A 56,323-nucleotide genomic window follows, 5' to 3' on the forward strand; every position below is an offset into this window, starting at 1 on the left:
CCGATCGGCCGGGCCGTGACCGTGCGTTCCTCACGGACCGGAACCTCGCCGCCGGGGCCGATCCACTCCAGGTGCTCGGTGAAGCCGCCGTCCGCCAGCCGGGAGAAGCCGGCGTGCCGCTGCCTGCCGTGGTCGTCCAGCCACGTCGGCCCCTGGCCCTCGACGTACGTGCGGCCGCCCCAGAAGTTGACGCCGCCGAGGTCGGCGATCGCCAGGCCCACGCCCAGGTGGTGCACGTGGTCGGGCGGCCGGACCTCGGTGACCTCCACGCCGCCGAGCGTGCGCACCCGATGCAGGTACGGCCGCGGCGCGTGCGTGACCGGCAGGTCGGGCCGGGTCTCGTACGCCGCCACCGGTTCGCCCGCCACCAGCAGCTCCACCTCCGTCCACGGCGCGCCGAGTTCCGAGTAGAGGGCGAGCTCCCGCGCGCTGCGGTCGGTCAGCTCGGTCACGCCGGGCAGCAGGCGGCTCACCACGTCGCCCGCGGCGTCGCGTTCGACGACCTGGTGGCGCTCGGGGATCGGGGTCGGCTCGGGCGCGAGCCGCACCGCGTCAAGCACCCGGGTGAACGCCTCCGTGGCCGGCAGCGGGACGAGCAGCGGCGCGCCCGTGCTGACGTGCTCGACCAGGTTCTCCAGCAGGTCGGTGCGCTCGTGCACCCTCGTGGTGCGCGTCCCGTCCGCGAGCTCGACGGTGAGGCGGTCCTCGGTGTAGACGAGGGTGGCCGTGCCTTGCTCGCCGTGCACGACCACGTACGGCTCGTGCCGTTCCTTGGCGCACAGCGTCACCGCGACCGTGATCACGAGCCCGTCGGCGAGCCGGACCCGTACGCAGGAGGTGTCGTCCGACTCGATGGGAAACGCCCGGTACAGCTCGGTCTCGATGTCCGCGATCGGGCTGTCGACCAGCGCCAGCGCGGTCGCCACGGCGTGCGCGAACGGGTTGGTCAGCGCGCCGTCCACGACGTCGATGCCGCCGAGCCTGCGCCGTCCGGCCCAGGGCGAGCGGGTGAAGTACGCCGAGGGCCGCATCCACGCGCCCGCGCCGCCGATGCCGCGCACGCGGCCGAGCGTGCCGTCGGCGATCAGGCCGCGCAGGGCGGTGACAGCGGCCGAGCCCAGCGACTGGAACCCGACCTGGCAGGCCAGGCCGGTCTCCGCCGCCGCCTCGGCGATCCGGCGGTGCGCCTCGGGGGTGGCCGCGGGCGGCTTCTCCAGCAGCACGTGCGACCCGGCGCGCAGCGCGGCCACCGCGAGGTCGGCGTGCGTGTGGATCGGCGTGCAGATGATCGTGGCCTCGGCGCCGGTCGTCGCGACCAGCTCGGCCAGGTCGGAGGACTGCTTCGGGTGTGCGAAGTCCACCTCCACCGGGACCAGGTCGCAGATCCCGGCCAGCTCGACGACGCCCTGCTGCGTGAGCCTGCGCAGGTTGCGCAGGTGGTGCTGCCCGTGGCCCTGGGCCCCGGCCAGCACGACCTTCACGGGCGCCATCACGTCCACCTCAACCCGAGCCCGGCGTGCCCGCCCACGCGCAGCGCGCCGCCGCAGACCTCCACCGGGTACGGCTCCGCCAGCAGCCCCAGCCGCGCGAACGACGCGTCCTCCACGTCCTCGACCATGGCAGGAAGCGGCAGGGCGAGCGCCAGCTGCCCGGACACCTCGCTCAGCAGGTGGGGGTAGACCGGCACGTCGTACGTCCTGGCCAGCTCGACGATCCGCAGGAACGGCGTGATCCCGCCGACCCGTACGACGTTCGGCTGCACCACGTCGCAGGCGCCCGCCGCGAGCAGGTCGCGGAAGCCGTACGCGGTGTAGACGTTCTCGCCGACGGCGACCGGGACGTCGATCGAGCGGCGCAGCTCCACGTGCGCGGCGACGTCGTCGGCGGGCAGCGGCTCCTCGATCCAGTGCAGGCCGAACTCGCGTAACCGGCCGATCGCGAGCCTGGCCCTGTGCAGGTCCCACCGCTGGTTGGCGTCGATCATCAGCAGCCGGTCGGGGCCGATCACCTCGCGGACCGCCGCCACGCGCTCGACGTCCTCCGCCAGGTCGGGCCGGCCCACCTTGATCTTGACGCCGCGGTGGCCCGCGGCCACCCAGCGGCGGGCCTGCTCGACCAGCTCGTCCAGCGAGTAGTGCAGGTTGACGCCGCTGCCGTAGACGGGCGCCTCCTCGCGCCGCCGGCCGAGCACGTCGGCCAGGCCCTGCTCGCCGCAGCGCAGGTCCCACAGCGCGAGGTCGATCCCGGCCAGCGCGACCGTCGTGATGCCGCCGGGCCCCGCCTCGCGCACGTGCCGCCAGAGCAGGTCCCACACCACCTCGGGGTGCGCGGGCATGCCGACGGCCGCCGCGCGCAGGTCGTGGTCGAGCAGCGCCCGGACGGCGTGCGCGCCGATCTGCGGCGTCCACGCGAACCCGGCGCCGGTACGGCCGTCGTCGAGCGTGACCCGGGTGACGATGACGTGGTTGGCGGGGACGTCCGCGCCCCAGGGGCGGGGCAGCGCGACGGTGCGCAGCTCGGTGCGCACATCGGTGATTCTCATACGGACGTCAGACCTGTCTTGATCAGCGAGTCCAGCTCGGCCAGGTGCTCGTCGGTGAGATCGACCAGCGGCGGCCGCACCGGGCCGACGTCGAGACCGCGCAGCCGCACGCCCGCCTTGACCAGCGAGACCGCGTAGCCGGGCACCTTGCCGCGCAGGCGGACGAGCGGGGCGTAGAACTCGGTCAGCAGCCGTTCGTCGCCGTTCAGGTAGGCGAGGGCGATCTCGGGCGCGAAAGCGAACACCGCGCTGGAGTACAACTCCACGCCGATGCCCCGGTAGGCGGGCATGGTCAGCTCGGCCGTCGGCAGGCCGTTGAAGAACAGGAAGTCGGGGAAGCGCTCGCGCACCGCGAGCACGGTCCGCTGCATGCGGTCGATGTCGCCGAGGCCGTCCTTGAGCCCGATCACGCCCGGCGTCGCGGCCAGCTCAAGTACGGCGTCGGGTTCGAGCGCCACCGGGCCGCGCTGGTAGACGATCACCGGAAGCTCGGCTGCCACCGCGCGTACGTACGCCGCGAACCCGTGCCCCGGTCCCTGCGCCAGGTACGGCGGCATCAGCAGCAGGCCGTCGGCGCCGGCCTCGCGCGCGGCGCGCGCCTGGTTCAGCGCGGCCCCGAGCGGACCGCCCGCGCCCGCGAACAGCGGCGCCCGGCCGCCCACCGCTTCGGCGGCCACCCGGACGACGCGCGCGTGCTCCGCCTCCGACAGCGCCGAGAACTCGCCCGTGCCGCACGCCGCGAACACGCCGCCGGGGCCGTGCTCCATGCCCGTGCGGATGTGCTCGGCGAGCACGTCGTCGGCCGGCGCGCCCGCCGCGTCGAAGGGCGTCACGGGGAAGAACAGCACACCGCTGAGATTCATCACATGCCTCCGAGGAGACCCCCGCCTTCAGGCGGGGGAGGAATCGGACCCCTGCGGAGCAGGACAGGGGCAGCCGATTCGCCGTCAGGCGAACCGGTGTCAAAACGCCGCGCGACACGGCACGGTTCGGTAATCGGTTCGACGGTGGCGACAACCAAGCCACCGGACGAACGATCGCAAAGATCCTCGCCGCCGGGCCGGCGGAGAGCTGAAACGCCTGTGGAGCTGGTGTAAGACCTCAACGAGAATCCTCTCGGGCGGGCAACCGGCAGTGAAGCAGGAAACCTCACGGGCGACCGTGGGAATCCTTCTCGTTCACGAGGGGGAGGAGGTCAATCGCCATTTTCCTTGAGTTCGGAGCGCCAGCTGCGCCGGGGTCGCCAGCCGAGCAGGCGCTCTGCCTTGACGGTCGAGAAGGCCGGGAGCGTGCCGGTGAGCCCGGCCGCGAACGGCTCGGTGCCGGGCACGACCTGGGGGAGCAGGTCGGCCAGGGGTTTCCTGGCCAGGGCGTCGGCCGCGCCGGCGAAGAACACCTCGCCGGTCGGCAGCTCAGGCAGCGCCTCGGTGAGCACGGTGATCAGATCGGCGGCGTCGCGGGCGTCGATGTAGTTGAACAGCGACACCCCGCCCAGCTCGGGCCGGTCGAGCCGCTCGCGTACCGTGTGGCCCGACTGCGTGGGCGCTCCGGCCCACTCCTCGGGCGGGATGACGAAGCACGGCCGTACCGCGGCCATGCGGGTGCCGGACGCGGTGGCGAACGCCTTCATGGTCTGCTCGACCACGACCTTCGACAGGTTGTAGGCGTTCCACGGCTTGACCGGGTGCTCCTCGTCGATCGGCAGGTACGACGGCGCCCAGCCCCCTGGCGCGCCGTACCCGATGACGGTGGGGCTGCTGGCGATGACGACGCCCGCCACCCCCATGGCCGCCGACGCCTCGCACACGTTGAACGCGAGCTGCGTGTTGACCTTGAAGATCACCGACTCGGGGGCGCTGAACGGCGTCGCGATGGCGGCGAGGTGGATCACGGACTCGGGCCGGAACCTCGCCATCACCTCGAACGCCTCACCGGTGTCGGTGAGGTCGGCGGGGAAGGCGACGGCCGCCTCGGGTGGGGTGCCGGGCGCGCGGTCGACGCCGACGACCTCGTGCCCGGCCGCCGCCAGCGCGGTGACCACGCTGCGGCCGAGACGTCCGGCGCTTCCGGTGACGAGGACTCTGCTCACCGTGGGAGGCTCCTTCGGGACTGCAAACAGTTGCACCAAACCTTTGTGTGAGGAAGGGTGGGCCGTCAAGGGGTGATTTCCCTACCGGCGCTTCACCAGGTCATTTCCGGGTGGGGTACGGGGTAAGCGCTTTCATCCGGCACGGGGTTGCTGCAATCGGTTGCGTTATGGTGGGCGACTGTGACAGTGACGATTCGTGATGTGGCCCGGGCCTCAGGCGTGCATGTGTCCACCGTGTCGCGGACGTTCTCCGCACCTCACATGGTCAACGCCGTCACGCGCAGCCGGGTCCTGACGGTGGCCGAGGAGCTGGGCTACCGGCCCAACCGGGCGGCCAGGGCGCTCACGACCGGGCGCACCCACAACCTGGGGCTCATCGTGGCCGACATCGCCAACCCGTTCTTCCCGCCGCTGATCAAGGCGGCCCACGCGGCCGCCCGGCAGCGCGACTACCACCTGTTCGTGGCCGACACCGACGAGGAGCCGGCCGCCGAGGAGGAGCTCGTGCAGGCGTTCTCCAAGCAGGTGGACGGCGTGGTGCTGTGCAGCCCGCGCTCGTCCAACAGGGCGCTGGAGCGGCTGGCCGAGCGGGTGCCGTTCGTGGTCATCAACCGCCGCCTGCGCGGCGCGGCCACGGTGCTGATGGACGTCGGGCATGGCGCCAAACTCGCGGTCGAGCACCTCGCGGGCCTCGGGCACACCCGGGTGGGCCTGGTGTCGGGGCCGGTGGGCTCGTGGACCAGCTCCGAGATCCGTACGGCGGCCGAGCAGGTGCCGGGGGTCGAGCTCGTCGTCGTCGGCCCCAACGCGCCCACCGAGCGGGGCGGGTTCGCCGCGGCGCGCGGCGTGCGCGACGCGGGCGTGACCGGGGTGCTGGCCTACAACGACCTCATGGCGATCGGGCTCGTGGAGGGGCTCGCCGAGCTCGGGCTGACCGTTCCCGAGGACATGAGCGTGGTCGGTTTTGACGATATCGTTCCAGGGCGGCTCAACCGGCCCAAGCTCACCACGGTCGCCATGCCGACGGCGGCGGCCGGGCGGCTGGCCGTCGACCTGTTGATCCAGGAGGTGACCGCGACCACGTCGCTGGAGACCCGCCTGGTCGTCCGTGACTCCACCGCGGCTCCACGGTAGCGCTCTTCTGCAAACGGTTGTACTAAACCGAAACGTAATTCATCTGACTTCTCGACTGGTCGCCCGTGTCACCTGGGATAACTCCGCATCGATATATCGGTAACGGCTATGTAACGTCTGCAAAGGGTTGACGTAACTTTCCGCACGGCTATAGGAAAGCGCTATCCATTCAGATTTCTGCGGAAGGTCCGTGATGACGAATGCCGTGGCTGATCCGGTGGCGGTGAAGCCGTGACCGCACTCGCACGCGGCGGCCATCGCGCCACCCTGCGTTCCCGCCGCGAGGCCAGGGCCGCCTATCTCTTCCTGGCGCCGTGGTTCGCCGGCCTGCTGGTCATCACGGTCGGTCCGATCCTCGCCTCGCTGTACCTGTCGTTCACCGACTACAGCCTGCTCGAAGAGGCCAAATGGGTCGGCTGGGACAACTACGTCCGGATGTTCACGCAGGACACGAGATTCCTGCAGTCTCTGCAGGTGACGACCGTGTACGTCGTCGTCTCCGTGCCGCTGCAGCTCGCCTTCGCGCTCCTGCTGGCCCTGGTGCTCGACCGGGGGCTGCGCGGGCTGTCGTTCTACCGCTCGATCTTCTACCTGCCCTCCCTGCTGGGCGGCAGCGTCGCGATCGCGATCCTCTGGCGCAAGGTGTTCGGCGCCGACGGCCTGGTCAACGCGGTGCTGGCGGTCTTCGGCATCGAGGGCACCGGCTGGGTGGGCCACCCCGACTACGCGCTCGGCACGCTCATCCTCCTGCACGTGTGGACGTTCGGCGCCCCTATGATCATCTTCCTCGCGGGCCTGCGGCAGATCCCCAGCAGCTACTACGAGGCCGCCTCGGTGGACGGCGCCGGATGGCTGCGGCAGTTCCGCTCGATCACGCTGCCCCTGCTGACGCCGATCATCTTCTTCAACCTGGTGCTGGAGCTCATCAAGTCGTTCCAGTCGTTCACGCAGGCGTTCATCGTCAGCAACGGCCAGGGCGGCCCGGCCGACTCCACCCTCTTCTACACGCTCTACCTCTACCTACAGGGCTTCAAGCGCTTCGACATGGGTTACGCGGCAGCGATGGCCTGGGTCCTGCTGCTGATCATCGCCGGGCTCACCGGGGTGAACTTCCTCGCTTCCAAGTATTGGGTCTTCTATGGCGACACCAAGTAGGCCGGTCCCGGTCCTGTTCCGCCAGTTCCGCGGCGGGCCCCTGGCAAAGCACGCGCTGCTGATCGGCTTCGGCCTGGTCATGCTCTATCCGCTGGTCTGGATGATCTCCAGCTCGCTGAAGCCGGAGGAGCTCATCTTCCGCGAGCCGGGGCTGTGGCCCAGCGAGTTCACGCTCGAGAACTACACCGAGGGCTGGAACGCGCTGAAGCACCCCTTCAGCTACTACCTGTGGAACTCCGCGGTCGTCACCGTGCTGTCGGTGGTGGCGAACCTGGTGGCCTGCTCGCTGGCGGCCTACGCCTTCGCGCGGCTGAACTTCCCGCTGAAAAAGCTGTGGTTCGCCGTCATGCTCGGCACGATCATGCTGCCGTACCACGTGACGATCGTGCCGCAGTACATCATGTTCTCGAAGCTCGACCTGATCAACACGATCTGGCCGCTCGTCATGCCGAAGGTGCTGGCCACCGACGCGTTCTTCGTCTTCCTCATGGTGCAGTTCATCCGTACGCTGCCGCGCGAGCTGGACGAGGCCGCGGAGATCGACGGGGCCGGCTACTGGCGGATCTTCATGCGGGTGGTCATGCCGCTGTGCCTGCCCGCGCTGGCCACCACCGCGATCTTCACCTTCATCTGGACGTGGAACGACTTTCTCAGTCAACTCCTCTATCTCAACAACCCCGACAACTTCACCGTCCCTGTAGCGTTGCGCACGTTCTTGGATGCCAGCAGCGACTCGTCCTGGGGGCCCATGTTCGCGATGTCGATCGTGGCACTCGGCCCTATTTTCGGGTTCTTCCTGGCCGGCCAGAAATACCTGATCCGCGGTGTGGCCACCACGGGTCTGAAGTAGTTCCTCCACCCCCCGACAGAAAACCCCCTATAGGAGGTAGAGCCGTGAACTCTGGCAAGAAGAAGTGGTCGGCGGCCTTACTCGCCACCGCTGTGCTGGCGGTCACCGCGGCCTGCGGCAGTGGAAGCGACGGCGGGAGCGCCGACGGCAAGGTCGTGCTGCGTTTCTCCTACTGGGGCAGCGACGCACGGCAGAAGATGACCGAGGAGGCCATCAAGAAGTTCGAGGAGAAGAACCCGACGATCGACGTCGAGGGCGAGTTCTCCGACTTCGCGAGCTACTACGAGTCGCTGTCCACGAAGGTCGCGGCCAGTGACGCCCCCGACGTCATCACCCTCGAGATCCGCGCCCTTCGCGAGTACGCCACCCGCGGCACGCTGGCCGACCTGTCCAGCAAGGTCAACACGGCCGACGTCGACGCCAAGGTGCTCGCCACCGGCGCCATCGACGGCAAGCAGTACGCCATCCCCACCGGCGTCAACGCCTTCTCGCTGATCGTCAACCCCGCCCTGGTGGAGAGCAGCGGCCAGAAGCTGCCCGACGACACCTCGTGGACGTGGGACGACTACGTCAAGCTGGCCGCCGGGGTCACGTCCGGCAGCGGCGGCAAGGTCACCGGCACACAGCTCAGCTGGAACCCGGCCTACCTCGAGATCTTCGCCGCGCAGAAGGGCGAGCCGTTCTACCAGGGCAACCAGCTGGGCGTGTCCCCCCAGACCATCACGGAGTGGTGGGGCATCATGCAGAACCTGATCAAGGACAAGGGCGCGCCCGAAGCGGCCAAGAGCTCCGAGATCGGCGCCACCAGTGTCGACCAGTCGCTGCTCGGCACCAACAGCGGCGCGATGGGCATGTGGTGGAGCAACCAGCTGGGCGCGGTCGTGAAGGCCTCCGGCCAGAACCTCGAACTGCTGCGGATGCCGAAGCTCGCGGGCGCCGCCACCGGCGGCATGTTCATGCAGCCGGCGATGTTCTACAGCGCCTCCTCCAAGACCGAGCACGCCGCCGAGGCCGCCAAGTTCATCGACTTCATGATCAACGACCCGGAGGCGGGCGCGATCGTGCTGAGCGACCGGGGCCTGCCGGCCAGCTCGAAGGTGCTCGCCGCCGTCCGCGACAAGCTGCCGGAGGCCGACCAGAAGACGCTGGCCTTCCTCGACGAGGCCAAGGGCGAGCTGAAGGACCCGCCCGCGGCCCCGCCGAAGGGTGCGAGCGCCATGGAGGAGATGCTGACGCGCTACTCCGAAGAGGTCATGTTCGGCCGCATGGAACCGGCCGACGCGGCGCAGAAGTTCATCGCCGAGGCCAACGCGGCCATCGCGGGCTGACAGAAGGAGAAACAGTGAGGTACGCGTTCGTCGGGCTCGGGCACCGCGCGCAGATGTACGTCGACGCGCTGCTCGGGGAGTGGCGCGACGCCGGCACCATCGTCGCCCTGTGCGACCCGAACCGGACCCGCATGGCCTACTACGCCGAGCGGATCGGGCACGAGGTGCCGTGCTTCGCGCCCGATGAGTTCGGCAAGGTGCTCGAGCTCGCCGACGCGGTCATCGTCACCACTGTCGACGCCGCGCACGCGCGCTACGTGTGCGCGGCGCTCGACGCCGGGCGCGACGTCATCGTGGAGAAGCCCCTCACGACCGACGCCGACGGCTGCGCGGCCATCGCCGCGGCGGCCGAGCGCAGCTCCGGCAAGCTGATCGTCACCTTCAACTACCGCTACTCGCCCCGCAACTCGGCGGTCCGCCGCCTGCTGATGGAGGGGGCGATCGGCGAGGTGACGTCCGTGCACTTCGAGTGGACGCTCGACACCATCCACGGCGCCGACTACTTCCGCCGCTGGCACCGCGACCGCGCGAGCTCCGGCGGCCTGCTCGTGCACAAGTCCACCCACCACTTCGACCTGGTCAACTGGTGGCTGGGCTCCGCTCCCGAGCTGGTCTTCGCCCAGACGGGCCTGCGCTTCTACGGCGCGCAGAACGCCAGGAAGCGCGGTCTCGGCGAGCGGCCCGCGCGCGGGCAGGGCGCGCCCGGCCTCGGCACCGACCCGTTCATCCTCGACATCTCCGCCGACCAGCGGCTCAAGCGCCTCTACCTCGACGCCGAGCACGAGGACGGCTACATCCGCGACCAGGACGTCTTCGGCGAGGGCATCACCATCGACGACAACATGTCGGTGCTCGTCCGCTACGCCAACCGGGCGGTCATGACGTACTCGCTGCACGCGCACGCGCCGTGGGAGGGCTACCGGGTGGCCTTCAACGGCACGGAGGGACGCCTGGAGCTCGACGTGGTCGAGCGCGAGTGGACCCCGCCGCACGCCGCCGTCGACCCCAGCGCCGCCGCGAAGGAGCACGCGACCGGCTCCTCGGAACGGCTCCTGCTGCGCCGCCACTGGAGCCCGCCGGAAGAGGTGCCCATCGAGACCGGGGCCGGCGGGCACGGCGGCGGCGACCGGCTGCTGCTGAACGACGTCTTCCGTGGTCCTGGCGACGACCCGCTGGCCCGGCAGGCGGGCTATCGCGACGGCATCCGCAGCGTGCTGACCGGGCACGCGGCCAACGTCTCGGCCCGTACGGGCGCTCCAGTCCTGCTGGCCGACGACGGCACGCGTGTTCGCTGAACTGGCCGGCGTCACCGAGGCGCAGTTGGGGCCGTACCCCGCCCTGCCGGGGCCCGAGCTGCGCGCGGCGGCGCGCGCCGCGATGGGCGTGCTCGACCTGACCGCCCAGGACGTACGGGTCGAGCGCACCTGGACGGCGGGTGACCTGCACGGCGAGGAGCTGTCCTGGACGGTCGGCTTCGGGCCGCGCACGCGGGCGTACCTGCTGCGGCCCCGCGACGCCGAAGGGCCGCTGCCCGGGGTGGTCGCCCTGCACTGCCACGCCGGCATGAAGTGGGCGGGCAAGGAGAAGATCGCCGACGGCCCCGAGGAGCCGTCGCCCGAGGTGCGCAGGCTCAGGGAAGCCGCCTACGGCGGGCGCGCCTTCGCCGGGGCGCTGGCCCGGCGCGGTTTCGCCGTGCTCGCGCACGACGTCCTCGCCTGGGGCAGCCGTCGCTTCCCTCTCGACGTGCCCGGCGGCCCCGGGAGCGAGGCCGACCGGTACGACCTGGCGGCCCGCGATCACGAGCACGTCGTCGCCAAGCACTGCGCGGCCCTCGGCACGTCGTTCGCGGGCGTGGCGGCCGGCGAGGACCTGGCGGCGGCGGCCTACCTGCGCTCGCGGCCGGACGTCGGGCCGGTCGGGTGCGCCGGCCTGTCGGGCGGCGGGCTGCGGGCGGGCCTGCTCGGGGCGTTCGACCCGGAGATCCGCGCCGTCGTGGTCGCCGCGATGATGTCGTCGTACCGCGACCTGATCGGCACGCACGTGCACCGGCACACCTGGATGTTCTACCCGCCGGGCCTGCCGCGGCTGGGCGACTGGCCCGACCTGGTGGCCGCGCGCGCCCCCGCGCCGCTCATGGTGCAGTACGCCATGCGCGACGAGCTGTTCCCCGTGGAGGGGATGCGCCGGGCCCACGCCGTGATCGGCGCCCGCTACCGTGACGCGCCCGAGGCGTACGAGGCGGTCTTCGCCGACGTGCCGCACAGCTTCGACGTGCCGCGGCAGGACCGCGCCTTCGACTGGCTGGCCGAGCAGCTCAGCGGGTGACGGTCATGGCAGGATCGCGTCCACGTAGCCGCCGTCGACCCGCAGCGCGCCGCCGGTCGTCGCCGAGGCGAGCGGCGAGCTGAGGTAGACGACCATGTTGGCGATCTCCTCGGGCTCGATGAGGCGCTGCAACAGCGACTGCGGACGGTACTGCCGCATGAACGCCCGCTGCGCCTCCTCCCACGGCAGGTCCTTGTCGACCAGCTCGTAGACGAAGTCCTCGACACCGCCCGTGTGGGTGGGCCCGGCGATCACCGAGTTGACGGTCACCCCGGTGCCGGCCGCCTCCTTGGCGAAGCCCCGCGAGACGGCGAGCAGCGCCGTCTTCGTCATGCCGTAGTGGATCATCTCGGACGGCGTGACGACGGCGGAGTCGCTGGCGATGTACTGGATGCGTCCCCAGCCGCGTTCCATCATGGCGGGCAGGTACGCGCGGGTCAGCCGCACCGCCGACAGGACGTTCACCTCGAAGTAGCGCCGCCACTCGTCGTCGGGGATCTCCAGCGCCGGCGCGGACCCGAAGATGCCCAGGTTGTTGACGAGGACGTCGACGTCGGGAAGGACCCGCAGCACCTGCTCGCAGCCCTCGTCCGTGGAGACGTCGCCGGGCGCCGCCACCAGGTCGCCCTCCTTCGCGAGCCGTTCGACGGCCGCCGCCACCGAGGACTCCGTACGGCCGTTGACGCCGACCCGGGCGCCCGCGCGAGCCAGGCCGGCGGCGATGGCCGCCCCGATCCCCTGGGTCGAACCGGTGACCAGCGCCGTCTTTCCGCTGAGGTCGAGATGCACGGTGTTCCACCTCCTGCCGGCCATTCTCCGTGATCACTTTCCGGCGGCTCACACCGGGGTCTCGGTGCGTAGGCTGTCAAGTGGCGTGGAAGGGGAGTGTGTGCACCGGAACCTGTGGCTGGTCGTGACGGTCGGTTTCGTGGTGGCGGTCGTGGCGGTGGTGGCCGCCGCGATGGTCGTCCCCGGCGAACCGGAGCGACCGGGCGACGGGTGCCCGCCCCGCGACACGCGGGTCACCGCCCCCTACGCGATCACCGGCTACTGGGTGATCCCGCGCGCCGACCGGTGCGTGACGCGGCGCATGGTCGAGGCGATCCACGCCACCGGCGGCGACACGCTGATCACGTTCGGCCCCCGCTTCTCCGCCTCGCCCGACCCCGACGGCTTCACCGCCTGCCGCGTCGACGGGGTGCCGTGCCAGGAGGTGCCGGGCATCCAGGTCCGGCACGTCTACACGTATGTGACCAGCGAGCAGTTCGGGAAGGGCATGCTGCGCTGCCCCGGCATCGACCGGCGGGTGGTGAGCGGCGAGCGGATCTTCTACCGGCTGACGCTGGCGGAGTCCTGCGCCGACCCCGTGCACGACCTCGTGCTCGTCTCCACCGACGGCGACGGGATCGGCGTCCTCATGGCCGAGGCGAGCGCGTACGGCATGACGGTCTTCCCCGGGCTGCCGGCGGCGCCGCAGCGGGTGGGCAAGCCGTGGGAGCCCGACCTCGGACACGTCGACGCGCTCAACGCCTTCACCGCGCGGGTCCTCGCCGACTACCGGCAGCGGTTCGCGGCGCGGTCGGCGTTCGGCGGGGTCTACCAGTCGTTCGAGCTGGCCATGCGGGCGCGGTCCGACCGCGACCCCGTCATCGCCCTGTACGCGGCCCAGCACGAGGTGGTCGCCGCCGCGCTGCCCGGCAAGAAGATCGTGGTCAGCCCGTACATCGACGGCCGGCGCGGGCGCGGGTTCCCGCCGGAGCAGGTGGAGGAGGGCCTCGCCGACATCGCCGGCACCCGGGCGGGCCTGCCCATGGCCGTGGCCGTTCAGGACGGTCGCGGCACCGGCAAGGTCCCGGTGCACGGCGAGCACGAGGGTGCGGTCGCGGTCGCGGCCCGCCTCGTCCCGGTCGTCGGCCAGGTGACCAACGAGCAGGGCTACTACGGCTCCACCCGCGACTTCATGGTGGCGGCGGCGCGGCGGGTGCCCGACGGGGTGGAGCTGTGGGCGAACATCGAGGGGTTCGAGCCCACCCCCGCGGCCGGCGAGTGCGGGCGGGTCGATCCGCTGCCGCTGCGCGGGCGCACCACGAAGGCCCGGCTCGACCAGCAGGTCATGGCCGTCGCCCCGCACTCCACGAAGATCATCTCGTACGGGTGGGACCCCTTCTTCACCTGCCAGGACGGGCCCGGTGGCCCGTCCCTCGCCGACGTCATCGCGCAGGGGTGGCAGCAGCCGATCGTCGTCTCCGCCCACCCCAAGGAGCTGAACGGGCGGGCGGGCGTCCAGGTCGAGGGCTACAACCTCAAGGGCGGCACCCTGCGCTTCGGCCAGACCGAGGTGGCGCAGGAGTGGTACGCGCCCGGACGGCTGGAGTCGGCCTGGGCGCCGTACCCGCCGACGGGGTCTCCGACCGCGATCACCGCCACCAACGGCGCCGGTTTCACGAGCACGAGCCCGTACGTGCTGCAGTAGCTTCCCGGTATTTGTACGCAGACAGAACCCGGCTTACGGCGGCACTGTCAAGAGCCGGAAGCCGTCACACCTATGTCAGGAGCCTCACGATGTCACTGGCCACGAACCCGTTCACCGCGACCAGGGAGGGCGAGCGGCACGCCGTCTACGCCAGGCTCGCCGCGGAAGGGCCCGTGCACCAGGTGACGCTCCCGACGGGCCGCGTGGTCTGGATGGTCACCGGGCACGCCGAGACCAGGGAGCTGCTGTCCGACCCGCGCCTGGTCAAGGGCGGATGGCGGCTGGGGCCTTACGCCCATGACCTGCCCGAGGACGTCGCCCGCGGCATCCACTCGCACATGCTCCTGAGCGACCCGCCCGACCACACGCGGCTGCGCCGGCTCGTGACCGGGGCGTTCACCCGGCGCCGGGTCGAGCGGCTGGCGCCGCGCATCGAGGCGACCACCGCGAGGCTGCTCGACGCGATCGAGGGCGAGGAGAACGCCGACCTGGTGGCCGCGCTGGCGTACCCGCTGCCGATCGACGTCATCTGCGACCTGCTCGGCATCCCCGACGACAACCGCGAGTCGTTCCGCACCTGGACCCAGGTGGTCGTCTCGCCGGGCATGTCCCCCTTCGAGGTGTACGAACGGGCGAACCTCGAGTTCCTCGACTTCACCCGCGAGCTGATCGCGGCCAAGCGGTCCACCCCGCAGGACGACCTGCTCTCCGCCCTGATCGCCGCCCGCGACGGCGACGAGCGGCTGAGCGAGCAGGAGCTGACGTCGATGATGTACCTGCTCGTGATCGCCGGCCACGAGACGACCGTCAACCTGATCGCCAACAGCATCCTCGCCCTGCTCACCCACCCCGACCAGCTCGCCCTGCTGCGCGCCGAGCCGGAACGGATCGACAACGCGATCGAGGAGCTGCTGCGCTACGACGGCCCGCTGCAGAACACGCTGACCTACCTGACCAAGGAGCCGATCGAGGTCGGCGGGACGACGATCCCCGAGGGGGTGGGCGTGGTCGTGTCGCTGCTGGCCGCCAACCGCGACTTCCCGCAGGGCGACCGGCTCGACATCACCCGTGACGACGTCACGCACACCGCCTTCGGCCACGGCCTGCACTACTGCCTGGGCGCCCCGCTCGCCCGGCTGGAGGGCCGGATCGCGCTCGAGGCGCTGTTCGCCCGCTTCCCCGGCCTGCGGCTCGACGTTCCCGCCGGCTCCCTCACCCGCACCCCTTCGGTGCTCATGAACGGCCTCGACGCGCTGCCCGTACGGCTCCGCTGATCACCCCTTCGTGGCGCCCGCGGTCAGGCCGCCGACAAGATGGCGTTCTGCGACGGCGTAGAAGATGAGCGCGGGCACCATGGCCAGGATGAGGTAGGCCAGGATGCGGGCGGTGTCGGAGGCGTACTGGCCCTGGAACTGCTGGATGCCGAGCGGCAGCGTCCAGCTGGCCTCCTCGCTGAACACCACGAGCGGCAGCATGAAGTTGTTCCAGCTCCCCACGACGGCGAGCACCGACACGGTGGCGACGGCGGGCCGGGCCATCGGCAGCAGGATCCGCCAGAAGAACCCGAAAGGCGTGCACCCGTCGATGGTGGCGGCCTCCTCGATCTCGCCGGGGATGCTGCGGAAGAAGCCGCGCAGGATGATGATCGTCAGCGGCAGCCCGAACGCGGCCTGCGTGAGGATGACGCCGAGCGGGTTGTCCAGCAGGCCGAGCGTGCGCAGCAGCACGAAGATCGGCAGGATGGCCACCGCGAACGGGAACATCAGCCCCGCCGTGAACAGCGTGAACCACAGCTCCCGGCCGCGGAAGGCGAACCGGGCGAAGACGAACGCCGCGAGCGCCGACAGGGCCACGGTCAGCACGGTCGTGGCGACGGCGATGAACGTGCTGTTCCACAGCTGCCCCCAGAACGACCCCGAGGCGAGCACGTCGGTGTAGTTGGCCGTCACCCATGTCTCCGGCAGCCCGAACGGGTTGCCGGACAGCTCGCTGTTGTCCTTGAAGCCGCCGAGCAGCGCGTACAGCACAGGGACGATCATGAACGCGCCCACGACGACGGCGATCGCGTGCAGCGGCAGGGTCGTGCGCCGCCTTGTGTTCATGCTCAACGCCGGCCTCCCATCGAGGTGGTGGCGCCCTCCAGGTCCCGGCGCATGACGTAACGCTGGTAGACGAGGGCGAAGACAAGGCTGAGGACGAACATCGCGACGCTGATCGCGCTCGCGTAACCGACCTGGGTGCGTTTGAAGCCCCACTCCATCATGGTGACGGCCAGCGTCTCCGACGAGTGCGACGGGCCGCCGCCGGTGAGGATCCAGACCAGGTCGAACAGCTGGATGGAGTAGATGACCGACAGGAACACGCTGATCCGGATCGTCGGGCCGAGCAGCGGCAGCGTGATGTACCGGAACGTCTTCCAGCCGGTCGCCCCGTCGATCTGGGCGGCCTCGACGAGCTCGTTCGGGATGTTCTGCCGGCCGGCGAGATAGATCATCATGTGGAAGCCGAAGTACTTCCACGTCATGACCAGGAACAGCGACGGCAGCACGGTGTCGGGGTCGGCCAGCCACTCCGACTCCCACCCGAAGACCGACAGCAGCTCGTTCGCCATCCCCGCGTCGGGACTGAGGATGAGCGAGAACAGCACCCCCGTGATCACCTCGGACAGCACGTACGGCGCGAAGAACACCAGCCGGTAGACCGCCCGGCCGCGGATGCGCTGGTTCAGCAGCATCGCGATGGCCAGCGCGAACGGCAGCTGCACGAGGAGCGTCAGCGCGATCAGCACCAGCAGGTGCCACAGGTCCTCGGCGAAGATGTCGCTGGTGAACAGGCGGGTGAAGTTGTCGAGCCCGATGAAGTCGGTGGGCAGGCCGCCGAAGCCGTTCCACTTGAACAGGCTGGAGTACGCGGCCACCAGCAGGGGAGTCACGACCAGCAGCAGGAAGAGCACGACGGCGGGCAGCAGGAACAGGGCGATGGTCACCCAGCGTCCCCGCCTCGGGGGGTCGGGCGCGGGGGGCGGTGACGCGACCGCCTCCGGCGCTCTCGTGAGGGTCGTCATTCCGTCTCCTTGAGCGTGGGGGACCTCGCCGCGGGCGGCGCCCCCACGAGGAGGGGCGTGGGGGCGCCGCCCGCGGCGAAGCGGGTGGGCTGACCTCGGGACGGGGTCAGCCTTCGCTCATGGCCACCTCGGTGATGTCCTCGGCGATCTCCTCGGGGGTCTTCGTCCCGCCGATGAGCTCGGCCACGCTGTCGTTGACCTGCTGGCCCACCGCGGGCGGGTATGCCTGGTCGAGGTAGAGCTGGTAGCCCGTGGCCCCGGCCAGCATCGTGGCGACCTGCTTGAGGTTCGGGTCCTTGACCGCCTCCTCCTCGCCCTTGAGCACCGGCAGCACGCCGCCGGCCTCGACGGCCTTGGTGTGGTTCTCCATCGCGGTCATGTACTTGGCGAACTCCACGGCCTCCGGCGGGGCGTCCGCGCCGACGGCCAGCCCGCCGCCGCCGCCGAACGCGTCACCGATGGAGCCCTTGCCGCCCTCGACCGCGGGGAACGGGAAGAAGCCGAGGTCCTCGCCGAGCCCCTCGCCCGCGTCCGCCTGGGTGGCGGGCGCCCACTGGCCCATCAGCTCCATGGCGGCCCCGCCGTTGCCCATCACGGCGGCCTGGCCGTCGGCGGTGCCGTAACCGGCGCCGAGGAAGCCGCGCTGGAAGGGCTGGAGGTCGGCGAGTGCCTTGAGCTGCTGCCCGGCGGTCACGAAGTCGGGCTTGGTGAAGTCGTGGTCGGTGGCGGCCTGCTTGAGCGCGTCCAGGCCGCCGATGCGCATGGCGAGATAGGCCCAGTAGTAGTGGCCGGGCCACTTCTCCTTGCCGGCGAGCGCGATCGGGGTGACGCCGGCCGCCTTGAGCTTCTGGACCGTCTCCAGGAAGGCCGACCACGTGGCGGGCGGCTCGGTGATGCCCGCCTTGGCGAAAAGTTTCTTGTTGTACCAGAAACCCACCACGCCGATGTCCGTCGGCAGCCCGTAGGTCCTGCCGTCCACCTGGTACGCGCTCAGCGCCGCAGGGGTGAACGTGGGCAGGACGTCGGCGACGTCGTCGGTGATGTCCTTGACCAGACCGGCGTCGATCTGCTGCTGGAGCACGCCGCCGCCCCAGGTGGCGAACAGGTCGGGGGCCTGCCCCGACTGCGTGACCGTGGTGAGCTTGGCCTTGTAGGCGTCGTTCTCCAGGACGGTCGCCTTGATGGTGACATGTGGGTTCTTGGCCTCGAACTCCTTGGCGCGCTGCGCCCACAACGTCTTGAGCGGGTCGGCGGTCGACAGATGCCACCACTCGATCTCTACCTTGGCGGGGGAGCCGCCGCCTTCCTGCGGGGCCTCCGCGCTCCCACCGGCCCCGCCACAGCCGGCGACGAGCACAGCGGCTGTGAGGAGCACCAGACTGCGTTTCATCGGGGTCCCTTCGTCAGTCGGCGAAACTTTCGTGATACCCCCGATAATTTCAATGCCTGGATCGTAAGTAAGGCCCCTAACGGCGTCAACACCCCGCACGTGAGCGATCCCAAACCGAAACTTTCGGATAGACTCCGAAGTTGTGTCAGGTAAGAGGCGCGTCACGATCGCCGTGATCGCGGAAGAGGCCGGGGTATCCATCCCCACGGTCTCGAAGGTCATCAACGGGCGTCCGGAAGTCGCGCCGGCGACCCGCCATCGGGTCGAACGGCTCCTGCAGGAGCACGGCTACCAGCGGCGCATCAGTCACGACGGCACCCCGGCGGGGCTGGTCGACCTCGTCTTCGCCGAGATCGAGTCGCCGTGGGCGATGGAGATCGTCCGAGGGGCGGAGAGCGCCGCCCACGAGGCCGGGGCCAGCGTGGTCGTCTCGGTCCTGCACACCCACGCCGGACCGGGCCGCGACTGGCTCGAACGCCTCGCGGCCCGGCGCACCGACGGTGTGGTGATCGTCGCCTCGCGGCTGTCCGCGGGCATCCAGGCGCAGCTCAGCGCCCGTTCGCTGCCGTTCGCGGTGGTCGACCCGGAAGGCGAGCCCGCGCCCGGCGTGGTCTCGGTGGGCGCCACCAACTGGAACGGCGGCCTCGCCGCCACCCGCCACCTGCTCGAGCTCGGCCACCGGCGGATCGCCACGATCAGCGGCCCCGCCGACATGCTCTGCAGCCAGGCGCGCATCGACGGCTACCGCGCCGCCCTGGAGACGGCCGGCGTCCCGGTGGTGCCCGAGCTCATCAGGCGCGGAACGTTCCTCGTCGACTCCGGACACGACCACGGGCACGCCCTGCTGTCACTGCCCGAGCCGCCCACGGCCATCTTCGCGGGCAGCGATCTGATGGCCTTCGGCGTGTTCGAGGCCGCCCGCCAGCGCGGCCTTCGGGTGCCGGAAGACCTGAGCGTGGTGGGCTTCGACGACCTGCCGCTGGCCGCGTCGGCCTGGCCGCCGCTGACGACCGTGCGCCAGCCGTTGCAGGAGATGGCGGCCCTGGCCACCCGTACGGTGCTGGCGATGAGTCAGGGCGAGAACCCCGAGACCAAGCGCGTCGAGCTGGCGACCGAACTCATCGTCCGCGAGAGCACGGCGCCTGTCGCGTGACGGCTCAGCCGGCCTGCCGCGCGCGCTCGACGTACTCCATGATCTTCGGCAGGTCGCCGGGCGCCAGCCAGGCGACCTGACTGCTCACCCTCGTGCTGATCTCGTCCTGGTGGTCGCGCCACAGCGCCGCCGTGGCCGCCGAGATCCGCTCGTCGGTGCGCGGGTCGATGGCGTAGGGGACGGTGAGCGCCTGCCAGCGGGCGGCGAGCTCCCGCACCTGGGGGTCGTCTACCGGTGTGCCGTCCTCCACGTGCTGCTTGAACGCGCGCACCAGCTCCAGCCACTCCGTCTTGGTGGCTGTGACCGCCTCCTCGCCCACCTCGGCCTGGCGCCGGGCCAGCAGCTCGCGCTGCTCCTCGCTGAAGTAGTTCTCGTACACGGACATCATCTCCAAGGTCTGCAGAAACTGATCAGGGTCCGGCATGACGGCGGCGTCGAGCTGCCGGATCAGGCCGCGGAGCTGCTCGCTCAACCGGGCCGCGCGGGCGGCGTACACCTCGAACTCGGCGAGTTGCGCGGTGAACAGGTCGCGCAGCGGCGCCAGGTCGTCCGGCGAGCGCACGAGCGCCGCCGCGATCTCCTCCAGCGAGAGGCCGAACCTGCGCAGGGCCCGCACGCGGTAGAGCCGGCGCACGTCCGACGCCGTGTAGCGGCGGTGCCCTGAGGCGGTCCGCTCCTGCGGGCGGACGAGACCGATCTCGTCGTAGTGGTAGAGCGTCCTGACGGTGATCCCTGTCCTGCGGGACACCTCTCCGATGCTCCAGCGCTGCTCGACGCCGTCTTCGTGCATGCCCCAGAACGTACGGCCTCCCGCCACGGGAGGTGCAAGCCGGCCGGTAGGGTCCTGTGAGGTGATGACGGAGTTGGAAGGGCTGGCCGGGCGGCTGCGCGAGTTCGCGAGGGCCCGCGAGTGGGAGCAGTTCCACACGCCGAAGAACCTCGTGATGGCCCTCGCCGGTGAGGTCGGTGAGCTGGTGGCCGAGTTCCAGTGGCTGACCGCCGACGAGTCCGCCGATCCCGGCCCCGAGGCGCTCGCCCGCATGCGCACCGAGCTCGGTGACGTGACGCTCTACCTCGTCCGCCTCGCCGACGTCCTCGGCGTCGACCTCGTCGAGGCGGCCCGCGCCAAGCTCGACGACAACGAACGCCGCTACGACGCCGACAGCTACCGGGGCTCCGCCCGTAAAGCCCCGCCCCTGCCGGGCTAGTCACCCATAGGGTGACATCCATGCGTTTTGGCGTGCTCGGCCCCCTGGCCGTCTGGACCGACGCGGGCGAGCCGGTCACGATCCCCGGACTCAAGGTCCGCGCGCTCCTCACCGACCTGCTCGTCCACGAGGGTCACCCGGTGTCCGTCGACCGGCTCGTCGACGACCTGTGGGGCGACGACCAGCCCGCGAGCCCGGCGAGCGCGCTGCAGGTCCGCGTCTCGCAGCTGCGCAAGGCGTTGGAGGACGCCGAGCCCGGCGCGAAGAACCTCGTCGTCTCCCGCGCCCCCGGCTACCTGCTGCGCTGCGACGACGGCGCGCTCGACGCCGACCGCTTCGCCGGCCTGCTCGCCAAGGCCGAGGCCGCGACCAGCCCCAGGGCGCGCGCCGACCTGCTGGGCAGCGCGCTCGCCCTCTGGCGCGGCCCCGCGTACGCCGACTTCGCCGACGAGGAGTACACCAGGTCGGCCGTCGTGCGCCTTTCCGAGCAGCGGCTGTCGGCGCTGGAGCAGCACGCGGAGGCGCGGCTCGAGCTCGGCGAGCACGCGCTGCTCGTCGGCGAGCTCGGCGATCTGGTGGCCCGCCACCCCCTCAGGGAACGCCTGCGCGCCGTCCACATGCGCGCCCTCTACCGCGCGGGACGCCAGAGCGAGGCGCTGGCCGGTTACGCCGAGCTGCGCGACCTGCTGGCCGAGGAGCTCGGCCTCGACCCAGGGCCCGAGCTGGCCGCCCTGCACCAGGCGATCCTCGGCCAGGACCCGGCGCTGAGCGTGCCCGCCGAACGTCCGGTGACCAACCTGCCCGCCTCCGTCAGCAGGCTCATCGGACGGGAGGAGGCGCTCGCCGAGGTGTGCGGGCTGGTCGAGGACGAGCGGCTCGTGACGCTCACCGGCAGCGGCGGGGTCGGCAAGACCCGGCTGGCCGTGGAGGTGGCGAGCCGGCTGCTCGACTCGTACGCCGACGGAGCCTGGTTCGTCGCCCTCGACCAGACGTCACGGTCGCCGGCCGAGAGCGTCGTCGCCGCCCTCGACATCAGGGAGGACGCCTCCGACGGCTCGCCGGAGGGCCGCCTGGTCGCCGCGCTGCGTTCCCGCCGGATGCTGCTCGTCCTTGACAACTGCGAGCACGTCGTCGAGCAGGTGGCCGAGCTGGCCGCGACGCTGCTGCCGGCGTGCCCCGGCGTGCGGATCCTGGCGACCAGCCGCGAGCCGCTGGCCGTCGCCGGTGAGGTGCTGTGGAGCGTGCCGCCGCTCGACGTGCCCTCCAGCGCCGACCTCACCTCCATGGCGCGCTCGGACGCCGTCCGGCTGTTCGTGGTCAGGGCCGCGGCCTCCGCCCGCGGGTTCGCGCTCGACGCGTCCAACGCGCAGGCCGTCGCGCAGCTGTGCAGGCGGCTCGACGGCATCCCGCTGGCGCTGGAGCTGGCCGCCACCCGGGTGCGCGCCCTCGGCGTCCACGGCGTGGTGGCCCGGCTGGACGACCGGTTCCGGCTGCTCGCCTCAGGGACGCGCGGAGCCCCGGCCAGGCAGCGGACGCTCACCGCGGTGATCGACTGGAGCTGGGAGCTGCTGACCGACGACGAGCGGACCGTCCTGCGCCGTCTCGCCGTGCACGCCGACGGCTGCACGCTGGAGACGGCCGAGGCCGTCTGCACGCTGGACGCCGCGGATTTCGACGTGCTCGACCTGCTCGCCCGGCTGGTGGACAGGTCGCTGGTCGTGGTCGCCGACGCCCCGACCGGCGTCCGGTACCGGTTGCTGGAGTCGGTGTCCGAGTACTGCAGGGCCAAGGCGGCGCAGGCCGGCGAACTCGACCGCGTACGCCTCGCCCACCTGCGCCACCACCTCGGGCTGGCCGAACGCGCAGAGCCCGAGCTGTACGCGCACCACCAGCGCGAATGGCTGCTGCGCCTGGACGCCGAGGCCGCCAACATGCGGACGGCGCTCGACACGGCGGTGGCCCGCGCCGACGCCGCCGCGGCGGCGCGGCTGGTGAACGCGCTCACGTGGTACTGGTTCCTGCGCGGCAGGCTGGCCGAGGCCCGTCGCTCCATCGACGCGGCCCTGTCCGTGCCGCCGACGCCCGAGGCGGAGGGGGTACGCGCCCGCACCGCCGCCTGGCGGGCCGCGTTCGCGCTGCTGGCCGGCGAGCAGGCCGACTGGCGCCCGGCGCTGGAGGCCGTCGCCGACCCTCGGGAGCGGGCCAGGGCCGAGCTGTTCGTCGGCCTGCACGTCGCCGACATGCCCACCGGCCAGGAGCTGACCGAACGCGCCATGGCCACCTTCCAGGAGGTCGGCGACACGTGGGGGATCGCCCTCGCCCTCACCCGGCAGGCCATGGACGCCTTCACCCGCCGCGACCACGAGGCGCTCGAAAGGATCGGCGGTGAGAGCGCCCGCCTGTTCACCGAACTGGGCGACCGCTGGGGCCTGCTGCGGGCCACCGAGTGGCTGGCCTCACTGGCCGAGATGCGACACGACGCCGACGAGGCCGCCAAGCTGTTCGGCGAGGGGCTGCGCATGGCCGAGGACCTCGGCCTGTGGCCCGAGGTCGCCGGGCACACCGCGTGGCTCGGCTGGGTCGCGCTCGGCAGGGGCGACTACGACACCGCCGTCGAGATCTGCGAACGCGCGCTGAAGCTCGCCGTGGCGCAGGGCTACGCCCGCGGCACGAGCATGGCCCAGATGGGCCTCGCCTTCGCCGCGCGCCGGGCCGGCCGGTTCGACCTGGCCGAGCAGCACCTGAACCAGCTGCTCGAAGGGGTGCCGCGCGGCCGCGACGAGGCGTTCCCACTGCACCTGCCCGACACCCTGACCGAGCTCGGCCACCTCCTGCAGCAGCGCGGCGACGCCGAGGCCGCCCTGCCGCTGCAGGTCGAGGCGCTGGCCCTCGCACTCAGGATCGGCGACCCCAGCACCGCGGCGGCCGCCGTCGAGGGCGCCGCGGCCGCCGCGCCGTCGGCCGAGCAGACGGCCAGGCTCCTCGGAGCGGCGGACGCGGCCAGGAGACACCACCGGTCGCCCGTCGGGGTGTCGGGGCTGGCCGACATCGAACGTGCCGAGTCCCGCGCGCGGGCCGCCCTGGGGGACGCGGCGTTCGAGGCCGCGTACGCGGAGGGGGCGGCGTACAAGCTGCAGGACGTCGACCGGCTGCTCTGACGGTCACGCGTCGAACTGGGTGGCGAGGCGGTCGAAGAACTCCAGCCAGCCCGCCCTGGCCTGGGCGGCGTGCTCGTCGTCGGTGTTGACGCCGTACTGGTGGAAACGCATCGCGGTGCCGCCGCCCGCGCCCGTCAGCTCGACGGTCGCGACGGAGGCCGGGCCGTCGCCCGGCGCGTCCGGGTCGCCCGTGGTGAACACCAGCCGTGACGGCGCCTCCACCACCCGGTACGTCCCGTCCAGCGTCACTTCGAACCCCTCCTCGCCCACCAGCGTGGTGCGCCAGACGCCGCCCGGCCGGGTGTCGAGGGTGATCCGGCCCACCGGCGTGGCCAGCGACGCGGGCCCGAACCAGCGCGCGAACCGCTCCGGCTCCGTCCAGGACGCCCACACCGCCTCCGGGGGAGCGGCGAAGTGGCGGGTGATCACGTACTCGGCGGTCATCATGGTGGTTGTCCTTCCTGCGGCGGCTGAGGACACCACCGTGCCCGCCGCCGCTTACGAGACCCTTCTCCTCGCCTTAAGGCGCGTGGCACGCTGAACCGTATGTGGATCATCCGCGCCGGCAAGGTGCTCACCGGACGTCCTGGAGAAGTCATCACCGACGGGGAGGTCCGCGTCGACGGGGCGACGATCGTCTCCGTCGGCCCGCGCGGCAGCGCCGGCACCGACGGCGACGTCCTCGACCTGCCCGGCCACACGCTGCTGCCAGGACTCGTCGACGCCCACGTCCACCTCGGGTTCGACGCGCGCGTCGACCCGCTCACAGGGCGCGGCCCCGAGAGCGACCACCACCTGCTGCTGCGCATGGCCGAGAACGCCCGCAAGCTCGTCTCCGCCGGCGTCACCACCGCCCGCGACCTCGGCTCCCGCTCCTTCCTCGACGTGGCGCTGCGCGACGCCGTCGAGGAGGGCTTAGCCGTCGGCCCGCACATCGTGGCCGCCACCCGGCCCATCACGATCACCGGCGGCCACTGCTGGTACATGGGCGGCGAGGCCGACGACGAGGCCGCCATCCGCCGCGTGGCCAGGGAGAACCTCCGCGCGGGCGCCGACTGCCTCAAGGTGATGGCCTCCGGCGGCCTCATGACGCCGGGCGCGCCGCCCAGCTGGATCTCCCAGTACGGCACCGAGCAACTCCGCGTCGTCGTCGAGGAGGCCGCCACGCGCGGCAAGGGCGTCGCCGCGCACGCCCACGGGCACGACGCGATCCGCAGCTGCGTCGAGGCCGGGGTCACCACCATCGAGCACTGCTCGTTCCTCGCTCCGTCCGGACACCGCTTCGACCCCGAGCTCATCGGCTTGATCGCGGAGAGCGGCACGTACGTCTGCCCCACCGTGCACGGCTCGGTCGAGCGGATCCGCGCGGTTCACGGCGCCGAGATATTCGACGCCTGGCTCAGCGGCGTGGCCACGATGCGCGAGGCCGGGGTCCGGCTCGTCGCGGGGACCGACGCCGGGTTCGCGGTCGGCGGCGTCGCCAACCGCACCGACGGGTACGTCGGCGGGCTGGAGACCTTCGCGACCGTCGGTTACCGCAATGCCGAGATCATCGAGCTGGCCACCGTACGGGCCGCCGAGGCCTGCGGGGTGGGCGACGTCACCGGCAGCCTCGACCCCGGCAAGCGGGCCGACCTGATCGCGGTCGCGGGCGACCCGCTCGAACGCCTGGCCGACCTGCGCGAGCTGCGGCTCGTCCTGGTCTCAGGACGGTCCGTCGGACAGACGGCCGTCGACACCGTGGCTGACTCCGTCGGCTGACACACGAGGAGAAGACATGCTGCCCTGGTCCGCCGAACTGGCCGGCCGACTGGACCACCACGTCGTCGACAGCTCCGTGCTGCGCGGCAACCCGCTGGGCGACCCGCACGAGCGCCCGCTCATGGTGTACGTCCCGCCCGGCTACGACTCCGAGCCCGACCGCCGCTACCCCGCCCTGTACGTGCTGCTCGGCTACACCGGTCACGTCGCCATGTGGATGAACCGGACGCCGTTCCGCCAGCCGTACCCTGAGCTGGCCGACGCGATGTTCGCGGCCGGGGACGCGCCGCCCGCCATCGTCGTGTACGTGGACGCCTGGACCGCCCTCGGCGGCAGCCAGTACCTCGACTCGCCTGGCACCGGCCGGTACCACACGTACCTGCGCGACGAGATCGTGCCGTACGTGGACGAGCACTACCGGACCATCCCCGACCGCGACCACCGGGCGATCACCGGCAAGTCGAGCGGCGGCTACGGCGCGATGGTCACCGCGATGCTCGCCCCCGACGTGTTCGGCGCGCTGGCCACGCACGCCGGCGACGCGCTGTTCGACGTCAGCTACCGCCCCGGCTTCCCCGCGCTGGCGCGCAGGCTGCGCGACATGTACGACGGCTCGTACGAGACCTTCCTGCGCGACTTCCGCGGCCGGGTCGCCGGCACGAAGCAGGGCGATCTCGAACTCCTGGAGGCATACGGGTACGCGGCCGCCTACTCCGCCGAACCCGACGGGGCCGTACGCGTGCCGTTCGACCACACGGGCGCGGTCGTGCCCGAGGTGTGGCGGCGATGGATCGACCGCGACCCCGTCACGATGGCCGCTCAGCCGCAGTACGCCGAGGCGCTCCGATCCATGCGCGCCATCTGGGTGGACGCCGGCAGCCGCGATGAGTACTTCCTCGACCTCGGCGCCGTCGCGTTCCGCCAGGCGATCCTGGCGGCGGGCGTACCCGAGGAGCGGATCTTCTTCGAGCTGTTCGACGCAGGTCACGGCGGCATCGAGTACCGCTACCCGCTCGCCCTGGCCTGGCTCGCGCGCCGGCTCACGTAGCGGCCCCGCTAGGCTGCCCCAATGACACTGAAGGACCAGGTGCGCGAGCTGCGCCTGCAGGGCAAATCGCCCAAGGAGATCGCCCGCGCCCTCAAGGTCGCCCCGTCGGTCGTCGCGCCCCTCGTGCGCGAGATCGCGGCCGAGACCGCCGGCACGGGCGAGGCCGAGGTGGTCGGCTGCTGGATCAACGTCGGCTGGAGCGAGGGGCTCCTTGTGGACCAGGCGCGCGGCTGGGTCGACAAGGAACCCGCCGCGGGCACCGGCGGCATGGTGAGCGTGCTCGTCGCCCGGCGGCACAGCTGGGACCGGCTGCGGGTCGGCGGCTTCCTGGCCGACGTCTACTGCATGGGCGTGAAGAACGCCATCGGTCCCGACGTCATCGACGACCGCTTCCTGAGCGAGTTCCGCGAGTACTTCTTCAGCGACTACCCGGGTTGGCAGGAGGCGCCGTTCGAGCTCGTCCAGCACCTGGTGCTCGGGTCGATCGACTACGCGCGCGGGCTCGGGTTCGAGCCGGACTCGGCCTTCGAGGCCGGGGCCGACCTGCTCGGCACGCTCGACGGCGACCCGGCGATCACGTTCGGCCGCGACGGCAAGCCGCACTACGTCGAGTTCCCCGGCGACGACCCCGCCAAGGTCCTGCGCACCCTCCGCCACACCCTCACCGACGACCAGTTCACCCACACCACCCCAGCCCACTAACCCCCAACGGCCGAAGGCCGGCCCTGTAGCGGGACGAACCTTCGGCCGACGAGGTGCTGTGTCGCCTATCGGCGGGTCTTCACGGCATTTCGAGGAGGCGGATGCGTAAGTCGCGACGGGCAGTCGTTCTGGCTGCCACGATCTTCGGGTTAGGGCCGTTCATCGTCGGATGTGCACCGGATGTTTCCCAAGTGCCGCCTGGCACGCTTCAGGAGATCCGCGGCATCGGCTCTGTGCAGGCGGAATCCAGCCTGCATATTCACGAAGACACGATAGAGGTGACGAATCTGTTCGTCATCGACGTCGACGGCTCCAGCGTCGAGGACGCGGTCGACACAGCTGTCGACCTCCTCCAAGCACGTGGATGGCGGTCCCTCGGTAAGCATCCGGACCTTGTAGGTATGACATCAGCCAAATGGGATGCTTATGCGACCGTAAGAGCGTTCGACTCCGAAGAGTTGGTGCACTACCCGGACGTTCTGAAGGCGTTGAAGGTTATGTCTGCCGAAACGGAGCATTCCGTAATTGTCGAGGTTATGGCGAATTACGGTGAACTGTAAGCCTGCAAGAGGTTCGGGGTGCTGCAGGCTCAGGTGAAAGGCGGTCGCACCTGTCCGTCCGCTATAACGCCGTACACGATCACGGGGCCGTGCCAGACGAACCGCACCGCCCGCCCAGCACGGTCCATCCAACGCGTCGCCCGTCTGGAGCGCCGCCCGCCCAGCGCCGCCTATTCAACGCGCCGCCCGCCTAGGGCCTGTATGGGATCGAGATCAGAGGGATACACCTCCGATCGTGGCAGGCCGGCGCCATGGCAGGTGTCTTCGAGCAGGTGATGATCGCTGAGTCGGCAGTCCGGGGCAGGTCGGCCTCGACCTGGTCAGCGTGGACTCCACCTGTCGGCCGCCCGCGCGCCCGCCGCGGCGCGGTGGCCGCCGACAAGGTGTACCCGCTCTCGCGGCAATCGCGCCTACCTGCGGCGATGCGGCATCAAGGCGGTCATCCAGGAGAAGGCCGACCAGGCGGCCCACCGCGAGAAGCGCGGCTCCCATGGTGGCCGCCCGGCCAGTCACGATCCCGATCTCTGTAAGGAGCGGGACACGGCGGAACGCTGCATCGAACAGATGAAGGAGCGGCGTGGGCCCGCCTTCCGCTTCGACAAGACGCCCACAAGGTACCTGGCCGGCCTCCATCAGATCCTCCCGAGGGGACCGTCGCCTTGAGGCGACGGGGGAATCGGGAGCGGGAGGGCCGTCAAGGCCCGAGCGTGCAGTGACAGAACCTCGGAAATTGTCGCCACCTCCGGATACGATTGCTTTCGTGCTTTCGTGCTTTCGTGCTTTCGTGCTTTCGGGCATCGGTCAGGGCTTGGCCGTCGTCTCCCGCGCAAGCGGGGCGAGAAGCCGCTCTCTTCAGGGAGCGGAGGAGTCACCTTGTGGATCCTCGGTCTTCAACCGGCCTGAAGATCCGAACTCCGGTGCCGGGCCGGTCGAAGTGGGCGAGCACGTCGCCGGAGCGCTTCACATTCTGTCGCCCCAAGTGTGGAGCCATAAAAGTGACTACCTGTAACACTCGAGCCTCGGGCGCGACCCCGGTCTCCGGGGGCCGATGATCGTCCGGTGGCGGTCGGCCTGTCAGGCGCGATCGTGGAGAGTGATCTGGTAGCCGTCGGGGTCGGCGAAGGTGAATGTCCGGCCGAAGGGGCCGTCGATCGGTGCGGAGGCGATGGTGTGACCGTCGGCGACCAGAGCATCGTGAATGGCTTGGACGTCTGTGGCGTGGAGCCAGATCGCGGTACCGATGCCGGGCCGAGCAGCGGATGCGAGATCGGTGCCGGGAACGATGTCGCGGAGTGCGAACGTGATCGGCTTCGTGTCGAAGACGACGGCGTGCGGAGGTCCGGTCTGCGCGCGGACGAGGCCGAGGTACTGCTCGTAGAACGCCTGCGAAGCGTCGAGGTCGCTCACTTGGAGCGAGATGAAGTCGGGTCCGGTGGCGGGCATGACGATGCTCCTTCTCTTCGTGTCAGTTTTCTGACACAGGCGAATCTATGTCAGAATGCTGACATGAGTCAAAACGGTGGCGGCGTCGACCTGGAGACGTCACTGGGCTACCTGCTGAAGGAAGCGTCGAGCGCCCTCCGTACGGCGATGGAGGAGGTGCTGCGGCCGCTGGGGATGAGCGTGACGCACTACTCCTGCCTCGAACTGCTGGCTCAACGACCGGGCCTGTCGAACTCCGAGCTGGCGCGGGGCGCGTTCGTGACCCGGCAGACGATGAACGTGCTGCTCCAGGCCCTGGAACGAGACGGCTACGTGACCAGGCCCGCGGAGGCACCCGTCGGGAAGGTCCTTCCCACGCGGCTCACGCCTCGCGGCCGACGGAGCCTTGAGAAGGCGACCGTAGCGGTCCGGTCCGTCGAGGTCAGAATGCTGGCCGGCATGACCGAGACCGAGCAGTCGGACGCGTTCCGGATCCTGCGGAGCATGATCCATTCCCTGCGCGACGGCAACGACGGTACATAGCGCCTTCCCCGGCGTACGTCTCCCTCGCGCTCGGACAGGAGTGCAGCCGAGCGTGAAAATCCGTGCGGGCGACCTCGAAACCGACGGACCCCGGCTACACCCTCCGGTACGAAACCGCCACATCACCGCGTTGCACTGCTTTCGCAGGTCCGGGATCGGGCCTCGATCAGCGACCGTTTCCCATCGGTGAGGTCGTCACGCGGCCATGGCGCCGGCCTGCCACGATCGGAGGCCGAACCGCGGGCGAATCCCGCTGATCTCAACTCCGTACAGGCCCTGGCGCGTCGCTCGTCCGATGCGCCGCCTCACTCCGGACACGCGGCGTGTGGCGTCAGCGCAGGCCGGTGACGCGCAGCGTGATGTTGAGGCGGCCGGAGGTCAGCCCGGTGGCGGGATCGCCGGTGCCCGGGTGGACCTTCGGCACGCCGTGGTAGGCGAAGCGTGACGGCCCGCCGAACACGAACGCGTCGCCCGACTCCAGGCGTACATCGGTGTACGGTCTGCCGCGCGTCTCGGTGTTGCCGAACCGGAACAGGCAGGCGTCGCCGATGCTCAACGACACCACCGGGGCGTCGCTCCGCTCGTCCTTGTCCTGGTGCAGGCCCATCGTGGCCCGGTCGTCGTAGAAATTGATCAGCGCGGCATCGGGCTCGTACGCGTCCGCGCGATCGCCGTAGGCCTCGGCGACCGCGCGGCGGCCCAGGTCGGCGAGCCATTCGGGCAGCGGCGGCACCGGGCGGCCGTTCACGTCGTCGGCGGTGCGCGTGTACCGGTACGGCTGCCAGTGCCAGCCCAGGCAGACGGTCTGCACCGACATCACCCCACCTCGGGGCAGGACGGTGTGCCGCATCGGCACCGGCCCCGTCGCCCACGCGCGGCACGCCCGTACGAGCCGCCGCTGCTCGTCGAGCGTCAGCCAGCCGGGCAGGTGCACCGCCCCTGGCGCGACCTCCCGCATAGGCAGAGGAATCACCGTCCCAGTCTGTCAGCGCCCATGGACGCCCCGAACAGCCGACCGCACCATCGCGGCGTGGACGACACGGACATGCTCGTTCTCGAAGTAGTACGGCAGCGTCCGCATCCACTCGACTGTCTCGGCGTAGCTCTCGCCCAGTCGCAAGCGCGTGATCTCTTGTGCGTACGAGAAGATCCCGCGCACGTGTTCACGCTCGTGACTGCCCATGACCACCACCGCGTTCGGACGCTCACGGAAGAACGTGACCACCTCGCCGGGCGCCGGACCTCGGCCGACCAGGTCGCCGACGCTCACCAGCAGGTCGTCCGGGCGCAGGCCCACCTTCTCGAGCAGTTCGGGCAGTACGTCGAAGCAACCGTGAATGTCGCCGATGATGACCGTACGGCTCACCCGCGTGAGCCTGGGTAGCGGTCGGTCCTACCGGCGAAGGGTTATCCGAGCTGATCAGCGAACTCCCAGGACTACAGCGGTTCTGCACTCCCTTCCACGGGGCCCGCGCCCAGCCGAGCATCCTGCCTCCGATCCAGCCGCCCGCCTCTCGGCATCGGTTCGTCAGCCGTCATGCCCGCGATCGGTCGGTTCCCGGGCTTTTCACTCGGTCACAAGTCGTACCATCGGGGACAGAAGACGAACTGGCGATGCTCCACGGCGCTCCCTGGGCGTGGGTTGCCAGTGAACCGCGTACGGGCCTGTGGGCATGACGTGTGAACAGGCGGTGCGGGTGCCTGCGGTGCAGCCGGTTCGCCCCTGCCCCCGCCGGACCGGCTGGACCTCGGCTACGGGCCCGCTGACGTGGTGGCGACGACCGTTCTTCGTGCGGCCGTCGCCACCGCCCACCTCGCGTTCCTCTGACGCGCGGGCTTGCTGGTCAGGCGGTGGTGATGCGCCAAGCATGCAGGTCAGGCGGTGGCCTGGAGGGCTTCGAGGACCTGTTCGCCGTACTTGGCCAGTTTGTTTTCGCCGACGCCGTTGATCGTGCTCAACTCGGCCAACGACGACGGTGAGCGGGTGGCGATCTCGCGGAGGGTCGCGTCGTGGAAGATGACGTACGCGGGCACCCCCTGCTCCTTGGCGACAGCGGCCCGCCAGGCACGGAGGCCTTCGAAGACGGGGGCGAGCTCGGCCGGTAGCTCGGCCACGGTCTTGGCGGCCTTGGCGGAGCTGGACGTCTTCGCGCGCGCGGGGCGCAAGGTGTCGCGGCGCAGCAGGACCTTTCGTTCGCCCTTGAGCACGGCCGAGCTGGCGTCGGTCAGGACCAGGGCCCCGTAGTCGGACTCGACCGCGAGCAACCCCTGCGCGAGCAGCTGCCGCACCACGCCGTGCCACTCGGCGTTGCCCAGATCGGTCCCGACGCCGAAGACCTTCAGCGTCTCGTGGCCGTGTTGCAGCACCTTGGCGGTCGTCTTGCCGAGCAGGATGTCGGTCACCTGGCCGACCCCGAACTTCTGCCGCCGCTCATTGGCCAGCCGCCACACGGTGGACAGCACCTTCTGGGCGGCGACCGTACCGTCCCACGTCTCGGGCGGGGCCTGGCAGGTGTCGCAGTTGCCGCACGGCTGCGAGCCCTCCTGGCCGAAGTAGTCGAGCAGCATCACCCGGCGGCAGCTCGCGGTCTCGCACAGTGCCAGCATCGCGTCGAGGTGGTGCACCTGGCGCCGGCGGTGGGCCTCGTCGCCCTCCAGCGCCATGCGGCGATGCTGCACGACGTCTTGCAGGCCGTAGGCCATCCATGCGGTGGCGGGCAGCCCGTCGCGGCCGGCCCGGCCGGTCTCCTGGTAGTAGCCCTCGACCGATTTCGGCAGGTCGAGGTGGGCGACGAAGCGGACGTCTGGCTTGTCGATGCCCATGCCGAACGCGATCGTGGCCACCACGATGAGCCCGTCCTCGCGCAGGAACCGGGCCTGGTGGAGGGCGCGGGTGGCCGCGTCGAGCCCCGCGTGGTACGGCACCGCCGCGATGCCGTTGTCGGTGAGGAACTCGGCGATCTTCTCGACGGACGAGCGCGACAGGCAGTAGACGATGCCGGCGTCGTCGGGGTGCTCCTCGCGCAGGAACTGCAGGAGCTGGCGCTTCGGCTCGCTCTTGGACGTGATGCGGTAGTGGATGTTGGGGCGGTCGAAGCCGGCGACGAAGTGACGGGCCGCGTCGAGCCCGAGGCGGGAGGAGATCTCGCGGTGGGTGGCCGGGGTGGCCGTGGCGGTGAGCGCGATGCGCGGCACGTCGGGCCACAGCTCGTGCAACCGGGACAGCTCGAGGTAGTCGGGACGGAAGTCGTGACCCCACTGCGCCACGCAGTGCGCCTCGTCGATGGCGAACAGCGAGATGTCACCCTTGGCCAGCAGACGCAGCGTGGCGTCGACGCGCAGCCGCTCGGGCGCCAGGTAGAGCAGGTCGAGCTCGCCCGCGAGGAACTCCGCCTCCACGAGCTGCCGCTCGTCGAAGCCCTGGGTCGAGTTGAGGAACCCCGCCCGCACGCCCAGCGCCCGCAACGCGTCGACCTGGTCCTGCATCAGCGCGATCAGCGGCGAGATCACCACGCCCACGCCGCTGCGCACCAGCGCGGGGATCTGGTAGCACAGCGACTTGCCGCCGCCGGTGGGCATCAGGACGAGCGCGTCGCCTCCGGCGACGACGTGGTCGATGATCTCCTGTTGGCCCGCACGGAACGAGTCGTAGCCGAACACGCGGTGCAGAACGTCGGAGGGGGTATCCATGCGGCTACCTTACGTGTTCGTGGATGGACGGATCGTCAGTTCCGCCGACGGCGGACGCGCTCCTGCGAGGCCTCGCGAATCGGCCGATGGCCCCTACCGTACTCACGCCGGAGACCCTCTTCGCACCGGTGCTCGGGGCCTCTCTGTGCAGTTGTGCACTCTGTGCGTTTGTACGCAGAACGCCGGGTTGCTGATCCCTAAGTTGATGGTCGTCGGGAGCGATCACCGCCCCCGGAACCCCTCTCCTCACACTCAGGGACAGATCATGAAGCTCCGCAACGTTCTCGCCGGTACCGTCCTCGCCGGTGCGGTCATGGCCGGTGTCGCCGCCGCCCCCGCCCAGGCCGCCACGACTCAGGCCGCCACCACTCAGGCCGCCACCGCCGGCACCAGCACGGCGTCGTTCACGAAGCACTGGTTCGACGGCTACTCGGGCTACAGCCGGGGTGAGTCCCGGGGCCACCGCTCGTACTACAAGGGCTACTACTACTTCGCCAACGGTCGTTACTACTTCGACGTGGACGTGTGGGACCGTGACCGCGACCGTGAGAACACCTACGTCGACTTCGTCTACCACGACGACCGTGGCTGGCACCAGGGTCGCCGGTTCGTGACGGGCGGGCACGCGAAGTACCGCTTCAGCTACAGCGCCCGTGGCGGGTTCGACGGCTTCAAGTTCCGCATCGGTGAGGGCCGTCAGGGTCACTTCGACTGGAGCAGCTACTCGAACCGCTCCTGGTGAGGCATTCCCCGGATGATCAGAGTTCTGCAGGATGGGACCGACGGCTGATCGCAAAGGGGAGAAGCGCCTTGAATGACATCCGCGTCGACATCGACCCGGCACTGCTGACCCACCACGTCGAGCGGCTCGGCGAACTCGGCGAGCTGCCCGGCGGAGGCATGGCCCGGCTCCAGTACGACAGCTCCTGGGCCGAGGCGCAGGACCTCGTCGCCACGTGGATGCGCGAGGCGGGGCTGCGGGTGCGCCGCGACGCCGTCGGCAACGTCTTCGGCCGGCTGCCCGGCACGGACGACAGCAGGACGATCCTCACCGGCAGCCACATCGACACCGTCCCCGAAGGCGGCAAGTACGACGGCGCGCTCGGCGTCCTGGCCGGTCTGGCGGCGCTCAGGGCCCTGGCCGCGAGGGACGAGCGCCCTCAGATCTCGCTGGAGGTCGTGTCGCTGTGCGAGGAGGAGAGCAGCCGCTTCCAGGCCAACTTCTTCGGCTCGCGCGCCATGCTCGGCCTCGTCGGCCAGGAGGAGCCGCGGACGCTGAAGGACGCCGACGGGGTGACGATGGCCGAGGCGATGGTCGCGGTCGGCCTCGACCCCGCGGCCGTGGCCACCGCGAAGAGGGACGACGTCGCCGCGTTCGTCGAGTTGCACATCGAGCAGGGCAAGGTGCTGGAGTCCGCGGGCGTGGACGTCGGCGTCGTCGAGGTGATCACCGGGCTGATCTGGGAGCAGGTCGTGGTCACCGGCCGCCAGGACCACGCGGGCGGCACCCCGATGGACGATCGGCTGGACGCCGTGCAGGCCGCGGCCGAGATCACCGCAGAGATCACCCGGCACGTCGCCGGGGCCGACGGGGCGGGTCGCGTGACCTTCGGCCGCTGGGACGTGCGCCCCGGCTGGCCGAGCATCGTTCCCGGCGAGGTCGTCCTGTCCATGGACCTGCGCCACACCGACCCCGCCGACCTGCGCAAGCGCGCCACAGAAGCCAGGGAGATCGCCGCCGCCGTGGCCGCGCGCCGCGGTGTCGAGGTCACGTTCGAACGGCTCAAGGACGAGACGCCGACCCGCATGGATCCGTGGCTGCGGCAGGCGCTCGCGGACGCCGCGGCCGTCTGCGGGGCGACGTCCATGGGGCTGCCCAGCGGCGCGGGGCACGACAGCCAGCTCATGGGGGAGCACGTCCCGGCCGCGATGCTGTTCGTCCCCAGCGTCGAGGGGCGCTCGCACTGCAAGGAGGAGTTCACCCGGCCGGAGGACTGCGTCCGCGGCGCCACGGTCCTGGCCACCGCACTCCACCGGCTCGCGTACTGAGGAATGAAAACCGTTCTCGCCCGGTTGAGGGGGACATGAAGAAGAACCTGCACCCCGCGTACCGGCCGGTCGTCTTCCGTGACCCCAGCGCCGGGTCCGCCTTCCTCACCCGCTCGACCCTGACCAGCACCAAGACGGTGGAGTGGGAGGACGGCAAGACGTACCCCGTCGTCGACGTCGACGTGTCGTCGGCCAGCCACCCCTTCTACACGGGACGCGGCCGCGTCGTCGACACCGCCGGTCGCGTCGAGCGTTTCCGCCGGCGTTACAACAAGTAGCTTGACTTGCCCCCGTCCGTCCGGTTTCAGTGCTTCCAATGGGAGCTCGTCGCCGGCCCGGGCGGGGGCTTCGCCGTGTCCGCGGGCCAGCACCTCCACCCCGATCAGCGCCTGGGTCCCCCGCGCGGGCATGTGGTCGCTACTGGCGGGTAGAGGCAGGACAGCGGCGTGAGAGCAGTGGTGGTGCGATGGGTCTCTCCGGTAGGGAACGCCGAATCCTCGCCGAGATCGAGCGAGCCATGGAGCGAGATGACCCCGACTTCGCCCGACGCCTCGCGGAGATCGAACAGACCGCGTCGAAGGCGGGGCGGTGGCGGGGTCGCCTCGCGCGCGGCGGGCGCGGCCTGCTCCACATGTGGGTGATCCTGCTGGCGGGTGTCCTAGTGCTGGTGGTGCTGCTGGTCGCGGTCATCACCACGTGACCGCAGCACCAGCAGGTCGAGGGCGGCGATCACGGCCACCGCGGCGGCGATCGCGACCTCCCACAGCCAGACCTCCGAGCCGGTGTTCATGGCCAGCAGCGCGAAGACCACCGTCGCCACGACGCCGAGCACCAGCGCGATCCACGACAGCACGCGCCGTGCCCGCAACGGGCTGCGGGCGGTCAGCGGCTCGGTCCCCTCACGGTTACGCAGCCACATGGTCATGCCTCCTTCAGGCCAGGCATCGCAGCGCGGCGACGATGCGCGGGTCGGCTCCGTCGCCCGCGGGCAACCGGCCGACCGTGGCGTTCACGAACTGCGGGTACGACAGCGTCGCCGTCACACCCTCGGCGCACACCCAGATCTGCTCGGCCGTCTGCTCCACCTGGACGTCGGCGCCCTGTTCGTCCAGTACGAACCGGCCCACCGCCACCCGCCACAGCGTCCGCCCTTCGGCCTCCTCGTCGGAGACGGGCGCGCCCACGTCGTCGGCGTGGGTGGCGTACTCGGAGTCGTAGTGGAAGGTCTGCAAACCCACGGGGTACGGGCCGGCCATGGTGTCGATGAGGGCGTCGCGTCCGAGGGCCCGCATGCGCCGCCTGGTCTCGCCGTTCTTGGTACGCCACTCGGCCAGCACGTTCTCGACGGGCAGCTCGCGCCGCAGCCGTACGGACCATTCGTTGAAGTCGTTGTAGCCGCTCACGCCCTCGACCGTCAGCCGGCTCGTGAGCTCCTCGACCTCGCCGTCGAGGCAGGCGTGGTTGTACTCCTCCTCGCCGGCGAGGTGGGCGAGGACGTCCTGCACCGACCAGCCCGCGCACCGGGACGGCCGCGGCCAGCCGGCGTCGTCGAGCCCGGAGAAGAACCGGTCGAGCCGGGCCGCCTCGGCGTCGAAGATGTCGAACGGGTTGAGGTCTTTCAGCAGGTCCTCGGCCATACGACGGACGCTACCCGCCACGTCGCGACTTTCACGGGAAATGCCGGAGGCCCGGCCGCTCGGGACGGGCCGGGCCTCCGGAGGAGGGATGGAGAGGTGGATCAGCGGTAGACGCGCACGTAGTCGGTGCCGCTGGTGGCGGAGTCGAGACGGCTGTCACCGCTGAAGACGGTGCGGAACGTGCCGCTCTTCCAGGCGCGCGTCTTGAGGCTGAACTTGCCGTTCCACGAGGTGGTGCCGGAGGTCACCCACTTCCAGGAGCTGGAGCCGGTGGGACGGTAGTAGACGCTGACCCGCTCGCCGCGGACGCCGCTCCAGCTGCGACCCTCGGCCTGGAGGTAGCCGGTGAAGTAGATCGACCGGCCAGAACGGACCGCGGACGGGTTGGCGCTGAAGCGCGAGATGCGGGTGTCGGCCTTCCGCTTGACGAGGACGGAGAAGAACGCGTCGTCCTTGGCGACGACCCTGCCGAAGCGGTTGTAGGCCACGGCGGTGGCCTTCCACTTGCCGGCCGGGTCGTGCTCGTTGAAGCTGACGGAGAAGCGCCAGCCCTCGAGGTCGCGGACGTCCTTCTTGGTGCGCAGCGTGCGGAAGTTGGCCTCGGCGGGCTCCACGCTCAGCTCGACGCGGGAAACGTCGCGGCTGGCGCCGATGTCGAAGTAGGCCCGCGCCTCCTTGCCCCGCTCGACGACGACCGGGTTGGGCTTGATGTCGCGGATCTCGAGCTTGCTGTCGTACTTGGTGGTGGCCGAGGCCGCACCCGCGCCGGACACGAGCATGGCCCCACCCATGACGGCCGACACGATGCCAACGGTGATCTTGTTCATGAGGGTGCTGATTCCTCTCCCCGTAGTGCTTGACAACCGGCCGTGGTGGCCGGGTCTTTTACTAGTTGGAGTGCACCGGTTGGGAAAAGGTTGGGCAGAAGTGGCGACGACTTTTGGATCATGGCCTCTACCTGCGGTAACGCGGTCAAAGTCGTCTTTGCAGGGACATGACCAGGCTCGCCCGATCTGCCGGTACGCAAACCTACGTAAGTGGGTGCAAAAACTTGCGTCGCAGGCCGTATAGTTTGCGCATGACGCGACGACTCGCAGAGGTGGCCAGGAAGGTCGGAGTGAGCGAGGCGACCGTGAGCCGCGTGCTCAACGGCAAGCCCGGGGTCTCTGAGGCGACCAGGGAGGCCGTGCTCACGGCGCTCGACGTGCTCGGCTACGAACGCCCGACCCAGCTGCGCGGCGACCGCGCCCGGCTCGTGGGGCTGGTGCTGCCCGAGCTGCAGAACCCGATCTTCCCCGCCTTCGCCGAGGTGGTCGGCGGCGCGCTGGCCCAGCAGGGCTTCACCTCGGTTCTCTGCACGCGCACGGTCGGCGGCGTCTCCGAGGCCGACTACGTCGACCTGCTCCTGCAGCAGCAGGTCAGCGGCGTCGTCTTCGCCGGCGGCCTGTACGCCCAGGCCGACGCCGCGCACGGGCACTACCGCCTGCTGCACGAGCGCAAACTGCCTGCGGTGCTGGTCAACGCGGCCGTCGAGCACCTCGACTTCCCGCAGGTGTCGTGCGACGACGCGGTGGCGGCCGAGATGGCCCTCGCCCACCTGCGGGCGCTCGGGCACGAGCGCATCGGCATGGTGCTCGGCCCGAAGGACCACATCCCGTCCCGGCGCAAGCTGGAGACGTTCGTGGCGGGAGGCGGCGACCCGGAGCTGGTCGAGCACACGATGTTCTCCCTGGAGGGCGGGCACGCCGCCGCGGCCCGGCTGGTCAGGCGCGAGGTCACCGGCGTGATCTGCGCCAGCGACCTGCTCGCGCTCGGCACCGTTCGGGCCACCCGACGGGCCGGGCTGTCGGTGCCCGGCGACGTCTCGGTCATCGGCTTCGACGACTCGGCGCTGATGAACTGCACCGAGCCGCCGCTCACCACCGTCCGCCAGCCCATCGACGCGATGGGCCGCGCCGTGGTCGACCTCCTGGTCGCGCAGATCGACAAGGCGGTCGTGCCGGCCGACGAGCTGTTGTTCGAGCCCGAACTTGTGGTCAGGGCCTCCACAGCACGCGTACGTTCGTGATGTAGTCGTTAGATTTCAATATATCGTCGTGATATTGCGTACTTTGGTTGGCGATCCTATGGTGTGGGCACCTCGCATCAGAAGGGTCAGACCATGCGGAGATCCACTGGACTCGTGCTCGTCACCGTGCTCGGACTCGCGGCCACGGCATGCGGATCGGGCGAGCCCGCCGCCCCGGCCGCCGGCGGCAGTGCCCAGGCCGTGACCATCACGGTGGCCTGTCAGCCGGCCAAGACCGCGCCCAAGGAACGGCAGGCCTGGGACGACGACGTGGCCACGTTCATGAAGGAACACCCCGGCGTGACGGTCAAGAGCACGGACCAGCAGCCGTGCTTCGACCCCAAGACGTTCGGCCCCAAGCTGGCGGGCGGCCAGATGGAGACCGTCTTCGTGGTGCCCGTGACGAACTACAACGACGTCATCTCCCAGGGCCAGGCGCTCGACATCACCCAGCACACCGGCCTCGTCAAGAACTGGAACGACCTGCGCACCGACGCGCGCGAACTGGTCACCAAGGACGGCAAGGTCTACGGCGTGCCGAACGTCCTCTACAGCGTCGGCCTCGTCTACAACCGTGCCCTGTTCACCCAGGCCGGGCTCGACCCGGACAACCCGCCCAAGACGTGGGCGGAGGTGCGCGACGCCGCCAAGAAGATCGCCGGCCTCGGTCCCGGCTACGTCGGGTACGGCGAGTACTCCGGCGGCAACACCGGCGGCTGGCACTTCACCCAGGCCATCTACGGCCGCGGCGGCGACATCCTGACCCCCGACAACAGCAAGGCGGCCTTCAACTCCCCTGAGGGCAAGGCCGTGCTGCAGACGCTGCACGACATGCGCTGGGTCGACAACAGCATGGGCAACAAGCTGCTCATCGGCTGGGAGTCGCTCATGGTCGCGATGGGCGGCGGCAAGGTCGGCATGATGCTCGGCGCCCCCGACGTGGTCACCGACGTCGTCACGAAGTTCAAGGGCAAGGTCTCCGACTACGGCATCACCGGCTTCCCCGAGGCCAAGGCGTCGCTGAGCGGCGGCGAAGCCTACATGATCAACCCGAAGGCGACGCCCGAGGAGGTCAAGGCGGGCCTCGAGTGGGTCGACTTCCGCTTCAACACCGTCGGCAAGGGCAGGTTCGACTTCGCCCGCGGCAAGGCCATCGGCAACCCCGTCGGCGTCCCCGACAACGCCGTCTTCGGCGACTCGCCCACCGGCCAGGCCCTCCAGGCCGACCGTGTGAAGAACGCCTCGCTGCCCGTCGAGAACTACCAGACCTACGTCGACGCCGCGGCGACGATCCCGCCGAAGGCCGAGCCTGCGCACGCGCAGGAGATCTACGCCGTCCTCGACGTGCCGATGTCGGCGGTGCTGAGCCGTAAGGACGCCAACATCGACGAGCTGCTCGCCGACGCCGAGACCAAGGTCAACAATCTGCTGGCGGCCAAGGGCTGAGCTGGATGGGAGTCTTGCGGCGCAACCTGACGGCCTACGGTTTCCTGTGCGCGGCGCTGTTCTGCTTCACGGTGTTCGCCTGGTATCCGATGGTCAGGGAGTTCATCCTGAGCTTCCAGAAGACCGATCTGATCAACTCGCCCGAGTGGGTGGGCCTGGCGAACTTCCGTGGAGCAGTGCAGGACCCGGCCTTCTGGGAGGCCTGGCTCAACACCGTGGAGTTCACGTTCCTCGCGCTGCTCTGCGGTTACGCCGTGCCGTTCGTCGTCGCGCTCGTGCTGAACGAGCTGCGCCACGCCCGGGCCTACCTGCGGTTCGTGGTCTACCTGCCGGTCATGCTGCCGCCGATCGTGGCCGTGCTGCTGTTCCGGTGGTTCTACGACCCGGGGCCCGGGCTGTTCAACCAGATCCTGGACGTCTTCGGCGTCCCGCCGCTGGCCTGGCTGGACAGCTCGTCCACCGCGCTTATCTCACTGGTCCTCGTGGCGACCTGGATGAACATGGGCAGCGCGACGCTCATCTACCTGGCCGCGCTGCAGAACATCCCGCCTGAGCTGTACGAGGCCGCCGAGCTCGACGGGGCCGGCGTCTTCCGGCGCATCCGGCACGTCACGATCCCGCAGACCCGGCTGATCCTGCTGCTCATGCTGATGCTGCAGATCGTGGCGACCATGCAGGTGTTCATCGAGCCGTACATGCTGACCGGCGGCGGACCGGAGAACGCGACCGTCACCGTGGCGTACCTGATGTACCAGTTCGCCTTCTCGCAGATGAACTACGGCCAGGCGGGAGCACTCGGCATGATGCTCATGCTCGTGCTGCTCGTGTTCGCCGCCTTCCAGCTCCGTTCCACCCGGGAGGACGCGGCATGACCTCACGCGAGGCGGCGGTCGCCGACCGGCCGGCGACGCGGGGGCCGCGGACGCCCGCCGCCCGGCAGCGGCGCAGACGGCGGTCGCCCCGGCCCATGAACGTGCAGTTCCGCACCATCATCTCGCCCCACCAGCTCAACAGCAGGTGGGGACGGCGGATCTACTGGCTCGTGCTGGCCGCGGTGATCGTGACGTTCAGCCTGGCCTTCGTGTTCCCGCTGTACTGGATGGTCAGCGGCGCCATGAAGACGCCGGAAGAAGTGGCGCAGATGCCGCCGACGCTCGTCCCGGCGCAGCCCACGCTCGACCCGTTCTTCGAGGCATGGGACCTGTTCGACATCGGCACCCTGCTGGCCAACACCGTCTACTACTCGCTCGGCGCCTGGCTGTTCTGCATGTGCGTGGACGTCGCGGCGGCGTACGCGCTGTCGAAGCTGCGGCCGGCGTTCGGCAACGTCATCCTCGGCGCGATGCTGGCCACGCTCATGGTCCCGCCGATGGTGATCCTCATTCCGCTGTACGTCACGATCGTCGACCTCGGGCTGCTCAACAACCCGTGGGGCCTGTGGTTCCCCGCGGCGGCCAACGGCTTCAACATCTTCCTGCTCAAGCGGTTCTTCGACTCCATCCCGCGCGAGCTGATCGAGGCGGCGCAGATCGACGGCGCGGGCCCCTTGCGGGTCCTCTGGTCGGTCGTGCTGCCGGTCTCGCGGCCGATCCTCGGCGTCGTCTCCATCTTCACCATCGTCACCGCGTTCAAGGACTTCGTCCTGCCGCTGCTGGTCATGACCGACAGCGAGAAGATGACGATCAGCGTGGGCCTGTCGCAGACGGCGGGAGCGGTGACCCAGAACCAGGTCATGGGCGGGCTGGTCATCGCCAGCATCCCCATGATCATCGTTTTCTTCATCTTCCAACGGCACATCATGGCGGGCCTTACCGCCGGAAGCATCAAGGGATAGCGCATGTCGCAAACGTGGTGGCGGGGCGCCGCGATCTACCAGGTCTACCTGCGGAGTTTCGCGGACGGGAACGGCGACGGCATCGGCGACCTCGCCGGGCTGCGCTCCCGTCTGCCGTACCTGAAGGATCTCGGGATCGACGCTCTCTGGCTCAACCCGTGGTACCCGTCGCCGATGGCCGACGGCGGCTACGACGTGGCCGACTACCGGGGCATCGAACCCGACTTCGGCACGCTCACCGAGGCCGAACGGTTCATCGAGGAGGCGCACGACCTCGGCATCAAGGTCATCATCGACGTGGTGCCCAACCACAGCTCCACCGAGAGCGCCTGGTTCAAGCAGGCGCTCGCCGACCCGTCCGTCCGCGACCGCTTCTGGTTCAGCGACGAGCCGCTCAACGACTGGCAGTCGATCTTCGGCGGCCCGGCCTGGACGCAGGTGCCCGACGGGCAGTGGTACCTGCACCTGTTCGCCCCGGAGCAGCCCGACTTCAACTGGGCGAACCCCGAGGTCCACCAGGAGTTCGAGGACGTGCTGCGCTTCTGGTTCGAGCGCGGCGTGGACGGCTTCCGCATCGACTCGGCCGCGCTGCTGTTCAAGTCGGACACCGCCTACGAGGACCTCGACGAGGTGCACGGCGTCTACCGCCGCTGGCGGGAGATCGCCGACGAGTACGGCGGGCGCGTGCTCATCGGGGAGGTCTGGCTGCCCGACCAGGAGCGGTTCGCCCGCTACCTGCGCCCCGACGAGCTGCACACCGCCTTCAACTTCGACTTCCTGTCCTGCCCGTGGGACCCGGACGAGCTGCGCCGGGTCATCGACCTCACCCTGACGACCCACACCCCGATCGGCGCGCCGCCGACGTGGGTGCTGTCCAACCACGACGTGACCCGCCCGGTCACCCGGTACGGCCGTGCCGACACCACGTTCGAGCACGGCGGACGCCTGCACGGCGCCCCGTCGGACCTCGAACTCGGCTACCGGCGGGCCCGCGCCGCGGCGCTGCTCGCGATGGCCCTGCCCGGCTCGGTCTACGTCTACCAGGGTGAGGAGCTGGGTCTGCCCGAGGTGGAGGACCTGCCCGACGAGGCGCGCCAGGACCCGATGTACGCCCGCTCGGGCGGCACGAACCCGGGGCGTGACGGCTGCCGGGTGCCGCTCCCGTGGTCGGGGGAGGAGCCGCCGTTCGGGTTCGGCACGGGCACGCCGTGGCTGCCGCAGCCGGACAGCTGGCACAAGCTGACAGCCGAGGCCCAGCGGACGGACCTGGGCTCGATGCTCAACCTCTACCGGTCGGCGTTGCGGTTGCGCGCCGAACTGCTCGGCGACGGGACCATGACGTGGCTCTCGGCCGAGGACCGGGTGCTGGCCTTCACCCGCGACTCCGGCCTGACCTGCGTCACCAACCTCGGCCCCGACCCCGTCCCGCTGCCCGCGGGCCGGCTGCTCCTGGCCAGCGGCCCCCTGGACGACGGCGTCCTGCCGCCCGACACCACGGCGTGGCTGGTGCCGTCCTGACGACGCCAGCGGGAGGGGCGCGCGGCCCGGTTACGATCCCGTTGTGACACGGCTGCGCAGGATGCTTCCGCACGAGCTCGGCCCCGAGGCGAGGGCGCTCTACGAGGAGATCGCCTCGGGGCCGCGCGGCGGCTTCATGCTCGCCCCCGACGGCGGGCTGACCGGGCCGTTCAACGCGATGCTGCTCAGCCCGCCGGTCGGCGGCGCGCTCCAGGAGCTGGGGGCGGCCGTCCGCTACCGGTCGACGCTGAGCGACCGGGCGCGCGAGCTGGCGATCCTCGTCGTGGCCGGACACCACGACAGCGCATTCGAGCAGGCGGCCCACGAGCCGATCGCCCGATCCCTTGGCTTCACCGACGACCAGCTCCACGCCCTGCGTGAAGGAAAGCCGCTGACCCTGCCGGACGACGAGGCCACGGTGCTCGCCGTGACCCGCGCCCTGGTGCGCAAGGGCGACCTGGACGACACGGAATACGCCTCACTGGACGAACGGCAACTGTTCGAACTCACCACCCTGGTCGGCTACTACTCGACCCTGGCCCTCCAGCTCCGCGTCTTCCGGGTGCCGACCGGGTGAGGGCTCCGCGTCTTCCGGGTGCCGCCCTCCTGAGTGCTCAGCGGCCTTGCGGGTCCCGCAGCCAGGAGTCGAGGGCGGCGCGGGCCGACGGCCCCCACCGCTGCGGCGACCGGGCCGCCCGGGCGAGCACCCACAGAGTCCCCTGCAGCGCCCGTGCCGCGCCGTACACGCGCAGGGCGGGGTCGTCGGGATCGACGCCGTAGGCGCGCAACGCCGCGTGCCCGTCCAGTCGGGTGGTACGGCGCAGACACACCAGATCCCACCCGACGGGCCCCGCCGTCGTCTCCTCGAAGTCGTTCCACAGCAGACCGCCGGGGGTGGCGAGCAGGTTGCCGGGATGCGCGTCGCCGTGCACGGCCTGCACCTCGCCCACCTCGCTCAGCCGAGCCGCCAGCTCGGCGTGGGCGTCCCGCAACCGCCCGAGCACATCCGGCTCGCACACCCCGGCCAGCGCCGCGAGCAGCCGCGCCGGCTCCTCCAGCACCGGCCCGAGCCGCGGCAGCTCGCCGGGGAAGCCCCGCAGGACGGCGTGCAGCTCGGCCAGCGCCCGCCCGGCCGCGTCGGGCGTGATGACGTGGTCGGGGTCGTGCTCGACGTGGGCCCAGAAGGAGACCGCGACGCCGTCCTGTACGTAAGGTCCCGGGGGCAGCAGGTCGCTCGGCGGCACCACAGGGGCTCCCGCCGCGTGCAGGAACGACACGACGGCCGCCTCACGGGCCAGCGCGTCGCCGGGGCTCGGCCGGCCCAGCGCGGTGACGGTGGGGACGCGGGCCACCAGGGGCGCGGGGCGCAGGTGGATGCGGAGGCTGAACGAGTCGTGCAGGACGACAGGCTCGTGAACGAGGATCCCGTGGGACTCGGCGACGGCGACGGCGGCCGACACGGCTGCCTGATGCGAGGTCATCGTTCGCTCAGGACGCGGCCCACCATGCGGGCGTACATGCGTCCTGGGCTCGGGGCCGTGGCGAGGAAGCCGGGCAGCATGGGCAGGTCGACCGCGAACGGGTCGAGCCGTTCGTACAGCTCGCCCGCGTCGGCCGGGCGGTCGTCCGGCTTCTTCTCCAGCAGCTGGGCGAGCAGCGCCGCGAGCGGCTCAGGCAGCCCCGGCACGCGCGGCGGGTGCTCCCTGACCTGCTTCTCGAAGACGACGTAGTCGGTGGGGCCGGTGAAGAGCTGACGTCCGGTCAGCATCTCGTGCAGGACGCAGCCGAGCGCGTACAGGTCGCTGCGCGGCTCGGCGACGCCGTGTTGGATCTGCTCGGGCGCCATGTACGCGGGAGTGCCCATGATCTGCCCGATCCTGGTGAACGTCGTGGCGTCCGACTCGCGCAGCATCGCCAGGCCGAAGTCGAGCACCTTCACGCTGCCGTCGGGGCAGAGCATGAGGTTCGTCGGTTTGAGGTCGCGGTGGCAGATCGCGAGGGCGTGCGCGGCCGACAGGACGGCGCACGCCTGGGCCGCGATCGCCGCCGCCCACGACACCGGCAGCGGCCCGTGCTCGTGCACGACGTCGGCCACCGTGACGCCCTCGATGAACTGCATCACCTGGTAGAGGCGCTGCTCGTGGGTGCCGAAGTCGTACAGGACGGGCGCGCCCGGGTGTTCCAGCCGGGCGAGGATGCGCGCCTCGCGCAGGAACCTGCGTTCCAGCTCCTGGTCGGGGCCGCTCGGCAGGCGCAGCAGCTTCACCGCCACGCGGCGGTCGAGGTGCCGGTCGTGCCCGGCGTACACGGCTCCCATGCCGCCCTGCCCGAGAGGGAGGTCGTCGAGTTCATAGCGGTCGCCGATGACCATGCGACCCTCCCCGCAGCTTCACTCGGCAAAGCATTACATTCGGCAAAAGCTACACCGTCAGGGCTGCGGGTGCAGGTGGCCGTCGGCGAGGCCGTCGAGGCCCAGCCGGATCAGCTCCTGTCCGAGGGTCGAGGTCTCGCGGATGGCGTCCTCCAGGACGGCGAGCTGCCGGAAGGCGGCGCCGTACGCCTTCTGCTCCTTCAGCGGCAGCCGCGGCAGGCGGGTCCTGCGCACGTCGAACCTGCTGGACCCGGTCGTGGCGCGGCCGCCCGCGGCCCGCAGGAACCCGGCCAGGAAGTCGGGGTCGAGGCGGCGGGCGTCGACGCGGTAGAGCGTCAGGTGCGGCCCCAGCACCGCCTCGCCGCGGGCCATCACGCGTACGGCGGAGTAGGAGGTCACCACGTCGCCCGGACGGATCTCGACGAGGCCCTGCTGCCTCGTGGTCGCCCCGGACGGTCCGCCGCCGCTGAGCACGTCGTCGGAGGTCAGCACCGGGACGTCGCCCCCGTCGGCGGCCATCTTGGGCGGGGCCTGCGACGTCGTCACGAGACCCTCCTTGATCAGGTCGCCGAGGGTGGTGGCGGGCTGGTCGAGCGGCTGCTCCAGCACCTTCAGATCGGGCGGCACGGCGGTGGCGGCGAGAAAACGGTCGCGCGCCTCGGCGAACGCCCGGCCGACGCCCTCGCGCCGCTGGTGGCGGGCCGGGGTCATGTCGACCTCGTCGGCCAGCAGGTCGATGATGCGCACCGTCTGTTCCGAGCGCTCCTCGATGTACGCGCGCCAGGCGGGCTCGACCGCCGACAGGTCGGCGGTGGCGTCGAGGATCAGCACGTCGGACGGCGGCCGCTCGCCGGGGACCGGGCGGCGCAGCAGCCACAGGTCGGAGCCGGGCAGCGCGACGACGGCCCGCAGCGCGCCCGCGCGCAGCAGGTTGGCGCGGATGCGGCGGCCCGCCCGGCGGCTGGCGGCGGCCGGCGGCATGAGGACGGCGACGAGGCCGCCGGGCAGGACGTGGGTGAGGCAGTGCTGCACCCAGGCCAGCTCGGACTCGCCGCGCGGCGGCAGGCCGTACTCCCAGCGGGGGTCGCCGGTGAGCTCCTCGTAGCCCCAGGCCCGCTCGTTGAACGGTGGGTCGCACACCACCGCGTCGGCGCGCGTGCCGGGGAAGCGGTCGTGGCGCATGGAGTCGCCGGGGACGACCGTCGCGTCGACGCCGCGCAGCCGCAGCCGGGCGGCGGCGATGGCCGCCGAGGTCTCGCTCAGCTCCTGCCCGAGCACCCTGGCGGGAACCTTGGAGGACGGCGTGCGGGTGAGGAGCAGGGTGCCCACGCCGCAGGCGGGGTCGAGGAGGGTCGCGCCGTCGGCGGCGACCAGGCGGACCATCAGCTCGGCGACGTCGTCGCGGGTGACGGAGAGCCGGCGCGAGTGGGCCTCGAGGTAGCGCTCGCAGAGGAACTCGTACGCCTCGGCCGGGCCGCGGTCGTCGCCGAGCTCCCGTACGAGCAGGGCGAGTTCGGGGTCGAGCGGGTCGCCCCCGTGGAGGGGGACCCCGCTCAGCAGGGCGCCGGCCTGGGCCACCAGCTCGCCGAGCCGCAAATCACCGGCGGCTCTCAGGCGTTGCCACACCCGATCTCCGAGGGAGACCTGGTAGGACTTCCCGTAGCGGCGCAGCCAGGACTCGACGTGCCGGAGCGAGAACAACGGCTGGTTCGCCGTGCCTCCGATGGGTGAGGGGAAGTCGTCGTGGCGGCGGCGCCAGTTGCTCACCGCTGCCCGCCCGACGCCGGCGAGCCGGGCGATGTCCCCGGCGTTGACGGTCGGGTCGTGGCTCATGAGGCTCACAGTAGTTCACAAGAGTCTTCAGCGCATCTGCTTGTGAAGTCTTTCAACCAATGATTTACTGCTAGCCATGAAGCACAACATCCGCTATGCCGCCGGATCAGACGTGGGCCGCCGCAGGGAGCAGAACGAAGACTCCGGTTACGCGAGTGCCCGGTTGCTCGTGGTGGCCGACGGCATGGGTGGACACGCGGCCGGCGAGCTGGCGAGCTCGGCGGCGATCACCGTCATGCGCGAGGTCGACGTCACGCTTCCCGAGACCGGCTGCGACCTCGAGGCTGCGCTGGAGGGCGCCGTGCACGAGGCGGCGCGCCGTCTGGTCGAGCTGGCCGAGATCGACCCCGCCCGCCGGGGGATGGGGACCACGGTGACCGCCATGCTGTGGGACGGCTACCGGTTCGCCCTTGCTCATCTGGGTGACTCCCGCGGCTATCTGCTTCGTGATGGTGCGCTTTACCAGATGACCAAGGATCACACACTTGTGCAGTCGATGGTGGACGAAGGGCGGATAACGGAGGATCAAGCCGCTGTGCACCCCCGGCGATCGATGGTCCTGCGCGTGCTGGGCAGCGAGGGCCGGGCCGACCCCGACATGGCGCTGCGCGAGGCCGAGCCGGACGACCGCTACCTGCTGTGCTCCGACGGACTCACGGCCGTGCTCGGACCGGAGGTCCTGCACGAGGTGCTGACCACGGTGGCCGAGCCGGCCGCGGCCGTGCAGCGGCTCATCGACCTGGCCAACGAGGGCGGCTCGCCCGACAACGTGACCGTGATCGTGGCCGACGTGGTCGCGCCGGGCGCGGGCGACGTGAGCGTCTATCGCGTGGGTGCGGGAGCCTGACGTATCTCCTGGTTAACACGCACCTCAGGCGCCACATTTTCCGGAATATTCGCCGCGAATCGCCGATGGCCGCATTACAGTCCATCGTGATTTGTCGGCATTCCCGGAGGAGTCGTCCTGGACCCGATCGCGGACGAGCTGCTGAAGACGGTCCGGCAGGAACTCGGTTACAAGGAGAAGAGCGGCCAGGTAACCAAGTTCGGGCAGTGGTATGCGGATCGGGTCGACGACCCGCAGTTCCGCACCGGGGCGTGGTGCGACATGTTCGTCGCCTGGGCGGCCAATAAGGCGAACGTTTCCGAATATGTCGGAGAGTTCGCCTGGACGCCCTCGCACGCCGCCTGGTTCATCGAAAAAGGCGCCTGGACGCGGACACCCGAGCCAGGGGCCCTCGTCTTCTTCGACTGGCGCGGCGGCACGAGTTACAAGGGCGTCGACCACGTGGGCGTGGTGGAGCGGGTCGAGGGCGACAAGATCCATACGATCGAGGCGAACGTCGACCGCGTCTGGCTCAAACGCAAGACCAGGGACACGGACAAGGTCGTCGGCTACGGCGTGCCGCGCATCGTCAAGGAGCGCGCCGACCGTGCTGCCGAGATCAGCTCGACGGAACGGCCGTTCGAGCCGCTGCCGTCGGCGCAGGCCCCGCGCTCGTCGCCGCTCGACGTGCTGGGCACCCCGCCCGCGCTGCTGGCCGCCATGGTCCTCGTGACCGTCGTGCTCTCGCTGCGGATCACCGGCCGCCGTCGCGGCGGCCACCGCCGTCTGCGCCGGCCGGCGTGGACGTGGCCGTGGAACGCGCCATCCGCCTCGAAGGCCCATCCGAAGGTCCCCCCACCGCGCGACCCCCTGGAGACCCGCGAGAAGGAGCGCGTCCCCGCCGGCGCGCCGCCGCGCCGGAGCCCGACGCGGCGCCACCCGTACGACCGCGACTGAGCGCAGGCCACGCGCCCCCACACCGCTCCAGCCGGCCGCGGTCCGCCTCGCGGCACATGTCGACCTCGCCGTTCCCGCAGGGCGCCGGGTCGGGCACGTCCGCCACCGCGAGCGACCCCTTCTCGCGGGGTACGAACGTCAGCGCGCGCATCGCCGTCACCTCCTCGACGTGCCGACCCCGGGCCGCTTGGGAAATAGTAGGACGTCCTAGTATCTTCGAAGTGAAGCCTCCACGAAGGAGTGATCAGGCGTGCACGTCCCGGTACACCCCGTACGTTTCGTGACCGCCGCGGCCCTGTTCGACGGGCACGACGCGGCGATCAACATCATGCGGCGGATCCTGCAGGCCCAAGGGGCGGAGGTCATCCACCTGGGCCACAACCGTTCCGTGGACGAGATCGTCACGGCCGCCATCCAGGAGGACGCGCAGGGCGTCGCGATCAGCTCCTACCAGGGCGGCCACGTCGAGTTCTTCTCCTACCTGGTCGAGCTGCTGCGCGAGCGCGGCGCCGGCCACGTCCGGGTGTACGGCGGCGGCGGGGGAGTGATCGTCCCCGAGGAGATCGAGCTGCTGCACTCGCGCGGCGTCGCGCGGATCTTCTCTCCGGAGGACGGCCAGCGCTACGGCCTGCCCGGCATGATCAACCAACTGATCCAGGAGTGCGACGTCGAGCTGGGCGACCCGCCGTCCGTGGAGGCCGTGGTCTCCGGCGACCAGGCGGCGCTGGCCCGCGCGATCACGCTCGTCGAGGCCGGCCGCGCCCCCGCCGACCTGCTGGCGGGCCTGCGCGCGGCCGGGGGCAAGGAACGCGACGGCGGCGTCGCCCCCGTGCTCGGCATCACCGGCACCGGCGGCTCCGGCAAGTCGTCCCTCACCGACGAGCTCGTCCGCCGCTTCCGCGTCGACAACGACGACAAGCTGCGCATCGCGATCATCGCCGTCGACCCCACGCGCAGGCGCGGCGGCGGCGCGCTGCTCGGCGACCGCATCCGGATGAACAGCCTGGGCCCGCAGACGTACTTCCGCTCGCTCGCCACCCGGGGCGCGAGCAGCGAGGTGCCCGCCTGCCTCGACGACGTGATCGCCGCCTGCCGGGCCGCCGGCCACGACCTGGTGATCGTGGAGACGCCCGGCATCGGCCAGGGCGACGCCGGGATCGTGCCGCACGTGGACGTGCCGATCTACGTGATGACGCCCGAGTTCGGGGCCGCGTCCCAGCTGGAGAAGATCGACATGCTCGACTTCGCCGAGGCCGTGGTGATCAACAAGTACGAGCGCCGCGGCGCCGAGGACGCCCTGCGCGACGTGCGCCGCCAGCTCGTCCGCAACCGCGAGGCGTTCGGGGCGCGGCCCGAGGACATGCCGGTCTTCGGCACCATCGCCGCCCGCTACAACGACGCCGGGGTCACGGCCCTCTACCAGCACCTCAAGCCGCTGCTGGGTGTGGGCTCGGGAGCCGGGCTGCTGCCGCGGGTGGAGGGGCGCATCTCCCAGGTGGCGGAAGCCGTGGTGCCGCCGTCGCGGACGCGCTACCTGGCCGAGATCGCCGACACCGTGCGGGCGTACCACGCCGAGACGCTCGCGCAGGCCGACATCGCCCGACGCCGCCAGCAGCTCACCGCCGTGCGCGAGCTGCTGGGCGAGAACGGGGGACCGACCGCCGAGCTGGCCGAACTGACCGAGGCAGCCGAGCGGGAGCTGACCGACGAGAGCCGGGCGCTGCTCGACAGCTGGCCCGCGATCAAGGAACGTTACGGCGCGGACGAGCTGGTCGTGAAGATCCGCGACCGCGAGCTGCGCACCCCGCTGTGGCGCGAGACGCTGTCGGGCAACCGGGTGCCGAGGGTGGCTCTGCCCCGCTACAGCGACCACGGCGACCTGCTGCGCTTCCTGCGCAGCGAGAACCTGCCGGGCATGTTCCCGTTCACGGCGGGCGTGTTCCCGTTCAAGCGCGACGACGAGGACCCGACCCGGATGTTCGCCGGCGAGGGCGACCCGTTCCGTACCAACCGGCGGTTCAAGCTGCTCTCCGAGGGGCAGCCGGCGACGCGGCTGTCGACCGCGTTCGACTCGGTCACCCTGTACGGTCACGACCCCGACCTGCGGCCCGACATCTACGGGAAGGTGGGCACCTCGGGGGTGTCGATCGCGACGCTCGACGACATGAAGGTGCTCTACGGCGGGTTCGACCTGGCCGCGCCCAACACGTCCGTCTCGATGACGATCAACGGCCCGGCCCCGACGATCCTCGCCTTCTACCTCAACACCGCGATCGACCAGGCCCTCGACCGCTTCCGTGCCGAGCACGGCCGCGAGCCCGACGAGCGTGAGGCGACCGAGCTGCGCGCCCGCACGCTCGCCACCGTGCGCGGCACGGTGCAGGCCGACATCCTCAAGGAGGACCAGGGCCAGAACACCTGCATCTTCTCCACCGAGTTCTCGCTGCGGATGATGGCCGACATCCAGGAGTGGTTCATCCGCAACGGCGTGCGCAACTTCTACTCGGTCTCGATCAGCGGCTACCACATCGCCGAGGCCGGGGCCAACCCGATCAGCCAGCTCGCCTTCACCCTCGCCAACGGCTTCACGTACGTGGAGGCGTACCTGGCCAGGGGCATGAGCATCGACGACTTCGCGCCGAACCTGTCGTTCTTCTTCTCCAACGGGATGGACCCCGAGTACAGCGTGCTCGGGCGGGTGGCCCGCCGCATCTGGGCGGTCGCCATGCGCGAACGGTACGGCGCCGGCGAGCGCTCGCAGAAGCTCAAGTACCACATCCAGACCTCGGGCCGGTCGCTGCACGCCCAGGAGATGAACTTCAACGACATCCGCACCACGTTGCAGGCCCTGATCGCCATCTACGACAACTGCAACAGCCTGCACACCAACGCCTACGACGAGGCCGTCACCACGCCGTCGGCCGACTCGGTGCGGCGGGCCATGGCGATCCAGCTCATCATCAACCGCGAGTGGGGCCTGGCCAGGAACGAGAACCCGCTGCAGGGCTCGTTCGTCATCGACGAGCTGACCGACCTGGTCGAGGAGGCGGTGCTGACCGAGTTCGAGCGGCTGTCGGATCGCGGCGGCGTCCTCGGCGCGATGGAGACCGGCTACCAGCGCGGCAAGATCCAGGACGAGTCCATGCTGTACGAGATGCGCAAGCACGACGGCTCGCTGCCGATCATCGGCGTGAACACGTTCCGCAACCCGGACGACGGCGAGAGCTCCGACGCCCACAAGCTCGAACTGGCCCGGGGCACCGAGGAGGAGAAGAGCTCGCAGCTGGAGCGCCTGCGTGCCTTCCACGAGCGTCACCGCGACGAGGCGCCCGCCGAGCTGGCCCGCCTGCGCGAGGTCGCGATGTCGGACGGCAACGCGTTCGACGTCCTGATGGAGGCGGCCAGGGTCTGCTCGCTCGGTCAGATCACCGACGCCCTCTTCGAGGCGGGGGGCCAGTACCGCCGCAACGTCTAGCCACGGCGGATCACCGGGACGGCCACCCGTCCCGGTGATCAACAGCCGGATAAGATCTCCGCGCGGGGGCGCATTCCTATCGAAGCTCGCACGCAGGAGGTTTCATGACCGACGTCACTCTCAGGGGCAACCCGGTCACCGTGGCCGGCACCTTCCCCCAGCCGGGTGACACCGCGCCCGGCTTCCGTCTGGTGGGCGCCGACCTGGCCGACCGCACGCTCGACGACTTCGCCGGGAAGACCAAGGTCCTCAACATCTTCCCGAGCCTCGACACCGGCACCTGCGCGGCGTCGGTGCGGCGCTTCAACGAGGTGGCCGCGGAGCACCCCGACGTCGCCGTGCTCTGCGTCTCGGCCGACCTGCCGTTCGCGCAGAAGCGGTTCTGCGGCGCCGAGGGGCTCGACAACGTGACCACGCTGTCGGTCATGCGCGGTCGCGAGTTCCTGCACGACTACGGCGTCGCGCTCGAGTCGAGCCCGATGGCGGGGCTCGCGGCACGCGCCGTGGTCGTGCTGGACGGCGACAACAAGGTGGTGCACGCGCAGCTGGTGCCGGAGATCGGCCAGGAGCCCGACTACGACGCCGTGCTCGCCGTGCTCAAGTGATCTCTGAATCGGCCGGCCAGGTCGAGTAGGTGCTGATCGCTCGTGGCGGTGTGCTGGAGGTCGAGGATGATCTCGTCGACCCCGGCCGCCGCCACGGTGGCGAGATAGGCCGACAGTTCGGCGACCGTGCCGCTGCGCGGCAGGGTGCCCTCGTCGGTGACGATCGGGTTGGCGCGCAGGATCATGCGCAGCCCGCCGGGGTCGCGGCCGGCCTCCTCGGCGCTCCGGCACACCGTCCGCCACATCGCGGTGAGGACCGGCACCGGCAGCGACGCCGTGAGCCAGCCGTCGGCGCGGCGGCCGACGCGGCGCAGCGCCGCCTCGGTGAAACCGGCCAGCAGGATCGGCGGACGGCGGGCCGGCTTGGGCTCGATGTGGCTGGGCGCGATCGTCCACAGGTCGTGCTCGAACGCCACCGGGTCGGTCGTCCAGACGGCCTCCAGCGCGTCGAGGACGGCTTCGTAACGCTTGGCGCGGCCTTCCCACGGCACGCCGGCGGCGGCGTACTCGTCGGAGGACCAGCCGAGACCGAAGCCCGCGTCGAGGCGGCCGCCGCTCAGGTGGTCGATCGTGGTGAGCGAGCGGGCCAGCACCACCGGCGGGTACCAGCAGGCGTTGAGCGCGCTCGTGCCGAGGCGTACGGCGGAGGTGGCCGAGGCGGCCACCGACAGGACCGCGAACGGGTCGAGGAACACCCGGTGCGCGTCGGGGACGCGGCCGTCGCCGCCCGGGTAGCGGTCCTTCGGCCGCAGCGGGGTCATCAGCCGGTCGCCCGCCCACAGGCTGTCGAAGCCCATGGCCTCGGCCTCACGCGCGACCGTGAGCACGCTGGACAACTGGGCGAAGACCCCGTACTGCGGAACGGCCAGCCCGATGCGCATATGTCAGACCTTTCTCCCCACGCCACACAGGATGAGCGACGACTCGGGGCCGTCGACGAAGTCGATCGTGTCGGTCTGCTCGGGACGCCACTCGGGCAGCCACGCCACGCCGGGATCGACCAGCTCGAACCCCTCGAACAGTTCCTTGATCCTGTCACGGCTGCGCAGGATCAGCGGGGAGTTGGCGCTCCGGTAGACCTCGGTGCCCTTGCCGACGGCGGCGGCGCGCGCGTCGCTGGTGCCGTGCGACATGACGAGGTAGCTGCCGGGGGCCATGGCCTCGCGCAGGGCGGCGACGATCTCGTCGGGACGCTCGGCCTCGGTGACGAAGTGCATGATGGCGACCAGCAGCACCCCGACCGGGCGGCTGAAGTCGATCGCGGCCCGCACGCCGGGGTCGTTGATGATGGCGTCGGGCTTGCGCAGGTCGCCCTCGACCACGGTGGTGCCGTCCTGGCCCGCGAGCAGCGCCCTCGCGTGCACGAGCACCACGGGGTCGCGGTCGACGTAGACGACGCTCGACCCGGGGGCCACCTCCGCGGCCACCTCGTGCACGTTGCTCTGGGTGGGCAGGCCGGTGCCGATGTCGAGGAACTGCCGGACGCCGGCCCGGGCGAGGTGGCGCACCGCCCGGCCGAGGAACGACCGGTTGGCCCGCGCGGCGGCGCGGAGCTCGGGAGCGACCTTCAGGAGCTCCTCGGCGGCCTCGCGGTCGGCCGGGAAGTGGTCCTTGCCGCCGAGGTAGTAGTCGTAGAGTCGGGCCACGCTGGGTGTGTTCGGATCGAAACCGAGCTCCCGGTTCAAGCATCCCCCGATCAATGTCGAACGATCTTCATCCGGATTGTACGCAGTCGTACCGACAGGTGACGGTCCTTCGCGATCTAGGCTGGTGGGGTGGATGACACCGGAGTGTCCGTACGGGTTCCCGGCACCGTCCGGCGGATCGTGTCGCTGGTGCCGTCGCTGACCGAGTCGGTCGCGGCCACCCTGCCCGACGCGCTGGTGGGCGCCACCGACTGGTGCTCGCACCCCGCCGGCCTCGACGTGGCGCGGGTCCGCGGCACGAAGAACCCCGACCTGGACGCGGTGCGGCGGCTGCGGCCCGACGTGGTCCTGGCCAACTTCGAGGAGAACCGCCCGCAGGACATCGAGGCCCTGCGCGCGTCCGGGCTCGCGGTGTGGGTCACCCGCATCCTGACGCTGGAGCAGGCGTTCGACTCGCTGGCGC

Annotated in this window: 53 protein-coding genes (2 of these 53 running past the window's edge); 31 read left to right on the forward strand and 22 right to left on the reverse strand. The window is 70.7% G+C overall.

All coding sequences use genetic code 11. The features are described 5' to 3' along the window. From BLR04_RS42560 to BLR04_RS11270, 4 genes are all read right to left on the reverse strand, one after another. Positions 1-1,490, reverse strand: the 5' portion of a protein-coding gene (locus tag BLR04_RS42560; protein ID WP_090762501.1) for a DUF6807 family protein. Its footprint begins 445 nt before the window's first position; 1,490 of the gene's 1,935 nt are visible here — the first part of the coding sequence; its start codon is at positions 1,488-1,490; the stop codon falls past the left edge of the window. Next, a complete protein-coding gene (locus tag BLR04_RS11260; RefSeq protein ID WP_090762503.1) occupies positions 1,490-2,542 on the reverse strand; it encodes a mandelate racemase/muconate lactonizing enzyme family protein in 1,053 nt (350 codons plus the stop codon). Before BLR04_RS11260 ends, BLR04_RS42560 begins: the two co-directional genes overlap by 1 nt. Continuing rightward, entirely contained in the window at positions 2,539-3,405 is an 867-nt protein-coding gene (locus tag BLR04_RS11265) for a 5-dehydro-4-deoxyglucarate dehydratase (RefSeq protein ID WP_090762505.1), read from the reverse strand. The genes BLR04_RS11260 and BLR04_RS11265 overlap by 4 nt, the downstream gene beginning before the upstream one ends. Before the next feature lie 332 nt (positions 3,406-3,737). Then, positions 3,738-4,631, reverse strand: coding sequence for an NAD-dependent epimerase/dehydratase family protein (locus tag BLR04_RS11270; protein ID WP_090762508.1), 894 nt, complete (start codon positions 4,629-4,631; stop codon positions 3,738-3,740). Positions 4,632-4,811: 180 nt separating this feature from the next. Here BLR04_RS11270 and BLR04_RS11275 point away from each other — a divergent pair, with 180 nt between their 5' ends. From BLR04_RS11275 to BLR04_RS11300, 6 genes are all read left to right on the forward strand, one after another. Then, positions 4,812-5,765, forward strand: a complete 954-nt coding sequence (locus BLR04_RS11275) for a LacI family DNA-binding transcriptional regulator (protein ID WP_176903032.1) — start codon at positions 4,812-4,814, stop codon at positions 5,763-5,765. 231 nt (positions 5,766-5,996) lie between these two features. Further along, on the forward strand, positions 5,997-6,920 hold the full coding sequence (locus tag BLR04_RS11280; RefSeq protein ID WP_090762511.1) for a carbohydrate ABC transporter permease: 924 nt from the start codon (positions 5,997-5,999) through the stop codon (positions 6,918-6,920). After that, on the forward strand, positions 6,904-7,770 hold the full coding sequence (locus tag BLR04_RS11285; protein ID WP_090762513.1) for a carbohydrate ABC transporter permease: 867 nt from the start codon (positions 6,904-6,906) through the stop codon (positions 7,768-7,770). Before BLR04_RS11280 ends, BLR04_RS11285 begins: the two co-directional genes overlap by 17 nt. Before the next feature lie 44 nt (positions 7,771-7,814). Further along, positions 7,815-9,098, forward strand: coding sequence for an ABC transporter substrate-binding protein (locus BLR04_RS11290; RefSeq protein WP_090762515.1), 1,284 nt, complete (start codon positions 7,815-7,817; stop codon positions 9,096-9,098). A gap of 14 nt (positions 9,099-9,112) precedes the next feature. Then, complete coding sequence (locus tag BLR04_RS11295; protein ID WP_090762517.1) at positions 9,113-10,393, forward strand: Gfo/Idh/MocA family protein; 1,281 nt, start codon at positions 9,113-9,115, stop codon at positions 10,391-10,393. Further along, on the forward strand, positions 10,383-11,423 hold the full coding sequence (locus BLR04_RS11300) for a dienelactone hydrolase family protein (protein ID WP_090762519.1): 1,041 nt from the start codon (positions 10,383-10,385) through the stop codon (positions 11,421-11,423). The genes BLR04_RS11295 and BLR04_RS11300 overlap by 11 nt, the downstream gene beginning before the upstream one ends. A 3-nt stretch (positions 11,424-11,426) precedes the next feature. Here BLR04_RS11300 and BLR04_RS11305 read toward each other — a convergent pair whose 3' ends face one another. Continuing rightward, on the reverse strand, positions 11,427-12,212 hold the full coding sequence (locus BLR04_RS11305; protein WP_090762991.1) for an SDR family NAD(P)-dependent oxidoreductase: 786 nt from the start codon (positions 12,210-12,212) through the stop codon (positions 11,427-11,429). Positions 12,213-12,312: 100 nt separating this feature from the next. Here BLR04_RS11305 and BLR04_RS11310 point away from each other — a divergent pair, with 100 nt between their 5' ends. Together BLR04_RS11310 and BLR04_RS11315 are read left to right on the forward strand one after the other, a co-directional pair. Further along, a complete protein-coding gene (locus BLR04_RS11310; protein WP_090762521.1) occupies positions 12,313-13,896 on the forward strand; it encodes a DUF4434 domain-containing protein in 1,584 nt (527 codons plus the stop codon). 89 nt (positions 13,897-13,985) lie between these two features. Further along, entirely contained in the window at positions 13,986-15,170 is a 1,185-nt protein-coding gene (locus tag BLR04_RS11315; protein ID WP_090762523.1) for a cytochrome P450 family protein, read from the forward strand. Here the strand turns inward: BLR04_RS11315 and BLR04_RS11320 are convergent, their stop codons facing one another. From BLR04_RS11320 to BLR04_RS11330, 3 genes are all read right to left on the reverse strand, one after another. Next, positions 15,171-15,998: a carbohydrate ABC transporter permease gene (locus BLR04_RS11320; protein ID WP_090762525.1), complete on the reverse strand. Its 828-nt coding sequence runs from the start codon at positions 15,996-15,998 to the stop codon at positions 15,171-15,173. It abuts the gene before it with no gap. A 2-nt stretch (positions 15,999-16,000) separates the two neighbouring features. Then, positions 16,001-16,960: a carbohydrate ABC transporter permease gene (locus tag BLR04_RS11325; RefSeq protein ID WP_090762527.1), complete on the reverse strand. Its 960-nt coding sequence runs from the start codon at positions 16,958-16,960 to the stop codon at positions 16,001-16,003. A gap of 106 nt (positions 16,961-17,066) precedes the next feature. Continuing rightward, positions 17,067-18,350 (reverse strand): extracellular solute-binding protein, encoded by a 1,284-nt coding sequence (locus BLR04_RS11330; RefSeq protein WP_090762529.1) that lies wholly within the window; start codon positions 18,348-18,350, stop codon positions 17,067-17,069. A 142-nt stretch (positions 18,351-18,492) separates the two neighbouring features. On the opposite strand from BLR04_RS11330, the gene BLR04_RS11335 reads away from it, so the two are divergent. Then, positions 18,493-19,503 (forward strand): LacI family DNA-binding transcriptional regulator, encoded by a 1,011-nt coding sequence (locus BLR04_RS11335; RefSeq protein ID WP_090762531.1) that lies wholly within the window; start codon positions 18,493-18,495, stop codon positions 19,501-19,503. 4 nt (positions 19,504-19,507) lie between these two features. On the opposite strand, the gene BLR04_RS11340 is transcribed toward BLR04_RS11335, so the two are convergent. Next, positions 19,508-20,293, reverse strand: coding sequence for a MerR family transcriptional regulator (locus BLR04_RS11340; RefSeq protein ID WP_090762994.1), 786 nt, complete (start codon positions 20,291-20,293; stop codon positions 19,508-19,510). Positions 20,294-20,357: 64 nt separating this feature from the next. Between BLR04_RS11340 and BLR04_RS11345 the strand changes: the two genes are divergently transcribed. Continuing rightward, positions 20,358-20,711, forward strand: a complete 354-nt coding sequence (locus BLR04_RS11345) for a nucleotide pyrophosphohydrolase (RefSeq protein WP_090762533.1) — start codon at positions 20,358-20,360, stop codon at positions 20,709-20,711. Positions 20,712-20,731: 20 nt separating this feature from the next. Next, positions 20,732-23,869, forward strand: coding sequence for an AfsR/SARP family transcriptional regulator (locus tag BLR04_RS11350; protein ID WP_090762535.1), 3,138 nt, complete (start codon positions 20,732-20,734; stop codon positions 23,867-23,869). A gap of 3 nt (positions 23,870-23,872) precedes the next feature. Here the strand turns inward: BLR04_RS11350 and BLR04_RS11355 are convergent, their stop codons facing one another. Further along, positions 23,873-24,316, reverse strand: a complete 444-nt coding sequence (locus BLR04_RS11355; protein ID WP_090762537.1) for an SRPBCC family protein — start codon at positions 24,314-24,316, stop codon at positions 23,873-23,875. 99 nt (positions 24,317-24,415) lie between these two features. Between BLR04_RS11355 and BLR04_RS11360 the strand changes: the two genes are divergently transcribed. The 4 genes from BLR04_RS11360 to BLR04_RS11375 all read left to right on the forward strand — a co-directional run bounded on the left by BLR04_RS11360 (position 24,416) and on the right by BLR04_RS11375 (position 27,940). Then, a complete protein-coding gene (locus tag BLR04_RS11360) occupies positions 24,416-25,630 on the forward strand; it encodes a metal-dependent hydrolase family protein (RefSeq protein WP_090762539.1) in 1,215 nt (404 codons plus the stop codon). Positions 25,631-25,646: 16 nt separating this feature from the next. Next, positions 25,647-26,678: an alpha/beta hydrolase gene (locus BLR04_RS11365; RefSeq protein ID WP_090762540.1), complete on the forward strand. Its 1,032-nt coding sequence runs from the start codon at positions 25,647-25,649 to the stop codon at positions 26,676-26,678. A 21-nt stretch (positions 26,679-26,699) separates the two neighbouring features. After that, positions 26,700-27,380, forward strand: a complete 681-nt coding sequence (locus tag BLR04_RS11370; protein ID WP_245740179.1) for a helix-turn-helix domain-containing protein — start codon at positions 26,700-26,702, stop codon at positions 27,378-27,380. A 101-nt stretch (positions 27,381-27,481) separates the two neighbouring features. Beyond that, a complete protein-coding gene (locus BLR04_RS11375) occupies positions 27,482-27,940 on the forward strand; it encodes a hypothetical protein (RefSeq protein ID WP_143022014.1) in 459 nt (152 codons plus the stop codon). 1,074 nt (positions 27,941-29,014) lie between these two features. On the opposite strand, the gene BLR04_RS11380 is transcribed toward BLR04_RS11375, so the two are convergent. After that, the gene (locus BLR04_RS11380) at positions 29,015-29,383 is read right to left on the reverse strand and encodes a VOC family protein (protein ID WP_090762544.1); all 369 of its coding nucleotides are present in this window, start codon (positions 29,381-29,383) and stop codon (positions 29,015-29,017) included. A 63-nt stretch (positions 29,384-29,446) separates the two neighbouring features. Here BLR04_RS11380 and BLR04_RS11385 point away from each other — a divergent pair, with 63 nt between their 5' ends. Further along, positions 29,447-29,905, forward strand: a complete 459-nt coding sequence (locus BLR04_RS11385; RefSeq protein WP_090762546.1) for a MarR family winged helix-turn-helix transcriptional regulator — start codon at positions 29,447-29,449, stop codon at positions 29,903-29,905. A gap of 331 nt (positions 29,906-30,236) precedes the next feature. On the opposite strand, the gene BLR04_RS11390 is transcribed toward BLR04_RS11385, so the two are convergent. From BLR04_RS11390 to recQ, 3 genes are all read right to left on the reverse strand, one after another. Continuing rightward, a complete protein-coding gene (locus BLR04_RS11390; RefSeq protein WP_090762547.1) occupies positions 30,237-30,863 on the reverse strand; it encodes an alpha-ketoglutarate-dependent dioxygenase AlkB family protein in 627 nt (208 codons plus the stop codon). A gap of 27 nt (positions 30,864-30,890) precedes the next feature. Beyond that, the gene (locus BLR04_RS11395) at positions 30,891-31,271 is read right to left on the reverse strand and encodes a metallophosphoesterase (RefSeq protein ID WP_245740180.1); all 381 of its coding nucleotides are present in this window, start codon (positions 31,269-31,271) and stop codon (positions 30,891-30,893) included. A gap of 509 nt (positions 31,272-31,780) precedes the next feature. Then, a complete protein-coding gene (recQ, locus tag BLR04_RS11400; RefSeq protein WP_090762549.1) occupies positions 31,781-33,595 on the reverse strand; it encodes a DNA helicase RecQ in 1,815 nt (604 codons plus the stop codon). Positions 33,596-33,860: 265 nt separating this feature from the next. On the opposite strand from recQ, the gene BLR04_RS11405 reads away from it, so the two are divergent. The 4 genes from BLR04_RS11405 (at position 33,861) to BLR04_RS40545 (ending at position 36,344) form a co-directional block, all read left to right on the forward strand. After that, a complete protein-coding gene (locus tag BLR04_RS11405; RefSeq protein WP_090762551.1) occupies positions 33,861-34,337 on the forward strand; it encodes a hypothetical protein in 477 nt (158 codons plus the stop codon). Between the two features lie 68 nt (positions 34,338-34,405). Beyond that, entirely contained in the window at positions 34,406-35,644 is a 1,239-nt protein-coding gene (locus tag BLR04_RS11410) for a Zn-dependent hydrolase (RefSeq protein ID WP_176903033.1), read from the forward strand. A 35-nt stretch (positions 35,645-35,679) separates the two neighbouring features. Beyond that, positions 35,680-35,922, forward strand: a complete 243-nt coding sequence (locus BLR04_RS11415) for a type B 50S ribosomal protein L31 (RefSeq protein WP_090762555.1) — start codon at positions 35,680-35,682, stop codon at positions 35,920-35,922. Positions 35,923-36,110: 188 nt separating this feature from the next. Next, the gene (locus BLR04_RS40545; RefSeq protein ID WP_176903034.1) at positions 36,111-36,344 is read left to right on the forward strand and encodes a DUF3040 domain-containing protein; all 234 of its coding nucleotides are present in this window, start codon (positions 36,111-36,113) and stop codon (positions 36,342-36,344) included. Here the strand turns inward: BLR04_RS40545 and BLR04_RS11425 are convergent. The 3 genes from BLR04_RS11425 to BLR04_RS11435 form a co-directional block, all read right to left on the reverse strand. Next, the gene (locus BLR04_RS11425) at positions 36,303-36,569 is read right to left on the reverse strand and encodes a DUF6343 family protein (protein WP_218128827.1); all 267 of its coding nucleotides are present in this window, start codon (positions 36,567-36,569) and stop codon (positions 36,303-36,305) included. The two genes, BLR04_RS40545 and BLR04_RS11425, sit on opposite strands and share 42 nt — an antisense overlap. Before the next feature lie 7 nt (positions 36,570-36,576). Further along, on the reverse strand, positions 36,577-37,281 hold the full coding sequence (locus BLR04_RS11430; RefSeq protein WP_090762559.1) for a maleylpyruvate isomerase family mycothiol-dependent enzyme: 705 nt from the start codon (positions 37,279-37,281) through the stop codon (positions 36,577-36,579). A gap of 101 nt (positions 37,282-37,382) precedes the next feature. Then, on the reverse strand, positions 37,383-38,108 hold the full coding sequence (locus BLR04_RS11435; protein WP_090762561.1) for a hypothetical protein: 726 nt from the start codon (positions 38,106-38,108) through the stop codon (positions 37,383-37,385). A 251-nt stretch (positions 38,109-38,359) separates the two neighbouring features. Here BLR04_RS11435 and BLR04_RS11440 point away from each other — a divergent pair, with 251 nt between their 5' ends. The 6 genes from BLR04_RS11440 (at position 38,360) to BLR04_RS11465 (ending at position 44,724) form a co-directional block, all read left to right on the forward strand. Further along, on the forward strand, positions 38,360-39,349 hold the full coding sequence (locus tag BLR04_RS11440; RefSeq protein ID WP_090762562.1) for a LacI family DNA-binding transcriptional regulator: 990 nt from the start codon (positions 38,360-38,362) through the stop codon (positions 39,347-39,349). A 93-nt stretch (positions 39,350-39,442) separates the two neighbouring features. Continuing rightward, positions 39,443-40,795: an ABC transporter substrate-binding protein gene (locus BLR04_RS11445; protein WP_245740181.1), complete on the forward strand. Its 1,353-nt coding sequence runs from the start codon at positions 39,443-39,445 to the stop codon at positions 40,793-40,795. A 5-nt stretch (positions 40,796-40,800) separates the two neighbouring features. After that, positions 40,801-41,667, forward strand: a complete 867-nt coding sequence (locus BLR04_RS11450) for a carbohydrate ABC transporter permease (RefSeq protein WP_090762565.1) — start codon at positions 40,801-40,803, stop codon at positions 41,665-41,667. Beyond that, positions 41,664-42,629, forward strand: a complete 966-nt coding sequence (locus tag BLR04_RS11455) for a carbohydrate ABC transporter permease (RefSeq protein ID WP_090762567.1) — start codon at positions 41,664-41,666, stop codon at positions 42,627-42,629. The genes BLR04_RS11450 and BLR04_RS11455 overlap by 4 nt, the downstream gene beginning before the upstream one ends. A 3-nt stretch (positions 42,630-42,632) precedes the next feature. Next, positions 42,633-44,147 (forward strand): glycoside hydrolase family 13 protein, encoded by a 1,515-nt coding sequence (locus tag BLR04_RS11460; RefSeq protein WP_090762569.1) that lies wholly within the window; start codon positions 42,633-42,635, stop codon positions 44,145-44,147. Positions 44,148-44,190: 43 nt separating this feature from the next. Next, positions 44,191-44,724: a carboxymuconolactone decarboxylase family protein gene (locus tag BLR04_RS11465; RefSeq protein ID WP_218128828.1), complete on the forward strand. Its 534-nt coding sequence runs from the start codon at positions 44,191-44,193 to the stop codon at positions 44,722-44,724. A gap of 37 nt (positions 44,725-44,761) precedes the next feature. On the opposite strand, the gene BLR04_RS11470 is transcribed toward BLR04_RS11465, so the two are convergent. From BLR04_RS11470 to BLR04_RS11480, 3 genes are read right to left on the reverse strand one after another with little or no spacing between them, the layout of a single operon-like run. Next, positions 44,762-45,628, reverse strand: coding sequence for an aminoglycoside phosphotransferase family protein (locus BLR04_RS11470; RefSeq protein WP_090762571.1), 867 nt, complete (start codon positions 45,626-45,628; stop codon positions 44,762-44,764). Then, a complete protein-coding gene (locus BLR04_RS11475; protein ID WP_090762573.1) occupies positions 45,625-46,518 on the reverse strand; it encodes a serine/threonine-protein kinase in 894 nt (297 codons plus the stop codon). The genes BLR04_RS11470 and BLR04_RS11475 overlap by 4 nt, the downstream gene beginning before the upstream one ends. 57 nt (positions 46,519-46,575) lie before the next feature. After that, entirely contained in the window at positions 46,576-48,351 is a 1,776-nt protein-coding gene (locus BLR04_RS11480) for an N-6 DNA methylase (RefSeq protein WP_090762575.1), read from the reverse strand. Positions 48,352-48,427: 76 nt separating this feature from the next. Between BLR04_RS11480 and BLR04_RS11485 the strand changes: the two genes are divergently transcribed. From BLR04_RS11485 to tpx, 4 genes are all read left to right on the forward strand, one after another. Then, positions 48,428-49,198 carry a PP2C family protein-serine/threonine phosphatase gene (locus BLR04_RS11485; RefSeq protein ID WP_090762577.1) on the forward strand — a complete coding sequence of 257 codons (771 nt, stop codon included), beginning with the start codon at positions 48,428-48,430 and terminating at the stop codon, positions 49,196-49,198. Positions 49,199-49,339: 141 nt separating this feature from the next. Then, positions 49,340-50,134 carry a CHAP domain-containing protein gene (locus BLR04_RS11490; protein ID WP_281191408.1) on the forward strand — a complete coding sequence of 265 codons (795 nt, stop codon included), beginning with the start codon at positions 49,340-49,342 and terminating at the stop codon, positions 50,132-50,134. Between the two features lie 250 nt (positions 50,135-50,384). Then, positions 50,385-53,609 (forward strand): fused isobutyryl-CoA mutase/GTPase IcmF, encoded by a 3,225-nt coding sequence (icmF, locus tag BLR04_RS11495; RefSeq protein ID WP_090762581.1) that lies wholly within the window; start codon positions 50,385-50,387, stop codon positions 53,607-53,609. Between the two features lie 104 nt (positions 53,610-53,713). After that, positions 53,714-54,214 carry a thiol peroxidase gene (gene tpx, locus BLR04_RS11500; protein ID WP_090762583.1) on the forward strand — a complete coding sequence of 167 codons (501 nt, stop codon included), beginning with the start codon at positions 53,714-53,716 and terminating at the stop codon, positions 54,212-54,214. Here the strand turns inward: tpx and BLR04_RS11505 are convergent. Both BLR04_RS11505 and BLR04_RS11510 read right to left on the reverse strand, forming a co-directional pair. Next, on the reverse strand, positions 54,184-55,095 hold the full coding sequence (locus tag BLR04_RS11505; protein ID WP_090762585.1) for a TIGR03619 family F420-dependent LLM class oxidoreductase: 912 nt from the start codon (positions 55,093-55,095) through the stop codon (positions 54,184-54,186). The genes tpx and BLR04_RS11505 overlap by 31 nt on opposite strands. A 3-nt stretch (positions 55,096-55,098) precedes the next feature. Continuing rightward, on the reverse strand, positions 55,099-55,914 hold the full coding sequence (locus BLR04_RS11510) for an SAM-dependent methyltransferase (RefSeq protein ID WP_342672265.1): 816 nt from the start codon (positions 55,912-55,914) through the stop codon (positions 55,099-55,101). Positions 55,915-55,989: 75 nt separating this feature from the next. On the opposite strand from BLR04_RS11510, the gene BLR04_RS11515 reads away from it, so the two are divergent. Beyond that, positions 55,990-56,323: the 5' end (the start) of a helical backbone metal receptor gene (locus BLR04_RS11515; RefSeq protein ID WP_090762587.1), read on the forward strand. The gene runs 413 nt beyond the window's last position; the window shows 334 of its 747 coding nt (coding positions 1-334); the start codon lies at positions 55,990-55,992; the stop codon falls past the right edge of the window.

It is taken from the genome of Nonomuraea maritima, from assembly GCF_900100395.1.
GTDB lineage: Bacteria > Actinomycetota > Actinomycetes > Streptosporangiales > Streptosporangiaceae > Nonomuraea > Nonomuraea maritima.

Bases quoted from the DNA above. Each gene is read 5' to 3' on its own strand.
- BLR04_RS11370 (WP_245740179.1), top strand. From the start codon at position 26,700: ATGACACTGAAGGACCAGGTGCGCGAGCTGCGCCTGCAGGGCAAATCG.
- BLR04_RS11475 (WP_090762573.1), bottom strand. From the start codon at position 46,518: ATGGTCATCGGCGACCGCTATGAACTCGACGACCTCCCTCTCGGGCAG.
- BLR04_RS11425 (WP_218128827.1), bottom strand. From the start codon at position 36,569: ATGACCATGTGGCTGCGTAACCGTGAGGGGACCGAGCCGCTGACCGCC.
- BLR04_RS11480 (WP_090762575.1), bottom strand. From the start codon at position 48,351: ATGAGCCACGACCCGACCGTCAACGCCGGGGACATCGCCCGGCTCGCC.
- BLR04_RS11345 (WP_090762533.1), top strand. From the start codon at position 20,358: ATGACGGAGTTGGAAGGGCTGGCCGGGCGGCTGCGCGAGTTCGCGAGG.
- tpx (WP_090762583.1), top strand. From the start codon at position 53,714: ATGACCGACGTCACTCTCAGGGGCAACCCGGTCACCGTGGCCGGCACC.
- BLR04_RS11450 (WP_090762565.1), top strand. From the start codon at position 40,801: ATGGGAGTCTTGCGGCGCAACCTGACGGCCTACGGTTTCCTGTGCGCG.
- BLR04_RS11325 (WP_090762527.1), bottom strand. From the start codon at position 16,960: ATGACGACCCTCACGAGAGCGCCGGAGGCGGTCGCGTCACCGCCCCCC.
- BLR04_RS11265 (WP_090762505.1), bottom strand. From the start codon at position 3,405: ATGAATCTCAGCGGTGTGCTGTTCTTCCCCGTGACGCCCTTCGACGCG.
- BLR04_RS11340 (WP_090762994.1), bottom strand. From the start codon at position 20,293: ATGCACGAAGACGGCGTCGAGCAGCGCTGGAGCATCGGAGAGGTGTCC.
- BLR04_RS11415 (WP_090762555.1), top strand. From the start codon at position 35,680: ATGAAGAAGAACCTGCACCCCGCGTACCGGCCGGTCGTCTTCCGTGAC.
- BLR04_RS11365 (WP_090762540.1), top strand. From the start codon at position 25,647: ATGCTGCCCTGGTCCGCCGAACTGGCCGGCCGACTGGACCACCACGTC.
- BLR04_RS11505 (WP_090762585.1), bottom strand. From the start codon at position 55,095: ATGCGCATCGGGCTGGCCGTTCCGCAGTACGGGGTCTTCGCCCAGTTG.
- BLR04_RS11390 (WP_090762547.1), bottom strand. From the start codon at position 30,863: ATGCGGGAGGTCGCGCCAGGGGCGGTGCACCTGCCCGGCTGGCTGACG.
- BLR04_RS11320 (WP_090762525.1), bottom strand. From the start codon at position 15,998: ATGAACACAAGGCGGCGCACGACCCTGCCGCTGCACGCGATCGCCGTC.
- BLR04_RS11385 (WP_090762546.1), top strand. From the start codon at position 29,447: ATGAGTCAAAACGGTGGCGGCGTCGACCTGGAGACGTCACTGGGCTAC.
- BLR04_RS11455 (WP_090762567.1), top strand. From the start codon at position 41,664: ATGACCTCACGCGAGGCGGCGGTCGCCGACCGGCCGGCGACGCGGGGG.
- BLR04_RS11330 (WP_090762529.1), bottom strand. From the start codon at position 18,350: ATGAAACGCAGTCTGGTGCTCCTCACAGCCGCTGTGCTCGTCGCCGGC.
- BLR04_RS11435 (WP_090762561.1), bottom strand. From the start codon at position 38,108: ATGAACAAGATCACCGTTGGCATCGTGTCGGCCGTCATGGGTGGGGCC.
- BLR04_RS11405 (WP_090762551.1), top strand. From the start codon at position 33,861: ATGAAGCTCCGCAACGTTCTCGCCGGTACCGTCCTCGCCGGTGCGGTC.
- BLR04_RS11445 (WP_245740181.1), top strand. From the start codon at position 39,443: ATGCGGAGATCCACTGGACTCGTGCTCGTCACCGTGCTCGGACTCGCG.
- BLR04_RS40545 (WP_176903034.1), top strand. From the start codon at position 36,111: ATGGGTCTCTCCGGTAGGGAACGCCGAATCCTCGCCGAGATCGAGCGA.
- BLR04_RS11315 (WP_090762523.1), top strand. From the start codon at position 13,986: ATGTCACTGGCCACGAACCCGTTCACCGCGACCAGGGAGGGCGAGCGG.
- BLR04_RS11430 (WP_090762559.1), bottom strand. From the start codon at position 37,281: ATGGCCGAGGACCTGCTGAAAGACCTCAACCCGTTCGACATCTTCGAC.
- BLR04_RS11380 (WP_090762544.1), bottom strand. From the start codon at position 29,383: ATGCCCGCCACCGGACCCGACTTCATCTCGCTCCAAGTGAGCGACCTC.
- BLR04_RS11470 (WP_090762571.1), bottom strand. From the start codon at position 45,628: ATGACCTCGCATCAGGCAGCCGTGTCGGCCGCCGTCGCCGTCGCCGAG.
- BLR04_RS11440 (WP_090762562.1), top strand. From the start codon at position 38,360: ATGACGCGACGACTCGCAGAGGTGGCCAGGAAGGTCGGAGTGAGCGAG.
- BLR04_RS11460 (WP_090762569.1), top strand. From the start codon at position 42,633: ATGTCGCAAACGTGGTGGCGGGGCGCCGCGATCTACCAGGTCTACCTG.
- BLR04_RS11285 (WP_090762513.1), top strand. From the start codon at position 6,904: ATGGCGACACCAAGTAGGCCGGTCCCGGTCCTGTTCCGCCAGTTCCGC.
- BLR04_RS11355 (WP_090762537.1), bottom strand. From the start codon at position 24,316: ATGATGACCGCCGAGTACGTGATCACCCGCCACTTCGCCGCTCCCCCG.
- BLR04_RS11260 (WP_090762503.1), bottom strand. From the start codon at position 2,542: ATGAGAATCACCGATGTGCGCACCGAGCTGCGCACCGTCGCGCTGCCC.
- BLR04_RS11485 (WP_090762577.1), top strand. From the start codon at position 48,428: ATGAAGCACAACATCCGCTATGCCGCCGGATCAGACGTGGGCCGCCGC.
- BLR04_RS11375 (WP_143022014.1), top strand. From the start codon at position 27,482: ATGCGTAAGTCGCGACGGGCAGTCGTTCTGGCTGCCACGATCTTCGGG.
- recQ (WP_090762549.1), bottom strand. From the start codon at position 33,595: ATGGATACCCCCTCCGACGTTCTGCACCGCGTGTTCGGCTACGACTCG.
- BLR04_RS11350 (WP_090762535.1), top strand. From the start codon at position 20,732: ATGCGTTTTGGCGTGCTCGGCCCCCTGGCCGTCTGGACCGACGCGGGC.
- BLR04_RS11360 (WP_090762539.1), top strand. From the start codon at position 24,416: ATGTGGATCATCCGCGCCGGCAAGGTGCTCACCGGACGTCCTGGAGAA.